Source organism: Brasilonema sp. UFV-L1, from assembly GCF_012912105.1.
Taxonomy (GTDB): Bacteria; Cyanobacteriota; Cyanobacteriia; order Cyanobacteriales; family Nostocaceae; genus Brasilonema.
Map to the genome: position 1 here is coordinate 1 of NZ_QMEA01000032.1, position 51,682 is coordinate 51,682.

Here is a 51,682-nt window from a genome sequence, read left to right on the forward strand (position 1 = left end):
TCTGAACTTAACCTTTCTTTACACAGTCTTATTTATTTCTGTCCAGCTACTTAATCGCAAAAATTCTATCTTACGTTTTTCAATGTTGACCTACTTATCCACATAATTCTGCTCAACTTTCATGAACCTATCCCACTAAAGTAAAAATCTGGTAATCTAGTTCTCACTTGAGTTGGATGTATCAGTTAATGGCTGGACGTTTTGAAGGATTGAGCGACCTGGAATGGAAGTTGTTTGAGGATATATTTCCCCAGGAACCATCCAAGCGTGCTAAAGGAATGCCTCATGCACCATATCGCCATGTATTAAATAGTCTGCTGTACATTCTAATTACTGGGTGTCGATGGTGTGATTTACCACGGGGCAATACATGGGCATCAAAAAGCTCGTCCCACCGATGGTTAAAACGGTGGCGCTCCGATGGAACATTTGAACATTTACAGAGGCGTATTTTAGCGATCGCAGATGAGAAAGGACTAATAAATTGGGACTTTGGCGCGGTTGACGGGTCTTTTTCCCCCTGGGAAAGGAGGAGGTGAAGAAGTTGCGTATGGAGGGAAAGGCAAAGGTATTCTTATTCACACCCTTAATGAAGGTAATGGAATGCCCCTGGCCAACTCCACTACTCCAGCGAACGGTAACGAGAGAGAACAAGTGTTACCTTTACTAGATAAAGTAAAATTAAAAACTTTGAAGCGCGGCAGACCACGTAAACGACTTAAGGTATTGGCTGCTGATAAAGGGTATGACTCGAAACAACAACGTACAAGTCTACGCAAACGAGGGATCCGACCTCAGATACCAAAACGAGTTTGGAAAACTAAGAAAAACAAAGGCAGACCCATCAAAATTTCTGTTCCACGATTTCAGCAAGAACGTTGTTTTGCTTGGTATCAACGTAAATCTCGTCGTTTAGCTGTTCGCTGGGAACGCCAAAAAGTATATTTTGATGCATTCGTTGACCTTGCTACTATCCATATCTGGGTTCAGAGAATATTAGTGGGATAGCTTCGAAATTTTTCTGAAAAATTATTTATTTTTTTGAGCAATCACTGCATAAACAATTTATAGAAATACCCACTAAATAAATAGGAGGGCATTGTTGAATTTCAACTGTACTCACATGCTGTTCCACAAGACCCAATTATTTAAAGGAGAAAAATAATTGTCAGTTCTACGTCCTCGTCCGTGTCCTTGAAATTACCAGCCACTACGTCAGTGACTTTCAGTAGACCGAAAAGTTTTGTCAGTCAACGCAAGAATCAGGGTTTCAAGCAACGTTTTTGGAATGGATCACAGCGAGTAAAAGCGATAAGCCGGAGGCTTGACGCTTCGGGTACGGAACCCTTGGCGTCCACGAGCCTGTTGCCCAAAAGGCAGATTATGGAAGGATTTCGGCTTTATTGTGTTTCCTCGCTCAAATGAAGGGCGCTTAAGTCTTTTAGAAAAGTTTTCAGTCTACTGACTTTGATATGACCAGCCATTACATCAACGACACTGACCACACATTGCAGCATAAGCTGCAACAACTCAAAGACCAACTTCCTAACCTAGAGAGTCATTCAGAGGAGTACTGAAACATATTTAGAAGTACGATTTATTTGCTCAAAACTCATTCCTATTGCCCAATACCTTCGCCAAAATAAAGAGGGCTTTCCGTAGTAGAGTTATTGTTTACCACAACTACAACTCAATCACGACAGAAAGCCCATGCCAGATACATTACCACTGTTGGAATGTTTGCAGCGATATACGATAAGAACGACATTGAGACGGTGGAGTCGAATTATATGCTGAAACCTTATAAAGATGAGAAGAAAATGGATAATTTTTCTACCTTTTTAGATATCTTGCAATACCGAGCCATACATCAGTCCGAACAAATTGCCTATACCTTTTTAATAAACGGAGAAACAGAAAGCGTAAGTCTTACTTATCAAGAATTGGAGCGAAAAGCGCAAGCGATCGCCGTTCGACTTCAAGACCGAGTTAAAGTTCCTGGTTCGCGAGTCTTGTTGCTGTTTCCACCAGGTCTAGATTTTATTACTGCGTTCTTTGGCTGTTTATACGCTGGATTTGTCGCCGTTCCCGCCTATCCGCCTCGACGCAATCAAAAACTATCCAGACTGCAAGCTATTATATTGGATGCCCAAGCGTCGGCGGCGCTTACTACAACATCCGAATTGACTAGCATGGAAAGTCAATTGGTTCGGAATCCAAAATTATCTGCCATACACTGGCTAGCTATCGATAAGATTGACAGCGACTGTGCATCAGACTGGCAAGATCCAACTGCGAGCAGCGACACTCTCGCTTTTCTCCAGTACACTTCAGGTTCTACCGGAACGCCGAAAGGAGTAATGGTCACTCACGGCAATCTCTTGCACAACGAGCAAATAATTCAAAGAGCATTTGGACATACGCACAATACTATTTTTGTCGGTTGGTTGCCTTTATTCCACGATATGGGATTAGTTGGCAATGTGTTACAGCCCCTATATTTGGGAATACCGTGTTTTCTCATGTCGCCTGTAGCATTTCTGCAAAAACCAATTCGCTGGCTAGAGGCAATTTCACGCTACAAGGCAACTACTAGTGGAGGTCCTAATTTTGCTTACGAGCTTTGCGTTCGCCAAATTACGAAAGAACAGCGCGAGCGACTCGATCTAAGTAGTTGGGAAGTGGCTTTTAGCGGAGCCGAACCAATCCGAGCTGAGACACTAGAGCATTTTACTAGCACTTTCGCCGATTGCGGCTTTCGCCACGAAGTATTTTATCCTTGCTATGGGATGGCTGAGACAACTTTATTTGTCTCTGGAGGCTTGAAAACGCAACCTCCAGTGATTTGCCAAGTCGAGAGAACTGCTCTCGAAAAAAACAAAGCAATAGTTGCGACTGACGATCGCTCGGATATTCAAAAAATAGTCGGCTGTGGTCGGAGTTGGTTGGATACAAAAATCGTGATCGTCGAACCCAAATCTTTAACTCGGCTTACAGATGGACAAGTGGGAGAGATTTGGGTATCGAGTCCGAGTGTGGCTAGTGGCTACTGGAATCGACCATCGCAGACAAAAGATACTTTCCATGCTTATCTTGACACGAATGAAGAACCGTATCTACGCACGGGAGATTTAGGGTTTTTGCAGGATGGCGAGCTATTTGTTACGGGTCGGTTGAAAGATTTGATTATTATCTTGGGTCGCAATCATTATCCTCAAGATATCGAACTAACAGTAGAACAAAGCCATCCAGCACTACGTCCTAGTTGTGGAGCGGTTTTTTCTGTCGAAATTGCTGGTGTAGAACAATTGGTGATCGTCCAAGAGGTAGAACGAACTCACCTGCGGAAGTTAAATGGCAATGATGCGATCGCGGCAATTCGCAAAGCAGTGGCAGAAGAGCACGATTTACAAGCTTACGCGATTTTGCTGCTCAAAACTGGAACGCTTCCAAAAACTTCTTCTGGGAAAGTGCAGCGTAGTGCTTGTCGAGAAGGTTTTCTGGCTGGTAGTTTGGATGTAGTGGCAGACTGGAGTGTAAATCCCCAATACAAAAACCATTTTCGGCATCTGGAATCAGAAGTAGAATCCCTGTGGCAAAAACTGCAAACGGATAATTTGTCAGCCAACTCTTCAGGGAGTACAAACGATCAACTACCAGCACTCAACGATCAACCAAAATCTAAAAATGTAGAGGCGATCAAAGCTTGGTTAGTGGCAAAAATTGCCGAACATCTGCAAGTATCACCTGTAGAGATAGATATTCGCCAAGCTCTAGCTCAATATGGTTTAAATTCTCTGGCAGCAGTGAGAATTTCGGGCGAACTACAAGAATGGCTTGGACGCGAATTTTCTCCCACCTTACTATACGATTATCCTACCCTTGAAGGCTTAGCTCGACATCTAGTAGATGAAACTTCTGCTTGCGAAGGCTTTGCTCCGCAAAAAATTAAAACTGAAAGTAGGAAAGAAACTGAAGAGATCGCGATTGTTGGAATGGGTTGTCGTTTCCCAAAAGCCAACAATCCAGATGCTTTTTGGCAGCTATTACGCAACGGAGTCGATGCGATCGCTCTTGTACCCGCATCGCGTTGGGACAACTATGCTTGCTATGGTGGCTTTTTGGAGCAAGTGGATCGATTCGAACCGCAGTTTTTTGGAATATCCCCACGTGAAGCAGAAAGTATGGATCCCCAACAGCGTCTGCTACTAGAAGTAAGCTGGGAAGCTCTAGAACACGCTGGCAAGGCACCAGATAAGTTAGCAGGAAGTCAGACAGGGGTTTTCTTTGGCATCAGCAACTTTGATTATTCTCAGTTACAGTTCGACTTGAAGACTAGATTGGATGCCTATTTTGGAACTGGTAATGCTTTTAGTATTGCCGCTAATCGCCTATCTTATCTTCTAGATTTGCGGGGTCCAAGCTGGGCAGTAGATACAGCCTGCTCTTCATCTCTAGTGGCAGTTCATCAGGCTTGTCAAAGCTTGCGCCAAGGAGAATGCGAACTAGCATTAGCTGGAGGAGTCAATCTCATTCTCACTCCCCAACTGACTATGTGTTTCGATCAAGCAGGAATGATGGCTGCTGACGGTCGCTGTAAGACCTTCGATACGAATGCGGATGGTTATGTTCGTGGAGAAGGTTGTGGTGTAGTGGTTCTCAAATGTCTGTCCAACGCGCTTAGGGATGGAGATAAAATTCTGGCGATCGTTAAAGGTTCGGCAGTCAATCAAGATGGCCGCAGTAATGGACTTACGGCTCCTAACGGTGCTGCTCAACAGGCGGTCATTCGTCAAGCTTTAGCCAATGCTGGCGTAACACCAGCACAGATCGGTTATGTAGAAACTCATGGTACTGGCACTTTTTTAGGAGACACCATTGAACTGAATTCTCTTAAAGAAGTGTTGACGCACGAATGCTCGCATCGACAACCTTGCACGATTGGCTCGGTTAAAACCAATATAGGTCATTTGGAGGCTGCTGCCGGTATTGCTGGTTTAATTAAAGTAGTGCTATCTTTACTTCATAAAGAGAAGTTTCCTCATCTACATCTGAAACAGAGAAATCCTCATATTTCTCTTGAAAGCACTTCATTATCGATCGCTACCGAACTTCAACCGTGGTTACATGATAAAGAGCAACGTCTTGCTGGTGTATCTTCATTCGGTTTTGGCGGCACTAACGCTCATGTAATTTTGGAAGAAGCACCTATCTTTGATCCTTCTTTTCCCGTTACAGAAAGCGATTCTCCACAGGAGACGCTACGCGAACGCCCCAAACATTTGTTGACTCTCTCGGCAAAAAATGAATCGGCTTTGCAGGAGTTAGTACAAAAGTATCAAACTCATCTAGAACAAAATCCCCAAGAGTCTTTAGCAGATGTTTGCTTCACAGCCAATACTGGACGAACGCATTTTGACCATAGATTGGCTGCGATCGTTGAATCTCGACAGCAATTGCAAACGACATTGAATGATTTTATTCTTGGCAAAGAGAATTCTGGGGTAGCAAGCGATTGCTCGCTCGGTCAAAAGTCTCCTAAAATTGCCTTTTTGTTTAGCGGTCAGGGTTCCCAGTATTTAGGGATGGGACGACAACTTTACCAAACTCAACCTACTTTCCGCAACTGTTTAGACCACTGCCAAGAAATTCTGTCTTCTTATTTAGAAAAGCCGCTACTATCAATTTTATATCCCGAATCAGAGAGTGATTCTCCCCTAAATAAAACAATTTATACTCAACCATCATTATTTGCTTTAGAATACGCACTTTTCGAGTTATGGAAATCTTGGGGGATAACTCCAGATGTAGTTATGGGTCATAGTGTGGGTGAATATGTCGCTGCATGTGTAGCGGGAGTATTCAGCTTGGAAGACGGACTCAAACTGATTTCCGAACGGGCAAAATTGATGCAGACACTGCCTCCTCAAGGTGAGATGCTAGTTGTATTTGCTGATGAAGCACAAGTAGCAACAGCCATTCAACCTTATACCTCAGAAGTAGCGATCGCCGCCATCAATGCCCCCAAAAATATTACGATATCTGGGCGTATACCAGCGATCGCCTCAATCGCTGATGCCTTGGAAGCACGAGGAATTGAGACTCGAAGCTTAAAAGTGTCTCATGCCTTTCACTCTCCTTTAATAGAAGATATTTTGGATACCTTTGAGTTACAAACCAGTCAAATCCAATTTCGCGCTCCAAGTATTCCCCTGATCTCCAATTTGACAGGGCAAATGATGTACTCAGAGTTTATCCCCGATGCCAAATATTGGCGACAACACACTCGCCAAACAGTACAATTTATGGCAGGGATAAAAACTCTATTCGCACAAGGATACGAACTATTTTTAGAAATTGGCCCCAAACCAATCCTGTCGAGCTTAGGTAAACGCTGTCAACAAGAAGAAAAGGCGGTTTGGCTACCTTCTCTAGCACCGCAGAAAGAGGATTGGCGAGTGATGCTGGAAAGTTTATCCGCATTATACATAAGCGGAGCAGAGATTGACTGGCTGGGATTTGATCGAGATTATTCACGTAGCCTACTTTCGCTTCCCACCTATCCTTTCCAAAGAAAACGCTACTGGATTCAAGAACAAAGCACAATGCCAAACCAGTTATCCAAGCCTATAAAGACAAACGCGATCGCTACTAACGGTTTAAATCCTGCTTTGACTACATTCACCAAAACGAACCAAAAAGAAACAATTCTCACAACCTTGCGAACTCTGGTTGCGAATTTACTTAAAGCAGAACCATCTGAGATAAATATAAACGCTCCTTTCTTAGAAATGGGCGCTGATTCTATAGTCCTTATTGATGCCGTTAACAGCATTGAAACAACCTATGGAATAAAAATTACTATTCGCCAATTATTTGAGGAGTTGACGACCCTTGATGCCTTGGCAAATTATCTAAACGAGCAGATCGTCCCAAAAGATTTAATTTTAAATGAGATAGAAACTAAGGTACTGTCGCCGCAAATATCACAACCAAGCGAGCGAGCGACAGTAGAGCAACAGATGGGATCCCAGAAAGCGATGGAAGCAATTATTCAGCAGCAGCTTCAGCTTATGTCTCAGCAATTAGAAGTGATGCGGGGTAATGGTTTATCCACAGTTCCCAATTTTTCTGCCCACAACGGACACTCAAAACCCGCAGTCGAAACACTTAAGCCAACACTACCCAAACCAATTGCTCAAGAAACATTTTCGCCCTTGCCCCCCTGGAAAGTCAGCGAAATTCGCCATCGAGGACTCAACCCGCAACAACAGCGTCACTTAGAAGATCTCATCGTTCGTTATACCCAGCGCACTCAAACCTCAAAACAACTAACGCAAACCTATCGACCAATTTTGGCAGACAATAGGGCTTCGGCGGGCTTTCGTTTCTCTACCAAAGAAATGCTCTATCCGATTGTGGGAGAACGTTCTCAGGGTTCGAGAATTTGGGATATCGATGGAAATGAGTACTTAGATCTGACAATGGGATTTGGGGTGAATTTGTTTGGACACCAGCCCGATTTAGTGATCGCCGCTTTAAAAGAGCAGGTTGATCGAGGAATACAAATTGGACCCCAAACCCGTCTGGCAGGAGAGGTAGCGCAGCTAATTTGCCAAATTACGGGAATGGAACGAGTTACTTTTTGTAATTCTGGAACCGAAGCGGTGATGACAGCACTGCGCTTGGCACGCACAGTTACAGGTCGTCAAAAAATTGCTTTGTTTGCTGGTTCTTATCACGGTCACTTTGATGGGACTTTGGCAATAACTCAAACGAGCGGCGACAGTTTAAATGTAGTACCAATTGCTCCAGGGATTACATCAAATACAGTCGCAGATGTTTTGGTGCTTGACTATGGCAATCCTCATTCCTTAGAGATACTCGAAGCCCACGCACGCGAACTGGCAGCCGTTTTAGTCGAACCAGTACAAAGCCGCCGACCCGATCTCCAACCGAGAGAATTTCTCCACCAACTGAGACAGTTAACGCGAGAAAAGGGAATCGCATTGATAATTGATGAAATGATTACTGGTTTTCGCATTCATCCTGGTGGAGCGCAAGCATGGTTCGGTATTGATGCAGATATTGCTACCTACGGCAAGATCGTCGGGGGGGGAATGCCTATCGGTGTCGTTGCTGGTAAAGCTATTTATATGAATAGTCTTGACGGTGGGATGTGGAACTATGAAGATGCATCCTATCCTCAAGCAGAGACGACATTTTTTGCTGGCACTTTCTGCAAACATCCTCTAGCTCTAGCTGCTGCGAGTGCTGTCCTCAAAGAAATAAAGATGCGCGGATCTACTTTGCAAGAGAATTTGAATCAGCGCACAGCTAAGTTAGCGGACACGCTGAATGCTTATTTTGAAGGCGAGAATTTACCCATTCGTATCGTTTATTTTGGCTCGTTGTTCCGTTTTGCTTTTTCGAGCAATATGGACTTGTTATTTTATCATTTGCTCGAAAAGGGGATTTATGTTTGGGAGGGGCGCAATTGTTTTCTGTCTGCGGCGCATACTGACGAAGATATAGATTACCTAATTCAAACAATTAAAAATATTGTCGCCGAACTGCGAGAAGGTGATTTTTTACCAAATTCTGACAGTAATAGCAGCCAAAAAGAGCAAAAATTAATACAAACATCGGAAAAAATAAGTGAATCTAACTTAGTAAAAGAAGGCGAAGTCGAGAAAGAAACAGACAAAATCCTTTTAACTAAAGCTCAACAGCAACTCTGGATTTTGGATCAGATCGGAGACGATAGCACGCTCGCTTACAAAATCTCGATCGGTCTGCAATTAAAAGGTTCGTTAAATCTGGAGGCGATGAATCGAGCCGTACAGCAAGTTGTAGATCGCCATGAGGCTTTACGGACAAAGATCGACAGTCAGGGTAATTTTCAGCAGATTTTGCCATCTCTAAAGATAGATATTTCGTTAATTGATTTATCTAATGCAGGCGATGCTCCCCTTGGGAGCCGCCCTTTGGGCGATCGCGATTTTCAAGTAACACAGTGGTTTAAACAAGAAAGCCTAAAACCTTTTGACCTGACTCAAGGACCTCTGTTCCGTTGTTACGTTCTTAAATTAGAAGAACAGCTACATCTACTGGTTATGACAGCTCATCACATTGTCGTCGATGGCTGGTCAATAAACGTTATCTTGCAAGAATTAGGTGCATTGTATTCACAAGAGTGTCAGGGTGAAGTTTATCAACTCAAGCCACCGATGCAATTTAGGGAATACATTAATTGGCAGGAACAGCAAAGTCAAACTGAGGAAATGGCAGCCCATGAATCCTATTGGTTGGAAAAATTTGCAAGTTTAACTCCTGTTTTAAACCTGCCAACAGATCGTCCTCGTCCTCCAATAAAAACCTATAGGGGTAATAGGCAAACGCTGCGGCTGAATGCAAGCCTTTATCGTGAAGTGAAACAGTTCAGCACAACAAAGGGTTGCACCCCGTTTATGACTCTCCTGTCTGCATATACGGCTTTTCTTCACCGATTGACAAGCCAAGAGAATATTGTAGTAGGTATTCCTTCTGCTGGGCGGTCTTCTGCAGGTAGTGAAAAGCTTGTTGGGTACTGTGCTCACCTACTACCCATCAGAAGTTGTGTTGTTGAAAATTTGACATTTTCCGAATATCTTGGCAAAATGAAGGGTGTCTTGTTAGAGGCTTACGAAAATCAAGATTATCCTTTCGCTTGGTTGCTTAAACAGCTGAAATTAGGTCGGGACGCAAGCCACTCCCCTCTGATTGCAACCATATTTAACTTGGAGCGACCTGCAGCTGTGCCAAAAATGTTTGGACTGGAAACAGAGATTTTCGCTCCACCTATCAGTTTTACTGGATTTGATATCAGCTTTAATGTTATTGAGATCAGCGATGAGCTGATATTGAATTGTGAGTACAACACAGACTTATTCGATGCTGCCACAATTAGCCGGATACTAGGTTATTTCCAGACCTTGGTAGAGGGGATTATCACTCATCCTGAACAACGGCTTTTTGAATTGCCTCTGCTGAGTGAAGCTGAGCAACATCAGTTACTTGTGGAGTGGAACAACACTCAAGCAGATTATCCCCAGGACAAGTGTATTCATCAGTTGTTTGAGGCTCAGGTAGAAAAAACACCGGATGCTGTAGCAGTGGTTTTTGAGGAAGAACAACTTACTTATCGAGAACTGAACGTAAGGGCAAATAAACTAGCGCACCATTTGCAAACTTTAGGTGTAAAACCAGAAGTACTGGTAGGAATTTGTGTAGAGCGATCGCTCTCCATGGTTATCGGACTATTAGCCATCCTCAAAGCAGGTGGTGCATACATACCACTAGACCCGAGCTATCCTAAGGAACGCTTGGCTTATATGTTAGAAGACTCGCAACCAAGCGTCTTATTAACACAACAGCACCTAATAGAAAATTTACCAACTTATCAGGCAAAATTAGTTTGCACAGACAGTAACTGGGAACTTATCGCTCAACAGAGGACACAAAACCCAGTTTGCAACGTTACATCCGATAATTTAGCTTACGTCATTTACACCTCTGGTTCTACGGGTCAACCAAAAGGAGCGATGAATACCCATAGGGGAATTTGTAATCGCTTATTGTGGATGCAGGATGCTTACCAATTGACAGCAGCAGATTGCGTATTGCAGAAAACCCCTTTCAGTTTCGACGTGTCAGTTTGGGAATTTTTCTGGACGTTGATTACAGGTGCACGTTTAGTAGTAGCTCAACCAGAAGGGCATCGAGATACCAGCTACCTAGTTAATTTAATTTTACAGCAGCAAATTACGACCTTACATTTTGTACCATCAATGCTGCAAGTGTTTCTGGAAGCAGAAGGTTTAGAAAAATGTCAGTCTCTCAAACGGGTGATAGCAAGTGGTGAGGCATTGCCAGTCCAACTTCAACAACGCTTTTTTCATCGACTTGATGCCCAACTGTATAATTTCTATGGCCCAACAGAAGCTGCGGTAGATGTCACCTTTTGGCAGTGTAAAGATAGTCTTACCAACCAAAAGACAGTACCTATTGGTCGCCCAATTGCAAATATCCAAATTTATCTGCTTGATAAATATCTAAACCCTGTTCCTGTGGGTGTCACGGGTGAAATTTATATTGGTGGTGTTGGAGTAGCTCGCGGCTATCTCAACCGCCCAGAGTTAAGCGCCGCTAAATTTATCACCAACCCCTTTAGCCACGAAGAGGGGGCACGGCTATACAAAACTGGAGACTTAGCCCGGTATTTGCGCGATGGCAACATTGAGTATCTCGGTCGAATTGATAACCAGGTGAAGATTCGCGGCTTTCGTATAGAGTTGGGAGAAATTGAAGCAGTGTTGACCGAACATCCTAAAGTGCAGGAGGCGGTGGTCATTGCCCGCGAAGACCAACCGGGTGAGAAGCGCTTAGTGGCATATTTGGTTCCCTACCAGGAGCAAGTCCTTAACACTAGTGAACTGCGCCGCTTCCTCAAGGAAAAACTGCCCGACTACATGGTGCCGTCAGTTTTTGTCATGCAGTCGGTTTTGCCTCTAACACCTAACGGTAAACTAGACCGCAACGCTCTACCTACACCAGATTTATCTACAAGTGATTTGGAAGAAGGCCTCGTTGCACCTAGTACTCCTACAGAGGAAATATTAGCTCAGCTTTGGATGGAAGTTCTCGGGCGAAAACAAGTAAGCATCTACGACAACTTTTTTGATATTGGTGGTAATTCACTCCTTATAATTCAAGTAGGGAACAAAGTGAGAGAAATCTTCAATAGCAATATCTCAGTCACTGACTTGTTTAAGTATCCAACTATAAGTAATTTGGCTAAATATTTAAGCCAAGAAAATAATGTAGAACAAACTGCCCTTGCCCCAATTGATGAATTAGCCAAAAAGCAAAAAGAGGCTATCAAAAGACAAAAGCAACTCATAAAGCAGAAGAGGAAAGCAAATGTATAATTGGGAAACTCAGGACTCTTTAGAACCTATAGCCATAATTGGCATGACTGGTCGTTTTCCGGGAGCTAACAACGTTGATAAATTTTGGCAAAATTTAGTCAACGGTGTAGAGTCAATTACATTCTTCACGGATGAAGAACTCATCGCTTCAGGTGTAGACCCGGCTTTACTAAATTCTCCTAACTATGTCAAAGCCAAAGGAGTGTTGGAAAACATCGAAATGTTTGACGCTCTATTCTTTGGCTTTACACCCAAGGAAGCTGAGTTGATGGACCCCCAGCACCGTTTCTTCCTAGAGTGTGCTTGGGAAGCTCTTGAAAATGCTGGTTATGACTCTCAAGCATACGACGGTCGAATTGGTGTTTACGCTGGCGCTGGTTTGAATATTTACCTGGCAAGAAACTTAATTTCAAACCACGACCTCATCGAATCAGCAGGCAATTTACAAGTTTCAATTGGCAATGATAAAGATTATGTGCCTACACGGGTTTCTTATAAATTGAACCTGACAGGACCCAGTATTAACGTTAACACTGCCTGTTCTACTTCGTTGGTTACTGTTCATTTGGCGTGCCAAAGCTTGCTAAATTATCAATGCGATATGGCACTGGCAGGTGGTGTTTCCATTTACACTCCACAAAAAGAAGGTTATTTTTACCAAAATGGCGGTATTGCCTCTCCTGACGGACACTGCCGAGCTTTTGATACTCGTGCTCAGGGAACTGTCGATGGCAATGGTGTAGGCATTGTTGTGCTGAAGAGGTTAGAGGATGCTTTGGCAAATGGTGACTACATTCATGCAGTTATCAGAGGCTCTGCTATCAATAACGATGGTTCGTTGAAAGTGGGCTACACTGCTCCAAGTGAGTCCGGTCAGGCGGCAGTAATTTCAGAGGCTCTGGCAGTAGCAGGGATTGAGGCTGAGGACATTTCATATATAGAAGCACACGGAACTGGAACAACTCTTGGAGATCCGATTGAAATTGCAGCACTGACTCAAGCTTTTCGGACCAGTACTCAGAAGAAGGGCTTCTGTGCTATTGGTTCAGTAAAAACAAATATCGGACATCTTGATGCAGCCGCTGGAGTGGCGGGTCTAATTAAGACTACCTTAGCGCTGAAACACAAGTTGCTGCCTCCTAGCTTGAACTTTGAAAAACCATCACCCAATATTGATTTTGCTAATAGCCCATTTTACGTCAATAAGACGCTGTCCAAATGGACAACAGACGGAACACCCTGCCGTGCTGGGGTCAGTTCCTTTGGCATCGGGGGTACTAATGCCCATATTGTCTTAGAAGAAGCACCTGTTGACCAGACGCAAGATATCGCATCTCGACATTCCAGACCTTGGCAACTACTATCGCTGTCTGCTAAAACCAGTTCTGCGCTGGATGAAATGACTGCAAATCTAGCTGCGTACTTAAAACAGCATCCCGATCTTGACCTTGCTGATGTAGCTTACACGTTTGCTGTTGGTCGTAGAGCTTTTGATCGCCGACGGATTGTAGTTTGCCAAGAGCTTAATGAAGCTGCAAACGCATTGGAGTCAGCTGATCCGCAACGAGTTTTTACAAACTTTCAGGAATTCAAAGAGCGGTCTGTGGTGTTTATGTTTTCAGGGCAGGGTTCTCAATATGTGAATATGGGGCACGAACTCTACCAGACTGAACCTACATTTCGCAAGCACATCGATTTGTGTTCGGAAATCCTCAAACCTCATTTAGGATTTGACCTACAATCTATATTGTATCCTCAAGAGGAATTAGCTGAAGAAGCAGCACAACAACTTAAACAGACAGCTATTGCACAGCCAGCTTTGTTTGCGATCGCCTACTCCCTAGCTCAACTCTGGATGTCTTGGGGCGTGCATCCAAAAGCAATGATTGGTCACAGTATCGGTGAATATGTAGCAGCAACTCTGGCTGGTGTTTTATCTTTAAAAGATGCCTTAGCTCTAGTAGCTTTACGAGGGCAGCTCATGCAACAACTGCCAACAGGGGCAATGCTTGCTATTCATCTTCCAGAAAAAAAGGTGCAAGCCCTCCTAAATGTAGAGATGCATGCAACGTCTCTACAAATTGCTGCAATTAACGGACCATCCCTTTGTGTGGTTTCAGGTCGCACGGATGATGTGGAGGCATTGCAGAACCAGCTTGCAGAAAAAGGCTTAAACTGCCGACGTCTGCATACTTCCCATGCATTCCATTCTGAGATGATGGATCCTATTTTGGAACCCTTCACCCTTGCAGTCAAAAAAGTAACTCTCAATCCCCCACAAATTCCATACTTGTCTAATGTCACTGGCACTTGGATTACAGCGTCACAGGTAACAGACCCAAATTATTGGGCAAAGCATTTGCGATCCTGTGTGCGCTTTTCGGAAGGACTGCAACAGTTGTTGAAAGAACCCGAACAAATCCTGCTAGAGGTTGGTCCTGGAAGGACGCTAAGTACGTTAGCCACACAGCATTCAGATCAGACAGTAAAGCAAGTTGTGCTAACTTCGTTACGTCATCCGCAAGATCGTCAATCAGATGTAGAGTTTTTGCTCACTACATTAGGCAAGCTTTGGCTTTTTGGCGTAAAAGTGGATTGGTCTGGATTTTATAACCACCAAAAACATTTTCGTGTTCCCTTACCAACATACCCTTTTGAGCGTCAGCGTTATTGGATTGAATCTCAAAAACAGTTAGACAATAACCGTAAATCTCAGGTATCACTGGGCAAAAAACCAAATGTCGCTGACTGGTTTTACTTACCTTCTTGGAAGCAATCCTTACCACCATTGTCTCTTGCAGATGAAGAGTTAGTGGAGAGTAAATCATCCTGGCTAGTGTTTATTGATGATTGCGGCTTGGGTTCCCAAATTGTAGAACGATTGGAACGGGATGATCGTGATGTTATTAGTGTTAAAATTGGAGCAGAGTTTACTCAGCATAGCGATTGTGCATATACTCTGAACCCTCAACAACCTGATGACTACCATACTTTAGTCAAAGAAATTTTAGCGCAAAGAAAGTTCCCAAACACAATTGTCCATTTGTGGAGTGTCACAAAGAACAGCCAAACAGTATCAAGGCTTGAAGAGGTTGACAAAGCTCAAGATTTAGGTTTGCACAGTCTTATCTTTCTAGCGCAGGCACTTGGGAAACACAATGTGATGGATGAGATTCAACTGACTGTTATTTCAAATAATGTGCAGCCAGTAACTACAGAAGAAGAACTGTGTCCTGAGAAAGCGACCATGTTGGGAGCAATTAAGATTATTCCGCAAGAATACTCCTCAATTAGCTGTCGTAACATTGATGTTGTCCTTCCCAAATCAGGAACTAGAAGTGAACGCAAGCTTATAGACCAGCTATTCAACGAACTACAAGCAAAATTCTCCGACTTGTTTATTGCCTACCGTGGTCTTCACCGTTGGGTACAAACTTTTGAACCAGTCCAATTAAATAAGCCCAGTGAAACAAATATAAGGTTAAAGGAACAAGGAGTTTACTTGATTACAGGTGGCCTTGGAGGCGTTGGATTTGTGCTAGCAGAAAATCTGGCGAAGACTGTAAAAGCCAAATTAATTCTGTTAGGTCGTTCAGCTTTTCCGGCACCAGATGAGTGGGTCAAATGGCTTACTAATTACGGTGAAGACAATGATATCAGTCGTAAAATTCAGAAAATTCAAAAACTCGAACAGTTTGGAGCTGAGGTTTTAGTTATCAGCGCCGATGTAGCTAACTTTGAACAAATGCAAGCAGCGATCGCCAAGGCTCAACAGCGGTTTGGTCCAATAAATGGTGTTATCCATACTGCTGCTGTTGTTGATTATGCAGGTGTTATTCAAAGAAGAACAAAAGAAATAACAGAAAATGTTCTAGCACCCAAAGTGAGGGGTACATTGGTACTCGCTAAGCTATTAGAACACGTTGAACTAGATTTTTTAGTTCTTTGTTCATCTATAGGTGTTGCACTGTATAAAACAAAATTTGGTGAGGTTAGCTATGTTGCTGCTAACGAATTCCTTGATGTTTTCTGTTATTACAATACTTGTCAAAATAGAACTTTTACAGTTAGTATTGATTGGGATGATTGGCAAGAAGTTGGAATGTCAGTAGAGGCAGTCAAAAACGCTGCCAAAATTAATTCTAATATTCTTGAAGAAGAATACCTCCAGAATGCACTACTTCCTTCAGAAGGTGTTGAGGTTTTTCTGCGTATTCTGGATAGTCCATCTCCCCGATTTACAGTATCAACTGAAGATTTAACGACTAGAATTAAGCTAAATAATTCCTTTTCAAAAATTTCTTTTGAAAGCTTAGAAAAAGTTAATAGATCCCAAGATACACACCCACGACCTGAACTCAGTAATGTTTATGTTGCTCCTCACAATGAGCTTGAGCAAACTATTGGTGAAATCTGGCAACAATTACTTGGTATTGAGAAAGTGGGTATCTACGACAACTTTTTTGAACTAGGGGGACATTCATTACTAGCCACTCAAGTTATTTCTCGGGTTCGTGAAGCCGTTCAAGTAGAACTTTCCTTAAATAACCTGTTTGAAGAACCTACAGTAGCTGGCATATCTGCTTTAGTAGATAAAATTCTTTTAAAAACCCAAAAACGACAGATAACGACTAGTGATTTTGTGGGTGAGCGAGAAGAGATAAGGCTATGAAAAGTACAAAGAGTTTTTGTCCTATCTTAACAACTTAGACGTCAGGCTTTAGAGCATAAACAATGGTTCCGCTCTAACGCTGCTAAAAGAACATTGACATCAGATTTGCACGGGAGATATATCAATAGGAAGTGGTTCGTATTTTGTGGCAAAAAGGAGATCTATTGATGTTAAATAATATGTTATTGACACATGAAAACCTGCCGATTTTTGTTACCTACATTGTAGGAGGCATGGCATAATTCTCTAATTTGAATACTTTTTGTTCAAAAAGAGTGCAATTGATTAAAATAAATATTAATGCTCTGGTGTTAGGAGGGAGATTTCAATCTGATTAATCAGGGGTTTTTAGACAGGGTTAGCGTATCCCCCTATTATCTACATAGTTTTTGAAGAAGTAATTTTTAGAAAATAAAATTATGAAACCCATAGAAGATTTTTTGTCGGATTTAGATGACTTAGATATTAAACTTTGGATTGATGAAGTTAACGGATCTCCTGCACGAGATGTTAGCCTGCGCTGTAATGCCCCTAAAGGAACACTAATACCAGACATACGTGCTGAGTTAGCTGAACGTAAAGATGAAATTATCGCGTTTTTGCAAAAGACCAATCTCGCCTCAACTTTCACTATTGAACCCATTCGACCCATTTCCAGGAACGGAACTATCCCTTTGTCGTTGAATCAGCAAAGATTGTGGTTTCTACACCAAATTGAGGGAGAAAGTACTACCTATAACGAGTTTTTTGCCGTGAGCATTAAGGGTTTGCTTCAGATAAGTCATTTGGAGCAGAGCTTGCAAGAAGTTATACAGCGTCACGAAGTTCTCCGCACCACTTTTCCCAATCAGGATGGGTATCCTATCCAGGCGATCGCTCCCACGTCGGAAATAACCTTACCAGTAACGGACTTGCAGGCATTGCCAACAGTTGAGCAGTCTGCTCTCATACAACAGTTATCTAAAAAAGTTCAACGACCCTTTGACCTAGTCAATGGTCCGTTGTTGCGAGTTACTTTGGTGCAACTAGAGAAAGAGTCTTATGTGTTGCTACTTTGTATGCACCACATTGTTTATGATGGTTGGTCAATGGGGATATTCATTCAAGAACTATCTAGTTTATATCAAGCCAGTTGTGCTGGAGTTCCATCTCCTTTACCAAAATTACCAATCCAGTATGCCGACTTTGCAGTTTGGCAGAGACAATGGTTGAGTGGAGAAGTCCTAAAAACTCAACTAAATTACTGGCGTTCTCAATTGCATGGTGCTCCATCCCTATTACAATTACCTACTGACCGGACTCGTCCAAGTGTGCAAACTTACCAGGGTAGGACTGAAAGTTTTACGTTAAATAGGGATTTAACTCAGAAATTGCAAACCCTATCTGGTAAATCGGGTACAACCTTATTTATGACCCTGCTGGCAGCGTTTGCCACTTTACTATATCGTTACAGTGGTGAATCAGACATTTTAATTGGTTCACCAATTACCAATCGAAACCGCAGTGAAATAGAGTCACTGATTGGCTTTTTTGTGAATACTTTGGTGTTAAGAACCATTTTTGAAGCGAATCCCAGTTTTGAGAACTTACTGGCACAAGTGCGGGAAACTACACTCAAAGCTTATGAACATCAGGATGTACCTTTTGAACAGGTAGTTGAGGCATTGCAACCACAACGCTCCTTGAGTCATTCCCCCCTGTTCTGTGTGATGTTTGTATTGCAAAATACACCAATGAGTGAATTAGAATTACCTGGTTGTACTTGGTGTGAGTTAAATCCAGAAAGCACCATTGCTAGGTTTGATTTAACACTGTCAATCACCGAAACCTCTGAGGAATTGGTGGGGTCATGGGAGTACAACACAGATTTATTTGATCGGTCAACCATTGAACGCATGGCGGCTCATTTCCAGAACTTGTGTAGCGCAATTGTGGAAAATCCAGTAGCAACTGTGGGTGAATTACCCCTGTTGAGTGAAGCAGAACGCCATCAGTTGTTAGTGGAGTGGAATGATACTGCGTCAGTATATCCCACTGATAAATGTATTCATCAGTTATTTGAGGAGCAGGTAGAGAGAACACCCGATGCGGTGGCAGTGGTATTTGAGAATCAGCAGTTGAGTTATGTTCAATTAAATCAAAGAGCCAACCAACTAGCACATCACCTGCTTTCCCTCGGTGTAGGACCAGAGGTGCTAGTGGGTGTTTGTGTAGAACGTTCGATTGAGATGGTGGTAGGACTGTTGGGGATACTTAAGGCTGGTGGTGCTTATGTACCCCTTGACCCCAATTATCCCCAAGAACGGTTGAGTTATATGTTGGCAGATTCACAATTACCAATACTACTCACTCAACAGCACTTATTCAAACAACTTCCACAACACCAAACACAAACAATTTGTTTGGATGAAGATTGGCAAAACTTTGCTGATTACTCTCAGGATAACCCTTGTAGGCAAGTCAAATCAGATAATTTAGCTTACATAATTTATACTTCTGGTTCTACCGGAAAACCCAAGGGAACAATGATTCTCCATAGTGGTATAGTGAATTATTTAAGCTGGTGTATAAAAGCTTATAATGTTGCTGAGGGAGAAGGTTCTACTGTCAATTCTTCTATTAGCTTCGATGCCACTATTACCAGTTTATTTTCTCCTTTATTGATAGGACTAATGGTAGTTCTTTTACCAGAGAAAGGAGAAATTGAAGCACTTAAAACAGCATTGTGTTCTGGTACTAAGTTTAGCCTTGTAAAGATTACCCCGGCTCATTTAAAAATACTCAGCCATTTATTTGCCTCAGAACAAGTAAACATTCAAACTCAAGCATTTATTATTGGTGGGGAAGCCTTATCAGAAAAAGTTACTTCTTTCTGGCAAAAACACGCACCAGCAACTAGATTGATTAACGAATATGGTCCTACAGAAACTGTAGTAGGATGCTGTATTTACGAAGTAGGAAAACAAAGCTTAAGAGGAGGTGATATTCCCATCGGTCGCCCCATAAGTAACACCCAAATCTACATCTTAGACTCACACCTCCAACCAGTACCAGTGGGAGTGGCAGGAGAACTCTACATTGGAGGTGATGGCTTAGCCAGAGGTTACCTCAACCGCCCAGAACTAACCCAAGAAAAATTTGTCCCAAATCCCTTTGACTTTTCAAAAGTCAAAAGCATGCCCTTGAGCGAAGCGAAGGGTCAAAAGTCAAAATTATATAAAACAGGGGATTTGGCTCGATATTTGCCTGATGCGAAGATTGAATTTCTTGGTCGCATAGACCAGCAAGTCAAGGTGCGGGGCTTCCGCATTGAGTTGGGAGAAATTGAAGCAGCCCTCAACACTCATCCCCAAATCCAACAAGCTGTAGTTATTGCAACAGAAGATATTTTTGATAAAAAACGCTTAGTTGCCTATTTTGTCAGTTCTGATGAATCACTTACTACCAATCAAATACGTGAATTCCTCAAACAGAAGCTACCAGAATACATGGTGCCAAATGTCTTTGTCACCTTAGACACCCTACCGTTAACATCTAACGGCAAAATAGACCGCTTTGCACTACCAGCACCTGATAAGGAAATTACGCTGTCAACTGAAGCTTATGTAAAACCGCAAACTGAGCTAGAACGAATGATTGCAACTATTTGGCAAGAGGTGCTTCAAGTAGAGAAGGTGGGTCTATATGACAGTTTCTTTGATCTCGGTGGTCACTCATTACTTCTTATTAAGGTTCATAATAAGCTACGGGAAATTTTTAATCAAGATATATCAATACTCGAAATGTTTAAACACCCAACCGTAAGCTCTTTCGCTCAATATCTGAATCAGGAAAAGAGTGACTACTTATCTTCTTTGGACAAAAGCAAAAATCAGCTTGAAGACATGAAAGAAGGGAGAAACCGTCTAAAAAAAAGGTTGGTGCGTTCATCAGTAGTCAATCAAGAAAAATAAGAATAATGCAATATGAATAACTTTACAACATATGATTATAATACTGGTTTAGAAGTAGCTATTGTTGGCATGGCTGGTCGTTTTCCAGGAGCAAAAAATGTTAATGAGTTTTGGTACAATCTACTCGATGGAGTTGAGTCTTTATCAGTTTTCTCAGACGAGGAATTATTATCTTCTGGTATAGATCCTGCTGTACTGAGTCATCCTCGGTACGTCAAAGCAGGGCCTGTGTTGGATGATGTAGAGATGTTTGACGCTTCATTCTTCGGCTACACGCCCAGAGAAGCTCAAATTACAGATCCTCAACACCGCTTATTCTTAGAGTGTGCTCAAGAGGCTCTTGAGAACGCTGGCTACAACCCCCAAACATATAAAAGTCCAATTGGTGTCTACGCTGGTGCAAGCACGAACACTTACTTACTCAAAAACCTTGCTTCCAACCTTGAGTTGATCGAATTGGTGGGAAATTTTCAAACGATGATTTCCAATGAGAACGACCACCTTAGTACCCTCGTATCTTATAAATTAAATCTCACCGGACCAAGTGTCACAGTCCAAACTGCCTGCTCTACAACATTAGTTGCTGTGCATTTAGCTTGTCAAAGCTTGTTGAGTGGGGACTGCGAGATCGCTTTGGCTGGTGGTGTTTCACTACAATTGCCACAAAAGACTGGTTATCTATATCAAGAGGGCGGGATTTTATCTCCCGATGGACATTGTCGCGCCTTTGATGCTAAGGCACAGGGAACGGTTGGTAGTTCAGGTGTAGGCATTGTTGTACTCAAGCGGTTATCTGTTGCTCTGGCAGATGGGGATCACATTTATGCAGTCATTAAAGGCTCAGCAACTAATAACGATGGTTCGTTAAAAGTTGGTTATACTGCTCCCAGTGTTGAAGGTCAAGCAAAGGTAATTCGATCTGCTCAAGTTACGGCTGAGATTGAAGTCGAAACACTGACCTATGTTGAGGCACATGGGACTGGAACAATTTTAGGCGATCCCATTGAAATCGCAGCGCTGACACAAGCTTTTCGCTCCACAAACAAAAAGAACTTTTGTGCTATTGGTTCAGTAAAAACCAATATCGGTCACCTGGATGCTGCAGCGGGTATTGCAGGTTTAATCAAAACCGTTCTAGCACTCAAACACAAACAGATACCACCCAGCTTGCACTTTCAACAGCCTAATCCCAAAATTGACTTTGCTAACAGCCCCTTCTACGTCAATTCCACGCTTTCAGAATGGAAGTCGAATGGTACTCCCCGCCGTGCTGGAGTTAGTTCCTTTGGTATCGGTGGCACTAATGCCCATGTCATTCTTGAAGAAGCCCCTGTGGAGGAGCAGGGGAGGCAGCGCCGTGCGGGGGTTCCCCCCGTTGAGGCGACTGCCGTGGAGCAGGGGAGGAAATATCAGCTGTTAGTTCTTTCTGCGAAAACGGTATCAGCACTAGAAAGTGCTACTACAAATTTAGTTCAGCATCTCAAGCAGCATCCCAATCTTAACCTCGCTGATGTCGCTTACACCCAGTGTGTGGGTCGTCGAGCTTTTGACCATCGCCGGACAGTGGTTTGCCAGAATCTTGACGATGCAGTAAAAGTTCTAGAACCCCCAGATCCGCAACGGGTTTTTACTCACTACTCCGAACCCTGTGCGCGGCAGGTTGCATTTATGTTTCCTGGACAAGGTGCCCAGTATGTGGACATGGCTAGAGAGTTGTACGAAACTGAGCCAATTTTCAGTGAACAGATTGATGAGTGTTCATACCTTCTCAAATCTTACTTGGGGTTAGACCTGCGTACATTACTGTATCCGGATGTGGAACAAAAAGAAGTTGCAGCACAGCAGCTCAAGCAGACTCATATTACCCAGCCAGCACTGTTTGTGATTGAGTACGCCTTGGCTCAATTGTGGATGGCTTGGGGTATACGTCCTTCTGCAATGATTGGTCATAGCATAGGAGAATATGTTGCAGCTTGCTTAGCTGGGGTGTTCTCTTTAGAAGACGCCTTGGTGCTGGTAGCGACTCGCGGGCGACTGATACAGCAACTTCCTTCGGGGACAATGCTAGCAATACCACTATCTCAGAAAGAAATTCAACCCTTGCTGGGCGAGAAACTCTCCTTAGCTGCAATCAACGGATCAAATCTGTGTGTGGTTTCTGGAGTGGAAGAAGCGGTAGATGACTTACAAAAACAATTGACCGACCAAGGTGTGGACTGTCGCCGTCTGCATACTTCCCATGCCTTTCATTCCCAAATGATGGACTCAATTCTAGAGCCATTCAAGCAGCTGGTCAGCAAAATCAGCCTTAATTCTCCAAAAATTCCTTTTGTATCTAACGTCACTGGTACTTGGATAACCGCAGCACAAGCAACAGACCCGAAATACTGGGCAAGACATTTACGACAAACAGTACGCTTTAGCGAGGGAATCGCTGAATTGCTGCAACAGCCGGAGCAAATTCTCTTGGAGGTTGGTCCTGGGAAGACATTGAGTACCTTGGCTAACAAGCAAAAAGCGTCTGAACAAGTAGTTCTTTCTTCACTAAGACATCCACAGAACCAACAATCAGATGTGGCGTTTTTACTAAATACATTGGGCAGACTCTGGCTAGAGGGAATAAATGTTGATTGGTCAGAATTTTATGCTCATGAGCAACGTCATCGTATTCCCTTACCAACATATCCTTTCGAGCGAAAAAGATACTGGATTGAGCCTCTCTTAGCTAATGATGACAATCCATCGCCTAAAAAGGAAATTTCTGTGTCTCAACCAAAAGATATCATAACCAACTCAAAGCCACCATCATCAATCAAAGCTCCAGATATGCAAGTCGTCAACCAAAAAGACGAGAAACCTGTAGCAAATACAGGTATTGAACAGATCATTTCACAGCATCTTCACGTGATGTCTAAACTGGTAGACTTATTACCACAGGGAAGTTTACCCAAGGAAGTTTTGCCTTCATCGGAAGCGATCCAATCTTTTCCTCTCCATCAAAATGGGCAAATTGCTCAAACCCCAACCAATGCCTCTGCGTTGAGTGTAAATCAGTCTACATTTACTAAGACAGAGTCCCAGCAACAAATCAAAGACCGGAAAATTGCTCCTACACCCAAAGCTACTTCCCAACAAACCGAGAAAGAATCGATGACTCTGTTGAGTTCCCGTCAGCAGAAACATCTGGATGCATTAATCGCACGTTTTGTCAAGCGTACCCAAGAATCCAAACGACTCACACAAGCTTATCGTTCTTACCATGCCAATAGCAGAGCGGTATCAGGGTTTTTTCCGTTTATTAAGGAGATGATATATCCAATCCACGCACAGCGTGGAGAGGGTGCTAGACTCTGGGATGTCGATGGCAATGAATACGTAGACATTTCAATGGGGTTTGGTACGCTTTTATTTGGTCATTCGCCATCTTTTGTTATTGAAGCGATCCAGCAGCAGAGCAAGCAAGGCATACTAAATGGTCCACAATCGCGTCTTTGTGGTCAATTAGCTGAGTTAATTTGCGAGTTAACGGGTGCGGAACGGACGGCTTTTTGTAATGATGGCACAGAAGCAGTGATGGGAGCCATACGCATAGCACGTTCTGTGACAGGACGCTCAAAAATTGCTTTATTTGCTGGTTCTTATCACGGCGGTTCTGACGGAGTTTTGGTAAAAGGAGTCACAACCAACGATGGAACGCTGCGTTCTGTCCCGATGACTTCAGGTCTTCCATCATACTTGGCTGAGGATGTGATGGTGTTGGAGTATGGTACTCCCGAATCTCTGAATATTCTTAAAGAGCATGCTCATAACTTAGCAGCAATTTTAGTTGAGCCGATACAAAGCAGTCGCCCAGATTTGCAGCCCAAAGAATTTCTCTTTCAGCTCAGACAATTAACTCAAGAAACTGGAACTGTTTTAATTTTTGATGAAGTAATTACTGGCTTTCGGATGCACCCAGGCGGTATCCAGGCTTTATGGGGTATTCAAGCAGATATCACAACCTACGGTAAAGCTGTTGCTGCTGGCATACCTATTGGGGTAGTAGCTGGCAAAGCTGCTTTCATGGATGCATTGGACGGAGGTATGTGGAACTATGGAGATGAGTCTTATCCCCAGGTGAAAACAACTTTTTTCGCTGGTACTTTTTTCAAGCATCCTCTCGTCATGGCTGTCGCCTGGGCTGCACTCAATCACATCAAGAACAGGGGTGCCAAACTTCAGGAGGAGTTAAATCAACGGACAACGCAATTAGCCAAGACTCTTAATAGTTACTTTGAACAAAAACAAGTACCAATTCGAGTCGTTCATTTTGGCTCTCTCTTCCGTTTTAATTGTCAGACTCAACTTAGTAATTTGCTTTTCTATCACTTGCTTGAAAAAGGGATTTATGTCTGGGAAGGACGTACCCTTTATCTATCGACAGCTCATACTGATGAAGATATTGAGCAGGTGATTTGGGCAGTCAAGGAAAGCGTTGTTGAAATGCAAGAAGGGGGATTTTTACTATCTGAAGACATTTTAATAAATAGCGGAGAGCCAGTGATTCATCAAACTGGCGGATTCTCAAATAACTTGACTGGTTCATCCTTGAACTTAGCTACTGAGTCTTTCACGGTTACTTCAAACGCAAAGTCCGCAAAGGAGTTGTTTGAAACCCTGGTTGAGCAAATGCCTGACACTTTGGAGAATACTTATGTTGCTCCTCGCAATGAACTCGAGCAAACTATTGCTAACATTTGGCAACAGTTACTGGGAATTGAGCAAGTGGGCATTCACGACAACTTCATTACCTTGGGAGGACATTCTTTGCTAGCTACTCAACTCATTCATAGGATGCACAAAACCTTCCAAGTTGAGTTACCCTTTAGTAGCTTTTTTGAAGCGACTACTATTGCAAAGTTGGCCGAACTGATTGAAGAGATGATAATCGAGAAAATTGAAGAATTACCTGAAGAAGAAGTTGGTCTTCTTTAACAGTGAACAGTGAACAGTAAACAGTTATCAGTTAAATCCTTGGGTCGCGCGTCCCCCACCAATTGGACCGTTCGTCGTCAGACGTGCCGTAGGTATAGGCGTTGGTGGCGGTGAGCGCATCCCCCACCAGCCCGCCTGATAACTGATAACTGATAACTGGTTTAAGACTTATTTCATCATCTTTAGCTTGTACTTGTAACAGCTAATTTTTGACGAGAGGTTGTAAAAAAGCTATAGTTTCAAACTGTTTTTCTCCAATTATCTTCCTAAGAAGAGGTGCAATGTGTCTAAACAAAATAATCTTTCCAGACGGCGAGCTAATCTTTCACCAGCAAAGCAAGCGCTTCTGGAAAGGTTGACGCGAGGTGAACATAAAACCAAATTGAGTGTTATCGAGCCGCGAAAAGAGCAGGCTCCTCCTCCACTGACTTTTGCCCAACAGCGGCTGTGGTTTCTTAACCAGTTGGAACCCAACAGTACTGGCTATAACATCCCTGTCACCATTCGCGTTACAGGGAGGCTTAACCAGGCAGCGTTGGAGCAAAGCTTCAACAAAATTGTGCTGCGTCATGAAGTCTTACGGACTACCTTTGCCGTTATAGATAGCCAACCCGTCCAAGTCATTCACTCTGCCCCCACCTCCACCATATCAATAGTGGATCTCCGGAATCTGCCTGTTATTAAGCGTGAAACTGAGGTAAAGCAGCTGATTATTGAGGCGGCTCAATGTCCTTTTGACTTGGGTGTCGGTCCATTGCTACGTACAACCTTACTGTGGCTGGATGAGGAGGAATACATCCTGCTAGTAGTAATGCATCACATTGTTACTGATGAATGGTCAATGGGGGTATTCATTCAAGAACTATCGACTTTATATCCAGCTTTTTGTGTTCAAGAATCATCCCCTTTACCAGAATTACCTATCCAGTATGCAGACTTTGCAGTTTGGCAAAGACAACGCTTGAGTGAGTCCGTCCAAGAAACTCAACTCAATTATTGGCTTTCTCAATTAGATGGTGCGCCACAATTGTTACAATTGCCCACTGACCGCCCTCGTCCAAGTGTGCAGACTTACCAAGGTACAGCTCAAAGTTTCACTATAAATACTGATTTAACCCAAAAGTTGCAAACCTTGTCTCAAGAGTCGGGTACAACCTTATTTATGACCCTACTGGCGGCGTTTGCCACTTTATTATATCGTTACAGTAATGAATCAGATATTTTAATTGGTTCACCCATTGCCAATCGCAACCCCAGTGAAACTGAGTCTTTGATTGGCTTTTTTGTGAATACTTTGGTGTTGAGAACCCGTTTTGAAGATAATCCTAGTTTTGAGAAGTTGCTTACACAGGTTAGGGAAACCACACTCAAAGCTTATGAACATCAGGACGTGCCTTTTGAACAAGTAGTAGAAGGATTGCAACCACAACGTTCTTTGAGTCATTCCCCCCTGTTTCAGGTGATGTTTGTGTTGCAAAATGCACCCAGGGGTGAACTAGAATTACCTGGTGTTACCTGGTGTGAGTTAAATCAGCAAAGCACAACTGCTATGTTTGATTTAACAGTGTCAATGATCGAAACTGACCAGGGATTGGTGAGTAAATGGGAGTACAATACTGACTTGTTTGATGGGTCAACCATTGAACGCATGGCTGCTCATTTCCAGAACTTGTGTAGAGCGATTGTGGAAAACCCAGTAGCAGCAGTGGGTGAATTACCCCTATTGAGTGAAGCAGAATGCCATCAGTTATTGTTGTCGTTTAATGATACTGCGTCAGTATATACCACTGAAAAATGTATTCATCAATTGTTTGAGTCGCAGGTAGAGAGAACACCCCGATCTGTAGCGGTGGTGTTTGAGAATCAGCAGTTGAACTACGAGCAATTAAATCAAAGAGCCAACCAATTAGCACATCACCTGCAAACCCTGGGAGTGGGACCAGAGGTGCTAGTGGGTATTTGTGTAGAACGTTCGATGGAGATGGTGGTGGGACTGTTGGGGATACTTAAGGCTGGTGGTGGTTATGTACCCCTAGACCCCAATTATCCCCTTGAACGGTTGAGTTATATGTTGGCAGATTCGGGTGTGGAGATGTTGCTTACTCACAGGTCTTTGCTTGAATCTTTGCCGTCACATACTGCACAGGTGGTTTGTTTGGATAGCGATTGGGGGGCAATAGAGCAACACCAGAAGGATAATCTTGATGTTGGCGTATGTTCGGATAATTTGGCTTATGTGATCTACACTTCTGGTTCTACTGGACTGCCGAAGGGGGTTCAAATTTGCCACTACAGTGTGGTCAACTTCTTAAATTCTATGAGTCATTTTCTGAGATTAACTCAGGAAGATACTTTCAGTGCAGTTACCACTATTTCCTTTGATATTGCAGCCCTTGAACTTTATCTGCCATTAATGGTAGGCGCAAAAGTTATCGTGGTTCCCCGTGAAATAGCTACTAATGGGGATTTGCTGTTTTCTGAATTATTCGAGTCGAAGACAACCGCTATGCAAGCTACACCAGCTACTTGGCAAATGCTATTAACTGGTGGTTGGTCTTCTCATTATCCCTTGAAAGTATTTTGCGGTGGTGAAGCATTACCAGCTCAATTAGCTCATCAAATTCTAGAAACTGGTAGCGAATTGTGGAATTTGTATGGTCCAACAGAAGCAACTATCTGGTCTACAATTTACCAAGTAGGAGCAAACAAAACAGTAGCAAGAAACGAAGATGCTTCTTCTTTTATTGGTCGCCCCATAAGTAACACCCAAATATACATCTTAGACTCACACCTCCAACCAGTACCAGTGGGAGTGGCAGGAGAACTCTACATTGGAGGTGATGGCTTAGCCAGAGGTTACCTCAACCGCCCAGAACTAACCCAAGAAAAATTTATCCCAAATCCCTTCTCTAATTCTAAATCAGAGCGCCTTTACAAAACAGGCGACTCGGCCTGCTATGATAGTAATGGTGAGATTAAATTTCTTGGTCGCATTGACCAGCAAGTGAAAGTACGGGGCTTTCGCATCGAACTCGGAGAAATCGAAGCCGTCCTCAACACCCATCCGCAAATCGAACAAGCTGTAGTTATTGCAAAAGAAGATATTCCTGGTAACAAACGCTTAGTTGGCTATGTAGTTACTTATAATGAATCACTCACTACCAACCAACTACGTGAATTCCTCATACAGAAGCTACCAGAATACATGGTGCCAAATGTCTTTGTCACTTTAGACACTCTACCGTTAACACCCAACGGCAAAGTAGATCGCAAAACACTACCAGCACCTGAAACTGTAAGAGATGAATTATCAGGGACTTTTGTTGCACCTCAAACTCCAGTAGAAAAAATCCTAGCCAAAATTTGGACTCAAGTTCTCCGCATCGAACAGGTAGGCATTCACGATAACTTCTTTGAATTCGGTGGAGATTCAATTACCAGTATTCAGATTGTAGCCAGAGCCAAAAAGATGGGTTTGGAACTAACTCCCAGGCATATGTTTTCTCACCAAACAATTGCCAAATTGGCCGAAGTCACTACAACAACCCAAAATATTCACTTGGCGACTGGGGAGATACCGCTTACCCCCACCCAACAATGTTTCTTCCAGCAAAATTTACCTAACCCAGCACGCTGCGCTCAGACAATTTTACTGGAAGTGCAACAAGCAATTGCACCCGAGCTTATAGCGCAAGTCGTGCAGCAGTTACTGTTGCAGCATGATGCACTCCGTTTGCGTTTTAGAAACGAGGAATCTGGATGGCGGCAATTGCTAGCCGATCGCGATGATGTTTTACCAATTACAAAACTGGATTTTTCCACACTGGCTGAAGTAGAGCAAGAATCGGCACAAAAAGAAGCGATCGCCCAATTACAAGCAAGTCTAAATTTATCAGATAAACCACTAATACAGTTTGCTCTTTGCGATCTAGGTAAGCAAAAGCCTCAGCGTATATTCATAGTCATTCACTCTTTAATTGTCGATCCGGCTGCTTGGCAGATTTTGCTAGAAGATTTCCAAACGGCTTGCAACCAAGTTATACTTGGAGAAACGATACACTTGCCACCAAAAACAAGCTTATGGCAACACTGGGCTAACCGCATCCATCAGTACGCTCGATCATCAACCATTCAGCAAGAACTAGATTACTGGTTGGCAGAGTCTCGCAGGCAGGTACAGCCTTTACCAATAGACTTCTATGAGGGTAAAACACAAGTAAAAAATATTACTACAAGCTCAGTTGTCCTAAGCGCGGCACAGACGCAAGCCCTTTTACAGGAAGTACCTAAGGCTTATAAAACCCAAACTAATGATGTCTTGCTGACAGCACTGGTGCAGGCTTTTGAGCAGTGGACGGGAGAAAGTAAACTGCTGGTAGATTTGCAATATCAAGGGCGGCAAAAAATCTTTGATAATATAAATGTATCGCGTACTGTCGGCTGTTTTACTAGTACCTTCCCAGCGTTATTAGATGCTAGAGAGAATAGCGATTTTGGAGAGACATTGAAGGCAATTAAAGAGCAGTTACGTTTGATACCAAATAAAGGTATAGGCTATAGCGTATTGCGCTATCTCTGCGGTGAAAGCATCGCCATAGAAATGCAAGCTCTACCGTCAGCAGAGGTGAGATTTTATTACCAAGAGCAATTTGATCAAGTTTTTCCTCAATCATCTCTGTTAACACAGACGAAACAATCCACTGATTTGAACCCAAGTATAGAAGAAAAGGGCAACTATTTACTGGATATTAGTTGGTCGATTGTTCATAACCAGTTGCAATTGAATTGGACATATAGCAAAGATATTTATCGCCAAAGCACGATAGAAAGATTGATTGAAACTTTCATGGAGGCATTGCGATCGCTCATCAGCCATTGTCAATCGAGTAAAGCACACTATACACCTTCTGACTTTCCGCGCGCGAATTTGAGTCAAAAAGACTTAGATCGACTCCTAGCACCAATCAACCGCAAGAGCAGAAACGCGAGTAATTAAAATGAAAACAGAAAACATCGAAGATATCTACGAACTGACACCCATACAAAAGGGTCTGCTGTTCCAAAGTTTGTACGAGCCGGAATTGGGAGTTTATTTTTTCCAGGTGAGGTTTGCTATACGTGGCAATTTGAACGTTGTCGCTTTCGATCACGCCTGGCAGCAAGTTGCAGCAAGGCATACGGCCTTACGTACAGGCTTTTACTGGGAAAATCTTGATAAACCGCTACAAATTGTCTACCGACAAGTCAAAGTCCCTTTAGAAGAGCTTGATTTGCGAGGAATAGATTCAGTAGAACAGCAAAAACGCTCTTCTTCTTTTTTGGAAAGCGATCGCCAAAAGGGCTTCGATTTGTCCCAAGAATGCCTGATGCGCCTAACTTTAATTCGTTTAACCGATGACTCTTACCAATTTGTCTGGAGTCACCACTTTATTATCATTGACGGCTGGTCAATACCGTTAATCTTCAAGGACTTGATTGAATTTTACGAAGCACAGTGCCGAAGTCAAGATTTACCTATAGAACCAGGTGTTCCCTATCGATACTACATTGACTGGTTGCAACAGCAAGACATATCTAAAACCGAGAAATTTTGGCAAGAAGCACTCAGCGGCATACAAGCGCCTACTCCTGTGACTAACCTAGATACGGATCGTCAGTCGAGTTTAGAAGAAAGATTTGATGAGCAAAACCTTTATTTATCAGCAGCAACTACAGCAGCATTGCTATCATTGGCAAGACAGCATCAACTCACCCCAAGTACCTTATTCCAAGGAATTTGGGCTTTACTTCTAAGTCGTTACAGTTGTCATCGCACCGTAGTTTATGGCTGTACTGTTTCTGGTCGTCCAACAGATTTAGAAGGGGTAGAGTCGATGGTAGGGATGTTAATCAACACTTTGCCTGTAAAAGTGACAATTGATACTGAAAAATCTTTACTGCAATGGCTCAAACAGCTGCAAGCTCAACTGGCGGAAATGCGTCAGTATGAGTACAGCCCATTAGTAGAAATTCAAGGCTGGAGTCAAGTACCAAGAAACTTACCCTTATTTGAGAGCATAGTAGTGTATGAGAGATTACCAGTAGATCCAATTTTAGAGCAATGGCAGGGAGATTTAGAAGTTTCTTCAGGCACATTTTATTACAAAACTAATTATCCCTTAACTATAGCAATTTATCCTGGTTCAGAGTTTTGTATCGCCATCAATTATGATTTCCGCCGTTTTGATGCTGCCACAATTAGCAACATTCAGGAAGATTTTGAGATATTGCTTCAAGGTATGGTGAATCATCCTGATGTGCTATTAAAAGACTTTTTATTACTTTTAGATCGAGAACAGCATATTTCTTCTTTGCTGGAAAAAGAAGTAACATTTGATTTTGATTTTGACAAAATAGCAACAGTTTATTAAAAGACACTGTTTATTGCTATTCTGGTTTATTCATCTACAAAATTCCCTACAGCCTAATCTACATCACCTGAAAACTGAGGTATTTATGAGTTTCATGTCCATAAAACAAGAAAGTAATCATCTGAATATTTTTGCAGAAAAAGAATCTAACGTTAGAAGTTATTGTAGAAACTTTCCGGAGATTTTTCATCGAGCTAAAGGTTCTATCATCTATTCTGAGTCTGGTAAAGAATATATTGATTTTTTAGCTGGTGCCGGAGCTTTAAATTATGGTCATAACAATGACTATATCAAACAAAGAGTCATGTCTTATTTAGATTCAGATGCGATCGCGCATGGTCTAGATATGTATACATCAGCAAAAAAAGAGTTTTTAGAAAAGTTTTCAAGTAGTGTATTAACCCCAAAAAACTTAGATTATAAAGTTCAATTTTGCGGACCAACTGGTACAAACGGGGTAGAAGCAGCTTTAAAATTAGCCCGAAAAATCAAAAAACGACCTGGTATTTTCTCTTTTATGGGAGGATATCATGGGATGACTTTGGGGAGCTTATCTGCTACCAGTAATATCAAGATGCGATCTGGATTTGGTGTGACAGCAAATCATGTGACATTCATGCCTTATCCATACGGATTTATGGAAAGCTTTGACACTATAGGCTTTATTGAATCTGTACTCAGTGATGTCAATTCTGGAATTGAAAAACCAGCCGCAATTCTCTTTGAAACAGTACAAGCTGAAGGGGGGATAATTGTAGCACCTGTTGAGTGGATACAAAAACTCAGAAATTTATGTGCTCGCCATGATATTTTACTAATTTGTGATGATATTCAAGTTGGTTGTGGTCGCACTGGTCCGTTCTTTTCATTTGAAAGAGCAAATATTGTTCCTGACATGGTAGTGCTGTCAAAATCCATCGGTGGTTATGGATTTCCCATGTCGTTATTATTAATTAAACCAGAGTTAGATATTTGGGAGCCTGGAGAGCATACTGGCACTTTTCGGGGAAATCAACTAGCTTTCGTTGGTGGTGCAGCTGCCTTAGAATATCGAGATAATTGCCATCTTGAAAATGAAGTTAAACTTAAAGGTTTTTTCTTACAAAAGTTTTTAAATCAGGAAATATTGCCAATTAATGAAAGCATTAATATCCGAGGAATAGGAATGATTTGGGGAATCGATATAGCAAATTTTGGTGATGCTAGTCTTGCTAAAAATATAGCTGATCGATGCTTTGAACTAGGATTAATAGTAGAGCGAGTTGGAAGAAACGATACAGTTATAAAAATTTTACCACCATTGACAATTGAAATATCAACATTACAAACCGGATGTTCAATTATAAAACAAGCTTTTTTTGATTGTTTATTACATTAAAAAGAAAATTTTCTCTTTGATAACAAGCAGTTGATCAATACAAGCCTAGATATTGAACAGAGAACCCACACAATACTTCTCAGGAGACATAATAATGCTTGCTAATGAAATTAAAACGAACCCGATATCTCAAAATTCTTTTTCTCAAAAAATCTACTGGTTAAATAAATTATCTGGAGAGTTACCAGAGACAAATATCCTACCAGATTATATCAGAGCCAACTTAGATAATGACAAAAATCAAAACTTCACATTTGAGTTATCAGATGTTGTATCTCAGAAAATCATTAAATTCACTAAAAAATCTGAATTATCTATATATTTGTTTTTGTTAGCAGTAGTGAGCATCTTGCTACATAAATATATTGGTAACCCTGATATAATTGTCGGTTCACCTACTTATTACCCAAGAAGTAGCAAAGAATTGATTAATAAGTTTGTACCGTTACGTTTTCAGATTACAAATCAACTTACTTTCAAAGAACTTATACTACAAGTGAAAAATACTACTGTTGATGCTTATAGCCATCAAAATTATTCATTGGATGAATTAGTGCGCTTGTTACAAGTTTTCCCAAGTCAAAACCGCTGTCCCATTTTTGATATCGTGGTTTTATTAGAAAATATTCATACACAAGCAGCGCTATCTCAACTGAAAAATGATATTACTTTTGTTTTTACAGTTGAACATAACCATATTAGCGGTAAAATCATTTATAAAAAATCTCTTTTTGATAAAGAAACTATCAAAAGAATAGTCAAACATTCTGTAACTATAATGGAGTGTGTAACCGATAACTTTGATTTAAAAATCTCAGATATTGATTTCTTAAAAGATGAGGAAAAATATCAATTGTTAAAAGTTTTTAACGATAATAGCCGAATTTATCCATTTGAACAGACAATTCACCAATTATTTGAAAATCAGGTACGGCATGCACCTAATAAAATTGCTATAGTCTATCAAGATACTGAAGTTACATATAATGAACTTAACGAAAAAGCCAATAGACTAGCTTGGTTCCTTCAAAAATTAGGAGTAAAACCAGGCGATTTTGTAGGAATTTTGCATCATCGTCATCCAAATTTTCTCATAGGAATGCTTGCTATCCTAAAGGCGGGTGGAGCTTATGTACCTATTGATAGCAGTTATCCTCAAGAAAGAATCATATATATGCTATCTAATAGCAAAGTTCAAATTCTTTTAACAGAATCTGCATTGTTAAATGCATTAAATGGCGGAACCAAAGACGAGCAATATTTAAAATGCTTAGTTTGTTTAGACATTGAAGATAGTCATCAAGTAATTTCTCCTTTAGCTGGAATAAATATCTACGGACAGAGTGACTTTGAACAATTATCAAAATATAATCCGGCAGCTATAAATAATAGCGGTATCGCTCCGGCTTACACGATGTATACTTCCGGTTCTACCGGCTTACCAAAAGGAGTCATTATTAGGCATGGAGGTGCGATTAATCATATCTATGCCCAATTTGAGGCTTTAGAGTTAACTGAAGAATTGGCTTTTCTGCAAAGCGCTCCTGCTTCATCAGATATTTCCGTTTGGCAATTTTTAGCACCCATACTGATTGGAGGAAAAACTGTCATTGTAGATACGGAAACTGTTTTACAACCGTCAAAATTATTTCAGGTCGTTCAAGCACAAAAGCTAACTCTCATTGAACTCGTCCCGGTTGTACTCAAAGGATTACTTGACTATATCTCCAGTTTATCGATGCAGCAAAGATTATTACCGCATCTGAAATGGATGATGGTAACGGGAGAATCTGTATCGGTAGAATTAGTAAATTATTGGTTGAGTATCTATCCAGAAATTGGGGTTGCTAATGCTTACGGACCAACGGAAGCAGCTGATGATATTACTCAATTTATTATCAAAAAACCTTTACCAGAAAATCAACGAAGCGTTCCGATTGGTAAACCATTAGCAAACTTAAATCTCTATATTCTTGATTCTGAGATGAAATTACTCCCGATTGGTGTTCCGGGAGAAATTTGTGTATCGGGATTTGGGGTTGGCAAAGGATATTGGAAAAATGAAGCAAGTACCAAGTCAAGTTTTATTCCCAACCCATTTTTAGATACTGCCAAACCCTTACCAGGCACTGAACAAGACTTCATCTACAAAACTGGAGATTTAGGCAGGTGGCTTGCTGATGGAACTATCGAATTTTTAGGACGCATAGATCACCAAGTCAAGATTCGTGGCTTCCGCATTGAGCTAGGAGAGATTAAGGCGCTACTGGCACAACATCCAGCAGTACGTGAGACTGTGGTGATAACTAGGGAAGATAGTCCTGGAAACAAGCGCTTAGTAGCTTACGTTGTGCTTCAAACAGAAGTTGTAGGAGTCCAGCATAATCTGCGGTGTTTTATGCATGAGAAACTGCCAGAACACATGATACCCTCAGCTTTTGTGGCATTGGAGGCACTGCCATTAACACCTAACGGCAAAGTAGATCGCCGCGCTTTACCAGCACCAGAACAAACACAGCAATTATTGTCAGAAACATTTATACCACCGCGCACATTTGTTGAGGAAATGGTGGTTAATATCTGGTCTAAAGTCTTGGGTGTTGAACATATCGGTATTAACGATAATTTCTTTGAACTGGGGGGACACTCGTTGCTGGCAACAATGGTGATTGCTCGCCTCAGAGAAGCATTTAAGATTGAATTACCTCTACGCTGTTTATTTGAAGCACCTACTGTAGCTAGTTTAAGCGATCGCATTGGGCGCACAGACCAAAAACTTCAGGCTCCTCCCATTCAACAAGTATCGCGGGATCAAGAACTACCTCTGTCTTTCGCTCAACAGCGACTTTGGTTCCTCGACCAATTACAACCCGGTAACTCTTCCTATAACATCCCAATAGGAGTGCGTCTGCAAGGTGTACTCAATATATTGGTGCTACAGCAAAGTTTCCAAGAAGTTATTAACCGTCACGAAGCCTTGCGGACAGTCTTTACCACGGCGGCTGATCAACCAATTCAGATGATTATCCAGTCTCATAGCTTCACTTTGTCAGTGGTAGATTTACAGCATTTACCACCAACAGAACAAGAAGCCAAAGCTCTACAACTAGCTAAAGAGGAGGCACGAAAACCCTTTACACTAGATCAATGGCCATTGCTGCGGGTAACTTTACTACAGCTAAATGATACAGAATATTTACTACTGCTGACAATACATCATATTGTGGCTGATGGCTGGTCAATGGGAGTACTTGTTCGCGAAGTAGCTACACTCTACGAAGCCTTCTGTGCTGGTAAACACTCTCCACTTAAGCGTCTTTCTATCCAATACGTTGATTATGCTGTCTGGCAGCGACAATGGTTACAAGGAGAAGTTCTAAAGACGAAGCTTTCCTACTGGAAGCAGCAATTGGGTCACAACTTGCCGACGTTAAAACTACCAACGAAACAAAACGCCACTATTTCCCACTTCCAGAGTGCAATCCACGACTTTCAATTCTCTCCACAACTGTCCGCAGCACTGAATAAACTGAGCCGCCAAGAGTCTGTTACGCTATTTATGACACTGCTAGCAGCTTTTCAGACACTGCTATACCGCTACACAAATCAAGATGACATCATCGTTGGTACCGATCTGGCTAACCGCACTCAGTCTGAGACTGAACAATTAATAGGTTTCTTTATCAATCTCCTGGTTTTACGCACCGATATGAGTGGGAATCCCACTTTCTACGAATTGTTAGAGCGAGTCCGGGAGGTAACATTAAAAGCCTATGCTTATCAAGATTTACCTTTCGAGAAACTGGTAGCAGAACTGCGTCCAGAACGGAGCCTGAGTCAAACACCATTATTTCAAGTTTTGTTTGTCATGCAAAATGCATCCATGCCGACTTTAGAAGTTAGTGGGTTAACTCTCAGTCCGTGGGATATTGAGAACGAAACAGCAAATTTTGATTTAGCTGTCTTCATTGCGGAAACAGAAAATCAAATTGTAGGTAGTTGGAAATACAATGCTGACTTATTTGATGCTGCCACTATCACTAAAATGTCAAGTCATTTTGAAACTTTATTAGCCAGTATTGTCAAGCAACCTGATGCTCGTTTGGACACATTAGAAATACTTACTGAATCAGAAAAGCAGCAACAAGCTATGGAAAAAATTAAACAGGAAAAAAGTGATTTTAGCAGGTTTAAATCTATTAAACCTAAAGCAATACGTCTGTCAGAAAAGGAGTTAATCGAGACAGAGTATTTGCACCCAGGACAGACATTACCTTTAGTAATCAAACCTGTTGCTGACGATATCGAGTTAGTAGATTGGGCAAAGAGCAGTCGCGCTCTTATCGAAAGTAAATTATTACAGCATGGTGCAATTTTATTTCGAGGTTTCAATCTTAAATCGGTTTCTGAATTTGAAAGAGTAGTTAGTGCTATTTGTCCTCAATTATTTGCTAACTATGGAGATTTGCCCAAAGAAGGCATTAGCGAGCGAGTTTATAGTTCTACTCCTTACCCTTGTGATCAAGCGATTCTTTTCCACAATGAAAGTTCTCATCTACACCAATGGCCGCTAAAAATCTGGTTCTTTTGTTTGCAACCAGCCCAACAGGGAGGGGAAACACCGATTGTTGACTGCCATAAAGTTTATCAACTTCTCGATCAAAAACTACGAGAAAGATTCGAGCAAAAACAATTAATGTACGTCCGCAATTACATTGAAGGTTTAGATGTAAGTTGGCAAAACTTCTTTCACACTGATGATAAAACAGTTGTCGAAAAAGCTTGCCGTCAGTCTAGTATGGATTTTGAGTGGCTTCCCAATAATGGCTTGAGAACTCGTAAAGTAAGACCTGCAATATCTTACCATCCCCAGACGGGAAAACCTCTATTTTTCAATCAAGTGCAACTGCATCACATTTCTTGTCTGGAATCAGATGTCAAGGCATCTCTCCTATCTACTCTGGGAGAAGAAAATTTACCGCGCAATATCTATTACGGAGATGGTTCTCCTATCGAAGACTCAGTTATGGCAGAAATCGACGCAGTTTATCAGCAAGCCAAAGTCAGCTTTCCCTGGCAACAAGGAGACATATTGATGCTGGACAATATGCTGACTGCCCACGGACGCAATCCCTATAAAGGTTCTCGCAAAATTGTCGTGGCAATGGGCGAAATGATTTCTAGCATAAAATAGTTAAAGGATTGGAACGAGCAATGCAAAATCAAAGTTTTGAAGGCTTTCGGCTTTCTCCTCAGCAAAAACATCTTTGGTTATTACAACAAAATAGTATGGCAGATCGCGCCCAGTGCGTTCTTCTGCTGGAAGGAAGGCTTAAAATAGAAATTCTCAAAGAAGCGTTAGAGAAAATCGTTAATCGACATGAAATTCTTCGCACGATATTTCATCGGCGATCAGGATTAAAAATTCCTATTCAAGTCATAAACGATAGCAGCAAACCATCCTGGCAAACTTTTAATCTAAGTGACATAGATGCAAGGCAACAGCAAGTCAAAATTGAGGAATTATTTTTGGAGGAGAGAAAATTTCCATTTGACCTCGAAGGAGATTCTCTGCTGCGTGTATCCTTACTGATTTTGTCAGCTAATCAGCATATGTTACTGATTACTCTACCATCTCTATGTGCGGATAGCTGGACGCTAAAAAATCTAGTCAAAGAAATCGCTTATACCTATGGTCAATGTTTAAATGATGAGGAATTGTACGATGAACCAGTGCAATATCTCCAATTCTCTGAATGGCAGAATGAACTACTAGAAGATGAGGATGCAGAAGCTGGAAGAGACTACTGGCGACAGCAAAGCTCCAAGTCACCTCCATTGCTAACTCTTCCTTTTGAGAAGCAATCTAGTGGCGAAACAAAATTTGAACCCAATGTTTTGTCTTTAAGAATTGAGTCAGCAGTAGTAGCAAGGCTTGAAAATATAGCTAAATTAAATAACAACATAAAAATTACAGAATTCTTATTTGCTTGTTGGCAAACATTAATTTGGAGATTAACAAGACAGCCAAATATTGTCATTAATACTATTTTTAGTAGCAGGCAATATGAAGAACTGCATGAGACGCTAGGGCTGCTAGCAAAATGGTTGCCTATCCGCTGTGATTTTCAAAATGATTTTAAATTCAACGAAATTCTGACTAAGATTAGCAAGTCATTGCACGATGGCGACCAATTGCAAAAATATTTTATGTGGGAACAGAATATAGAAACTACTAGTAAAGCTGTCAATTTCCCACTAGCTTTCGAGTTTCAAAAATGGTCAAATAAATATGATGTAGGTGGAGTTTCATTTTCAGTTGAGAAGCAGTATGTCTGCTTTGAGAGATTCAAAGTAAAGCTTACCTGTGTGCATAGAGAAGAATTCCTAACAGCAGAAATTCATTACGATCCTGAAACAATTGACTTAGAAGGCATTCAGTACCTGGGACAACAATTTAAGACTTTAGTAGAAAGTGCAGTTAACAATCCAGAAGCTGAAGTTAGTAAATTAGATATTTTTCGCGCTCGCGAGCGCGAAAAACTGCTATTTGATTTCAATCAAACCCGAATCGATTTTCCTTTAGATAAATGTATTCACCAACTTTTTGAAGAACAAGTAGAAAAAACACCTAATAGTATTGCAGTTATCTTTGAAAACCAGCAATTAACTTATGCTGAGCTAAATGCTCGTGCTAATCAGCTTGCTCGTTATTTACAAAACTTGGGAGTGAAACCAGAAGATCTGGTGGGGATTTATTTGGAGCGATCGCCTTTAATAACTATCGGTCTTCTCGGAATTCTTAAGGCTGGAGGAGCTTATCTTCCCTTAGATCCAACCTTACCAATTTCTGGCTTAGATTTTCGGTTGCATGATGCTGGAGCTAAAATATTGCTGACGCAAGAGCAACTAGTAAAAAATCTTCCTGAGTCAGAAACAAAAGTAGTTTGCTTGGAAAGGGACTGGGACATTATTGCTAATGAAGCCAGCAATAATCTCCATTGTGAGCTAACACCTGATAATTTAGTCTATGTAATTTACACCTCTGGCTCTACAGGAAAGCCCAAAGGTGTAGCTATAGAGCATCGGCAACTTCTCAACTACCTATATGGCATACAAAAAATACTAAATCTGACCCCAGGTAATAGCTTTGCTCTTGTTTCTACTTTTGCTGCTGACTTAGGCAACACCGTTATCTTTCCTGCTCTTTGTACTGGCGGGTGTTTGCATGTAATATCTTTTGAACGAGCTTCTGATGCACAAGCCTTAGCGGATTACTTTCAAGAGCATCCCATCGACTTTCTCAAGATTGTTCCTTCTCATTTAAAAGCTCTATTATTATTTGAATACCCAGCCAAAATTCTGCCTCGTCGGCAACTGATTCTTGGGGGAGAGGCAACAAACTGGAAGTTAATCGAACAAATTCAGCAATTAGCTCCAGAATGTCAGATTATCAATCACTACGGACCAACGGAAACTACGGTAGGAGTTCTTACTTACCAAGTTGAAAAAGTACCTGACTCTCGACAATCTTCAACTGTTCCCATCGGTTGCCCCCTAGCCAACACTCAAATTTACATACTTGACTCCAAAAAACAGCCGACACCAATTGGTGTTCCTGGGGAAGTATACATTGGTGGTGCAGGATTAGCCAGAGGCTATCTCAACCGTCCCGAACTGACGGCAGAAAAATTTATCCTCAACCCCTTTAATGATGACCCCCAAGCCCGATTGTATAAAACAGGAGACTTAGCTCGGTACTTAAGCAATGACAACATTGAATTCCTCGGACGCATCGACCAACAAGTCAAAATTCGGGGGTTTCGGATCGAACCTGGAGAAATCGAAGCAGTTCTCAGTAGTTATCCCCACATTGAACAAGCCGTAGTCATAGCGACAGAGGATACTCCTGATGATAAACGGTTAGTAGCTTATATAGTAAGTGATAATCAAGACATCAGCATTCATCAACTACGGGAATTTCTCCAACAGGAACTCCCCGCCTACATGGTTCCTGCAGCCTTTGTTATCCTTGACACCTTGCCCTTAACTCCCAACGGCAAAATAGATAGACTTGCTCTACCCGCGCCAGAGGAGAAGACCAGAACTGGAGAATATGTAGCTCCCCACACGCCAAGCCAAGAAATCATCGCCCACATTTTTGGTGAGCTATTGGGGGTAGAAACCGTCAGCATTCATGACAACTTCTTTGAACTGGGAGGACATTCCCTCCTAGCTACCCAATTAATCTCCCGACTCAGACACAGCTTTGAAGTAGAAATTCCCCTCAAAGCTATCTTTGCAGCGCCTAGCGTCGCGCAACTCGACCAAACCATCGCTCAATTACGGACACAGGGACAAAGTTTGAATCTGCCACCGATAGAGCGAATTGCCCCAAACACAGAGAAAATCCCCCTCTCCTTTGCCCAAGAAAGACTGTGGTTCCTCAACCAACTCGAGGGAGCATCGGCAACTTATAATACGCCTGCCGCCCTACGCCTGAGTGGAGCATTAAATCTTAATGCCTTGCACCAAGCCCTAGCCGAAATCATCCGTCGCCACGAGGCACTCCGTACCAGTTTTGCCAACATCAATGGCACACCTATGCAAGTGATTCACCCAGAAGCCAGTATGGATATAGAGGTGGTGAATTTACAGCACTTAGAACAAAGCGAACGAGAACTAGTTGTAGAGCAACAATTACAACGAGCGGCTTTAGCTCCCTTTAATTTAGAGAGCGCTCCCTTAATCCGGTGCAGTTTATGGCAATTATCAGACAGCGATTACGTATTCGGCATTAATATGCACCATATAGTCTCGGATGGGTGGTCGATTGGCGTGTTGATTCAAGAACTATCAGCGCTGTATAAAGCTTTTTGTACTGGAGAATCATCACCCCTACCAAATCTAGAGATTCAATATGCCGACTTTGCCCTGTGGCAGAGACAATGGTTGAGTAAGTCAGTACTAGAGAAGCAAATGCAATACTGGGTATCGCAATTACAGGGTGCACCAGAATTGCTGCAACTGCCCACTGATCGACCGCGCCCGAGCATGCAAACCTATAAAGGTGCAACGCAAAGCTTTGGATTGAATCAGGAATTAACCCAGAAATTAAAATCATTGTCGCGGCGGGCGGGCAGTACGTTATTTATGACTTTGTTGAGCGCTTTCGCCACCTTACTGTATCGTTACAGCGGCCAGTCAGATGTGGTAATTGGTTCACCAATCGCCAATCGCCACCGCAGTGAAATAGAGCCATTGATTGGCTTTTTCGTGAATACCTTAGTTTTGAGAACTCAATTAGATGATAATCTGAGTTTTCAGCAGTTGCTGGCGCAAGTCAGAGAAACCACCCTCCAAGCTTATGAGCATCAGGATGTACCCTTTGAACAGGTAGTAGAAGCCTTACAACCTCAACGCTCTATGAGTCACTCCCCGCTGTTCCAAGTGATGTTTGTCTTGCAAAATGCACCGATGGGCGAGCTGGAACTACCTGGAGTGTCGTTGAGTGGGTTAGAACAGGAGAGGACGATTGCTAAGTTTGATTTGACCGTATCTATGTCCGAAACTTCGGCGGGATTGGGGTGTGAATGGGAGTACAACACTGACTTGTTTGATCGCTCAACCATCGAGCGGATGACGAGTCATTTTGAAAACTTGTTGTCAGCCATTGCCTCTAATCCCCAGCAAAGAGTGAGTGAATTACCCTTACTGAGTACCGCCGAACGCCAGCAGTTGTTATTCGAGTGGAATGACACCAACCGGGAATATCCACTAGACAAATGTATCCATCAATTATTTGAGGAGCAGGTAGAGCGCACCCCAGATGCGGTGGCAGTAGTATTTGAAAAGCAGCAATTGACTTATCAACAGTTAAACGCAAGGGCGAATCAACTGGCTCATTACCTGCAAACCCTTGGTGTTGGGCCAGAAGTACTCGTGGGCATTTGTGTCGAACGTTCTGTTGAGATGGTGGTAGGATTGTTAGGGATTCTCAAGGCTGGTGGTGCGTATGTGCCTGTTGACCCCACGTATCCTCAAGAACGATTGAGTTATATGTTGCGTGATGCTGGGGTGAAAGTGTTGTTGACGCAAGAAAACTTGTTGTCATCTGTGCCATCTCATACTGCCCAAATGGTTTGTTTAGATACTGATTGGCAACCGATCAAGCAGCATAGTCAGGAAAATTTAATTACTGGTGCGGGTGCAGAGAATCTGGCTTATGTCATCTATACTTCTGGCTCCACCGGACAACCCAAGGGGGTAATGAATACCCGTCAGGGAATTCGGAATCGGTTACTGTGGATGCAAGAAGCTTATCAATTAACGAGTAGCGATCGCGTTCTACAAAAGACACCTTTCAGTTTTGATGTTTCAGTATGGGAGTTTTTCTGGCCTTTATTAACCGGTGCTAGGATTGTAGTTGCTAGACCAGAAGGACATAAAGATAGTAATTATCTGATTAATCTAATTGCCCAAGAGCAAGTTACGACCATACATTTTGTCCCGTCTATGCTGCAAGCTTTTCTGCAAGAAGATAGTTTAGAAGATTGCAGTTCTTTGAGGCGAGTTTTTTGTAGTGGAGAGGCATTGTCATTTGAACTGAAGGAACGTTTTTTTGAATACTTTGAATGTGAATTTTACAATCTTTACGGACCTACAGAAGCAGCAATTGATGTGACTTTTTGGCGATGTCAGCCCCAATTAAATTGTCAGCTAGTCCCCATTGGTCGTCCAATTGCCAATACTCAAATCTACATTTTAGACCAACAAATGCAGCCAGTACCAATCGGAGTAACTGGAGAACTCTATATTGGTGGTGATGGCTTAGCCAGAGGCTACCTGAACCGTCCCGAATTGACTCAAGAAAGATTCGTCCTCAACCCCTTCTCGCCTGACAAATCGGCACGCCTGTATAAAACTGGCGACCTCGCTCGTTATCTTTGTGATGGTAACATCGAGTATATTGGTCGCATCGACCATCAAGTTAAGATTCGCGGCTTTCGTATCGAATTGGGAGAGATCGAAGCAGTGCTGAGTAGTCATCCCCAAATTCAACAAGCTGTGGTCATTGCAAGCGTTGATAATTTTGGAAACAAACGTCTCATCGCTTATGTAGTCAGCGAGTCAGAAACTTTTAGCACCCATCAACTGCGGGAATTTCTGCAACAGCAACTCCCCGCTTACATGATGCCCTCTGCCTTTGTCAGCCTCAATGCCCTGCCCTTATCGCCCAATGGTAAAATAGATAGAAAACCCTTACCTACACCCGATGGCGACATCGAACGAGAGGGAGAATATGTAGCTCCCCGCACGCCAAGTGAAGAAATCATCGCCCACATTTTTGCTGAGGTGTTGGCGATAGAAACCGTCGGCGTTCATGACAACTTCTTTGAACTGGGTGGACATTCCCTCCTGGCTACCCAATTAGTCTCCCGACTCAAACAAAGCTTTGAAGTAAAAATTCCCCTCAAAGCCGTCTTTGCAGCGCCCAGCGTCGCGCAACTCAACCAAGCGATCGCTCAATTACGGGCAGAGGGACAAAGCTTGAATCTGCCACCGATAGAGCGGATTGCCCCAGACATAGAGAAAATCCCCCTCTCCTTTGCCCAAGAAAGATTATGGCTTCTCGATCAGTTAGAGTCAGATAGTGTAGCATACAACATGCCTGCCGCCGTCAGAATAGAAGGAAAGTTACAGCCGACGGCTCTTGAAAGGAGTATCAGTGAAATTATTCGTCGTCATGAAGTCTTACGCACCAACTTTGTCAAACAAGACGGGCAAGCAATACAAATCATTCATCCCGTAAGTGACTGGCAAATGACCACCATTGACTTACAATCTCTGTCAGCCAACCAGCGAGAAACCGAAATTCAAAGCCTAGCCACCACCGAAGCGGCCAAGCCTTTTAACTTGGCAACAGACTCTTTAATTAGAGGTACACTACTCGCATTATCAGATAGCGAGCATGTCTTGTTACTAACAATGCATCATATTGTCTCTGATGGTTGGTCAATCGGAGTATTCATCCAAGAATTGACCACCCTCTACTGTGCATTTGTAGAAGGGAAACCTTTACCTCTGCCGGAATTACCAATTCAGTATGCAGACTTTGCAGTATGGCAACGTCAATGGTTGCAGGGAGAAGAACTACAAAAACAACTGAACTACTGGCAAAAACAACTGGCTGGCGCACCAGCCTTATTAGAATTACCTACCGACTACCCTCGTCCAGCAGTGCAAACCTTTCGAGGAGCGAGGCAATCTCTGCAATTATCAAAGACTTTGATTGAGGAAATTAAGACGTTAAGTCGTCAAGAGAGAGTCACTTTGTTCGTGACACTATTTGCGACATTTACATGTTTGCTGTATTACTACACTGGTCAGGAGGATATAGTTGTAGGTACTGCTGTCGCTAACCGCAATCGTGCTGAAATTGAGAAATTAATCGGTTTCTTTGTTAACCAGCTAGTCTTCCGAATCGATCTCACTGGCAACCCTACCTTCGGAGAATTATTAGAGCGAGTTCGAGAGGTGGCACTGGAGGCTGATGCTCACCAAGATTTGCCATTTGAAACGCTGGTAAGAGCCATGAAATTAGAGCGAAATCCAAGTCGAACTCCTCTGTTTCAGATAAAACTCGTTTTCCAAAATACTCCCGTATCAGATCTAAATCTTTCAGAGCTAAATGTAAATTTGATAGAGGTTGATAACGAGACGACGAAATTCGATCTTCTTTTAAATATGGAGGAGACACAACAGGGATTGTCTGGCTCCTTGCAATACAATACAGCCCTCTATGAATCTACTACCATCACGCAGTTTTTAGAACAATTTAAGACACTTTTGAGCAAAATTGTAGCACAGCCTAATATCAGATTGAACACCATCAAAGAAATACTTTCTGAGGCAGACAGACAAAGGCAATTGGTAAAAGAACAAGAAGTAAAAAAGGCTGCCGTTCAAAAACTAAAAAAATCGAACAGACGTATCTCGAACAACTCAACTGAAAAGAAGTACAGATTATGATAAAAACTGAAGAAAACAACATCAATAAGTTACGTCAAGCTAAGCGAAAGCCGATAAATCAAGAGCGAGGAAAATTAATTGAGGAAAAATTTATTAACTCTGATAACTTTTTTCCTTTAGTTATTTCACCCATTGTAGATGGAGTTAATTTAGTAGCATGGGCTGCCAAAAATCAGGATTTTATTGAAGATCGTTTACTAAATTATGGAGGTATACTGTTTCGGAATTTTAATGTGAATGGAGCGCAAGAGTTCCAGGAATTTATCGAGGCAATTTCTAGAGAAAAATTAGTAGAGTACAATTATCGTTCAACTCCACGCACTCAGGTAAACGATAAAATCTATACTTCAACTGAATATCCTCCCAACCAATCGATCCCTCTCCATAACGAGAAAGCTTATTCTTCTGTTTGGCCGATGAAAATTTGTTTTTTCTGCGCCCAACCTGCCCAACAAGGTGGCGAAACACCGATTGCTGACAGTCGAAAAGTTTTTGCAAAACTTGATTCTGCCATAAAAGAAAAGTTTATGCAGAAGAAAGTGATGTACGTTCGTAACTACGGTGACTTAGATTTGTCCTGGCAAGATGTTTTTCAAACCACAAACAAATCAGAAGTAGAAAATTTTTGCCGTAAAGAAGGCATTGAATTTGAATGGAAAAATGATCGCCTCACAACTCGTCAAGTTTGTCAGGCTGTTGCCAAACATCCTCATACAGGTGAAATGGTTTGGTTCAACCAAGCTCATTTGTTTCACATTTCAAGTTTGCAAACAGAAATACGCGAATCATTATTCTCTTTATTGGCAGAAGATACTATTCCACGCAATGCTTATTACGGTGATGGTTCAACCATTGATCCCTCTGTGATCGAGGAGATTAATCAGATCTATCAACAAGAAAAAGTTGTTTTTTCTTGGCAGAAAGGAGATATTTTGGTACTGGACAATATGTTAAGTGCTCATGGACGTATGCCCTTTGTCGGCACGAGAAAGGTTTTGGTAGGTATGTCTGAACCTTGTTAATTGACAACATTTTTAATTCAAGAAGGATTTGGAGATATGCAAAGTGCAATTATTGATGGATTTCGTATTTCACCTCAGCAGAAGCATTTATGGGTTCTACAGCAAAGCGATTACGCTAGTCGCGTAAGCAGAAACAATCACCAGATCGCTTATTATTCTCAAATTGGTATACGTATTGAGGGAAATATCGCTCCAAAAATTTTAAAAGCTGCCTTAGAAAATATCATTGAGCGACAAGAAATTTTTCGTACCGTTTTCAATTGCTTGCCTGAAATGTCAATACCACTTCAGTTCGTAACCGAAAACAGTATACTAATGTTTGAAGAGCGCGATCTAAGCGGTTTGACTTCCCAAGAACAAAAGATTCAGATCGATGCACTTTTTCAAGCTCGAAGTTGGCAAACTTTCGATTTGGAAAAAGGACCTCTTTTATATACAGTATTAAACAAGCTATCATCATGCGAGCAGATCTTATTTATCAGCTTACCTGCCGTTTGCAGCGATCTAACAACACTTCATAATTTGGTAAAAGAAATTTGTCATTTTTATGAAGCATACTTGGACGGGAGAGAATTTTCTGATGAATTGATGCAGTACGCAGATATATCTGCATGGCTAAATGAATTATTGGAATCAGGGGACACAGAAACAGGAAGAGAGTATTGGCGAAAACAGAATGTTTTTTCGGTTTTAAATAAGAAAATTCCTTTAGAAAATTATTCATCTGCAAAAGTACAATTTGAACCCCAATCTTTAACACTAGAAATTAATTCCGATACGGTAACAAAGTTAGAAATGCTTGCTCGCAAGTATGACACTTCGATTTCTGTATTCTTACTAGCTTGCTGGCAAATTCAACTCTGGCGTTTCACCGAACAGTCAGATATTGTTGTCGGCACTGCCAGCGATGGGCGTAAATATCAAGAATTAGAAGATGTCTTAGGATTATTGACCAAGTATCTACCCATCCATTCCCATCTTGAAGAAAATCTTCATTTCAAAAAACTGCTGGAAAAAGTTGAGGAAACTTTAAGCTCTGGTCACGAATGGCAAGAATATTTTAGCTGGGAGCAAGTTACTGCTAAGAATGGAAATGGGATAGAACCACCCTTTTTTCCTTTTTGTTTTGATTTTCAAGAACAGCCTGCAAATTGTCTTGTTAGTAACGTCTTATTTTCTATATACAAAGAATATACTTGTATTGATCGCTTTAAAGTAAAACTTTCTGGGGTTCGTCTCGACGAGCGCTTGTTGCTGGAGTTTCATTATGATTCCAACTTATTTCCCTTCAAAAATATCAAAATCCTTTCAGAACAATACCTGACTTTACTCGAAAGCGCGATCGCTTACCCAGATAACGCGATCGCCGATTTAGAAATGTGTAGCGATCGCGAACGACAGCAATTGCTAATTGAATTCAACGATACTCATACCGATTACTCAAAAGATAAGTGCATTCATTCTTTGTTTGAGGAGCAAGTAGAACGTACTCCAGAGGCAGTGGCGGTAGTGTTTGAAAACCAGCAACTGACCTACAGGGAATTGAACAATCGCGCTAATCAACTGGCACAATACCTGAAAACATTGGGGGTAGAAACAGAAACATTGGTAGCTATTTGTGTAGAACGCTCATTGGAGATGGTGGTAGGTATATTGGCAGTACTCAAAGCAGGAGGAGCTTATGTGCCACTTGACCCTAATTATCCATCAGAGCGTTTAGTCTATATGCTGCAAGATGCTCGAATTTTAGTATTATTGACTCAACAGAAACTACAAAAAAATCTTACTGATTGTCAAGTTAATATTATCTGCCTTGACACAGACTGGGGGAAAATAGCTAGCGAAGCAAACGACAATCCCAACACTCAGGTAAAACCAGAAAATCTAGCTTATGTGATTTACACTTCTGGTTCTACTGGGTTGCCTAAAGGTGTAGCTATCGAACATCGGCAATTGTTTAACTATCTCAACAGCATTCAAACAATACTGAATCTTCCTTTAGGAGCGAATTATGCGACAGTTTCTACCATAGCAGCAGACTTAGGTCACACTGTTATCTTCCCTTCCTTGTGCGGTGACGGATGTCTACATATAATCTCTTCCGAGCAAATCATTAATGCCAAAGACCTGGCCGATTACTTCGAGCACAATTTAATCGATTGTCTTAAGATTGTTCCCTCCCATTTAAAAGCGTTGTTAACATCAGAAGCTGGCGCGCAAATTTTGCCACGTCAGCGTTTAGTTCTTGGTGGAGAATCAACCAGTTGGGAGTTGATCGAACAAATTCAACAACTAGCTCCAAAATGTCAAATTATCAATCACTATGGGCCGACTGAAACTACGGTAGGGGTTCTTACTTACCAAGTCGAAGGAGTACCCGACATTCGACAATCTTCAACTGTTCCCATCGGTTGCCCCGTAGGCAACACTCAAATTTATATACTTGACTCGAAAAAACAGCCGACACCAATTAGTGTTCCTGGGGAAGTATACATTGGTGGTGCAGGATTAGCTAGGGGCTATCTCCATCGTCCCGAACTGACAGCAGAAAAATTCATTTCCAACCCCTTCAGTGATGATCCACAATCGCGACTATACAAAACAGGGGACTTAGCTCGGTATCTACCAGATGGCAATATTGAGTATATCGGTCGTATTGACAACCAAGTCAAAATCCGTGGTTTTCGGATTGAGTTGGGCGAAATTGAAGCAGTTTTGAGCCAATATCCCCACGTACAGCAGGTTACGGTAATTGCCAGCGAAGATACCCCAGGTGATAAACAATTAGTAGCCTATCTAGTGAGCGATGCCGAGGAGAATCCTAGTATTAGTGACTTGCGACAATTCTTGAAAGAGAAGTTACCAGGGTATATGGTTCCTGCTGCTTTCGTGTACTTAGATGCGCTCCCCTTGACTCCCAATGGCAAAATAGATCGCCGTGCCTTACCCGCACCCGATCTTAATAGCATTGCTGTGGACAATCGCTTTTTTCGATCGCTCGATCTCGTAGAACAGCAACTTGCAGAAATATGGTCAGAAGTTCTAAATCTTTACCCCATCGGAGTCAAGGATAACTTTTTTGAGCTTGGCGGACATTCCCTTTTAGCTGTCCAACTGATGGCCAAAATTGAACAGCAATTCCGAATCAATTTACCCTTGTCAGTACTCTTTCAAAACTCGACTATTCAACAACTAGCGACTTTTTTGCGTCAGCCAGTAGATACATCGATCTGGTCTCCCTTGGTGGCAGTTAAGCCCAGTGGTTCCAACAAACCTTTCTTTTGTGTGCCTGGAGCGGGTGGCAATCCTATGTATTTCTACAATCTTGCTCATCATTTAGGTCGAGAACAACCTTTTTATGGACTACAAGCACTCGGTCTTGATGGGGAATCAGAACCACACACACAAGTTGAGATTGCGGCAACATTTTACATTCAAGCAATACAGTCTATTCAACCGAAAGGACCATATTTGTTAGGAGGTCATTCTTTTGGATCTAAAGTAGCTTTTGAGATGGCGCAGCAGTTACAAAAACTAGGTCACGAAGTAGCACTTTTGGCTCTTTTCGATACTACTGCACCAAATGTTGATGATGTTGATGCCAAATCGCAACATGTTGAGGTGGAAAATGCTTTTTGGTTAAATAAAATTGGCTTAGTATTGGAAGAACTTTACGAAACAAGCTTAGATATATCCTACGAAGTTCTTAAATCCTTTGAGTCAGAAGAAGAACAATTAAAGTATTTTCAAAAGCAATTACAGCTAGCCAATGTCTTACCCGCTGAGATTGGAATCAAGCAACTGCGGGGACTAGTTAAAGTTTATAAAACTCAGGTTAATACTATCTATCAACCAAGAGAGACAGAGACTATAAATCAAATTACTTGTTTTATGGCTAGTGGTGAGAATAAGTCTTCTGAAGATTTAGAAAATAAAGCTTTAACCTGGAGAAAATTTTCCAAGTTACCAGTGAATATCCAAGTTGTTCCGGGCAAACACATAACAATGCTTAATGAACCTCATGTTCGAGTTTTAGCAAACAAAATAAGAGACTGTCTTGAAAAAACTCAGGAAACTGGTTAGTCATATAACTCCACACAAAATTAGATTACTCTCAAAAAGATGCTTAAATCTTTATCTCTTAACCAAACAATCAAAACTCTGAAACCATTTTTGATTGTTTGGCTTGGACAATCAATTTCTCTAATTGGGTCTAATCTTAACAGTTTTGCTTTAGATCTTTAGCAGGGTTAGCGCGTCTCAAACACTGTT

13 protein-coding genes are annotated in these 51,682 nt (G+C 41.9%); all 13 read left to right on the forward strand.

Features of this window, described 5'->3' with window-relative positions; genetic code table 11:
* Positions 1-176 precede the first annotated feature (176 nt).
* The 13 genes from DP117_RS11955 to DP117_RS12020 all read left to right on the forward strand — a co-directional run bounded on the left by DP117_RS11955 (position 177) and on the right by DP117_RS12020 (position 51,493).
* Positions 177-539, forward strand: coding sequence for a transposase (locus DP117_RS11955; protein WP_211176058.1), 363 nt, complete (start codon positions 177-179; stop codon positions 537-539).
* Complete coding sequence (locus DP117_RS11960; RefSeq protein ID WP_211176059.1) at positions 502-1,008, forward strand: transposase; 507 nt, start codon at positions 502-504, stop codon at positions 1,006-1,008. The genes DP117_RS11955 and DP117_RS11960 overlap by 38 nt, the downstream gene beginning before the upstream one ends.
* A gap of 812 nt (positions 1,009-1,820) precedes the next feature.
* Positions 1,821-11,969, forward strand: a complete 10,149-nt coding sequence (locus tag DP117_RS36180; RefSeq protein WP_248277637.1) for a non-ribosomal peptide synthetase/type I polyketide synthase — start codon at positions 1,821-1,823, stop codon at positions 11,967-11,969.
* Positions 11,962-16,641 carry a type I polyketide synthase gene (locus tag DP117_RS11975; protein ID WP_169218529.1) on the forward strand — a complete coding sequence of 1,560 codons (4,680 nt, stop codon included), beginning with the start codon at positions 11,962-11,964 and terminating at the stop codon, positions 16,639-16,641. Before DP117_RS36180 ends, DP117_RS11975 begins: the two co-directional genes overlap by 8 nt.
* 419 nt (positions 16,642-17,060) lie before the next feature.
* Positions 17,061-20,594: a non-ribosomal peptide synthetase gene (locus DP117_RS11980; protein ID WP_169218530.1), complete on the forward strand. Its 3,534-nt coding sequence runs from the start codon at positions 17,061-17,063 to the stop codon at positions 20,592-20,594.
* A 12-nt stretch (positions 20,595-20,606) separates the two neighbouring features.
* On the forward strand, positions 20,607-25,568 hold the full coding sequence (locus DP117_RS11985) for a type I polyketide synthase (protein WP_169218531.1): 4,962 nt from the start codon (positions 20,607-20,609) through the stop codon (positions 25,566-25,568).
* A 283-nt stretch (positions 25,569-25,851) separates the two neighbouring features.
* Positions 25,852-30,564, forward strand: coding sequence for a non-ribosomal peptide synthetase (locus DP117_RS11990; RefSeq protein WP_169218532.1), 4,713 nt, complete (start codon positions 25,852-25,854; stop codon positions 30,562-30,564).
* A gap of 1 nt (position 30,565) precedes the next feature.
* Positions 30,566-31,978 carry a condensation domain-containing protein gene (locus DP117_RS11995; protein ID WP_169218533.1) on the forward strand — a complete coding sequence of 471 codons (1,413 nt, stop codon included), beginning with the start codon at positions 30,566-30,568 and terminating at the stop codon, positions 31,976-31,978.
* Positions 31,979-32,099: 121 nt separating this feature from the next.
* Positions 32,100-33,356, forward strand: coding sequence for a diaminobutyrate--2-oxoglutarate transaminase (gene ectB / locus DP117_RS12000; protein ID WP_169218539.1), 1,257 nt, complete (start codon positions 32,100-32,102; stop codon positions 33,354-33,356).
* 94 nt (positions 33,357-33,450) lie between these two features.
* Positions 33,451-38,550 carry a non-ribosomal peptide synthetase gene (locus DP117_RS12005; protein WP_169218534.1) on the forward strand — a complete coding sequence of 1,700 codons (5,100 nt, stop codon included), beginning with the start codon at positions 33,451-33,453 and terminating at the stop codon, positions 38,548-38,550.
* 20 nt (positions 38,551-38,570) lie between these two features.
* Complete coding sequence (locus DP117_RS12010) at positions 38,571-46,388, forward strand: non-ribosomal peptide synthetase (RefSeq protein WP_169218535.1); 7,818 nt, start codon at positions 38,571-38,573, stop codon at positions 46,386-46,388.
* Positions 46,385-47,410 (forward strand): TauD/TfdA family dioxygenase, encoded by a 1,026-nt coding sequence (locus DP117_RS12015; RefSeq protein WP_169218536.1) that lies wholly within the window; start codon positions 46,385-46,387, stop codon positions 47,408-47,410. Before DP117_RS12010 ends, DP117_RS12015 begins: the two co-directional genes overlap by 4 nt.
* Positions 47,411-51,493, forward strand: a complete 4,083-nt coding sequence (locus DP117_RS12020) for a non-ribosomal peptide synthetase (protein ID WP_248277636.1) — start codon at positions 47,411-47,413, stop codon at positions 51,491-51,493.
* The last annotated feature ends 189 nt before the right edge of the window (positions 51,494-51,682 follow it).

Coding starts and splice junctions, on each gene's coding strand:
- DP117_RS11985 (WP_169218531.1), top strand. CDS start 20,607: ATGAATAACTTTACAACATATGATTATAATACTGGTTTAGAAGTAGCT.
- DP117_RS11955 (WP_211176058.1), top strand. CDS start 177: ATGTATCAGTTAATGGCTGGACGTTTTGAAGGATTGAGCGACCTGGAA.
- DP117_RS12005 (WP_169218534.1), top strand. CDS start 33,451: ATGCTTGCTAATGAAATTAAAACGAACCCGATATCTCAAAATTCTTTT.
- DP117_RS12015 (WP_169218536.1), top strand. CDS start 46,385: ATGATAAAAACTGAAGAAAACAACATCAATAAGTTACGTCAAGCTAAG.
- DP117_RS12010 (WP_169218535.1), top strand. CDS start 38,571: ATGCAAAATCAAAGTTTTGAAGGCTTTCGGCTTTCTCCTCAGCAAAAA.
- DP117_RS11980 (WP_169218530.1), top strand. CDS start 17,061: ATGAAACCCATAGAAGATTTTTTGTCGGATTTAGATGACTTAGATATT.
- DP117_RS11975 (WP_169218529.1), top strand. CDS start 11,962: ATGTATAATTGGGAAACTCAGGACTCTTTAGAACCTATAGCCATAATT.
- DP117_RS36180 (WP_248277637.1), top strand. CDS start 1,821: ATGGATAATTTTTCTACCTTTTTAGATATCTTGCAATACCGAGCCATA.
- DP117_RS11995 (WP_169218533.1), top strand. CDS start 30,566: ATGAAAACAGAAAACATCGAAGATATCTACGAACTGACACCCATACAA.